Here is a 55893-nt window from a genome sequence, read left to right as displayed (position 1 = left end):
TGCGCGTTTCGATACCACGTCGTTGATCTGTGGCGGCGGGCGCTCCGGCGCCGCAGTCAAAAGGATCACATGACGTGGCAGCGAGTCGAGCGGATCGCAGATGCCTGGCTCCCGCAACCTCGAATCCTTCACCCGTGGCCCGACCGGCGATTTGCCGTCAAACACCCGAGGTAGGAGCCCGGTGCCCGAATTGGGCACGCCGGGATCTGTGCGGGGGGTGCTCAGTAATGGGCATCCCTACCGCAATCCTGGGCCAGACCTTGCCGAGGGCGGGAGGCTCAGACCGGACCCTCTCCAGCCCTCAGGGCGCGCGGCATTTCCGATCGTGTTTTCTGAAATTGTTTCGTGAAATTGATACTTAATTAGCGGAACAAACCATTCTGGGTATTCCACCCTTCCCTTATATAATCGTTTTCAGCGCATCGATTGCCGACCGATCCAGCGACGCGCAATTCTCGTCGTCCTGGCTTTCGCAGGCGGATGTTGTGGAGCGCATCAACCAGACTTTGAAGCCGCCCTCGCAATGACCATCGCCAATTGTCAGATCGTTGACCACGTTTGCAGAACGGCAGGCTCGGACCTCTACCGCGCCCGCCACCTGGAAGACGCGATGCCGCTGCTGGTTAAACTGCTCCCTTCAGAGCCAGCGGACGCAGCCCAGCTTGCCCGTTTCAGGCGTGAATACACTTTGCTTGAGTCATTGAATGTAGAGGGAATAGCCAGGCCGCGCGCGCTGGTCGAAGGTGGTGGTTACCTCGCTGCGCTACTGGAAGATTTCGAAGGAGAGTCCCTGGAGTCCGTGCTCGCCCGTTCACGCATCGATTTTGTGACTTGCCTTCAAATTGCCTGCAACCTGGCTGACGCACTGGCGGGGATCGAAGCCGCCCGGGTCATTCATCGAAATATCCAGCCTGCGAATATCCTGGTCGTGCCAGCCACGGGCGCAGCGCTTCTGGTCGACGTCAGCAACGCGACCACACATGAAGTGGAGACCATTTCGTCCGACGAAGTGGGTGCAAATCCGGCGGATTGGGCCTATGTGTCCCCTGAGCAAACGGGCCGCCTGAATCGCCCGATCGACTATCGAAGCGATCTTTACTCGCTGGGTATTCTGCTGTATCGCCTGCTGACGGGCCAGCTTCCGTTTCAGGCAAATGATCCTCTGGAATGGACGCATTGCCATATTGCTCGCATGCCTGTTCCGCCAACGGAAATCACACCCACGATTCCGCCACCGGTGTCGGACATCGTGATGAGACTGCTGGCCAAGCTGCCGGAAGATCGCTATCAGAGCATGCGCGGACTGCGAGCCGATCTCGATCAGAGCCTCCTGCAGTGGCGGACATCTGCTCGTGTCGAGCCATTCGCGCTCGGCGCGAAAGACATACCCGAGCGTTTTCGGATTCCGAAAAGATTGTATGGACGCGACAGCGAAGCGGCGGCGCTTCTTGCCAGCTTCGAACAGGTGATGGAAACTGGCCGGGCTTCGCTGGCAACCGTCGCAGGATATTCGGGCATCGGCAAGTCGGCGCTAGTCGATGCGTTGCGCAAGCCGATCGTTGAGAAGCACGGCTACTTTGTCTCCGGAAAATTCGATCAGTTCCAGCGAAACATTCCCTACGCCACCATCGTGCAGGCGTTCCGCGAACTGGTGCAACAACTGCTCGCCGAAAACGAGGCACGGATCGGCGAATGGAGGCAACAGGTGCAGGCGGCGGTCGGCGCCAATGGCCAGCTCATTGTCGACGTGCTGCCCATGGTCGAATTTCTCATTGGCAAGCAGCCGCCGGTACCGTCACTGCCGCCTGCCGAAGCGCAAAATCGCTTTCGCATGGTGCTTCGGCAATTCATCTCTGTATTCGCCAGGCATTCGCATCCGCTCGTACTGTTCCTGGACGACCTGCAGTGGATCGATGCTGCCAGCCTCGCGCTTGTCGAGCATCTGATCGTCCACCCCGACATACGCAGCCTGCTGCTGATCGGTGCCTACCGCGACAACGAAGTCGGCACGAGTCATCCACTGATGAAGAGCCTCGACTCGCTCCGGACAGCGGGCGCACTGGGGACTGAGATTAAACTTGGGCCGTTGCCGGTTGTTCACCTGAACCGCCTGGTGGCTGACACGTTTCACGCAGAACCCGCGCTGTGCGAGCCGGTCACTCGCCTGGTTCATGAGCGCACGAAAGGCAATCCATTTTTCTTTACCCAATTTCTGGATGCGCTCAACAGGGAGGGACTACTGCGGCATGACGCGCAATACAACAAGTGGCACGGCAATCTCGATCAGATCAAGGCAAGAGACCTTTCGGACGACGTCGTCGTCCTGATGGTAGAAAAGTTGCGGCAACTGCCGGTGCCGACGCAGGAAGCGCTGCAACTGGCCGCCTGCCTTGGCAACAGGTTCGATTTGCGCCATTTGGCGGTCATCAACAGGGAGTCAGAGAGCGAAGCCGGGCAGCGCCTCGCGGCAGCAACGAGTGCGAATCTGATCATGTGCGCGAGGAGCGGTGCCAAGTTTCTGCACGACCGGATCCAGCAGGCGGCATATTCGCTCGTCACTGAAGGTCAACGTGCCGAAATCCATCTCCGCATTGGTCGCGCGCTTCTGACGAACATGACGGCGGACGAACTGGATGAGCATTTGTTCGATATTGCAGGCCAGTTCAATCGCGGTGCCGCACAGTTGATCGACGATGACGAGAAAACCGAGGCGGCTACGATCAATCTGCGGGCTGGGCGAAAATCAAAGGCCTCGGCCGCCTATGTTTCCGCATGCGTGTATCTCTCAACCGGCATGGCGCTGCTCGACGAAGGGCGCTGGCACGACAATTACGACCTGATGTTCGACCTGTGGCTCGAACGAGCGGAGTGCGAATTCCTGTGCGGCCAGTTCGATATATCCGAACAACTCATCAAGCAATTGTTGGTGCGCGGGGCATCAAGAGTTGATCTGGCGGCCGTCTATCACCTCAAGATCCAGCTGCACGTCGTAAAGTCGGAGAACCCGCAGGCTGTCGACAGCGGACTCGAATGTTTGCGCCTGTTCGGTGTCGACATCCCCGCCCACCCTGATTGGGCACAGGTGCAGGCCGAGTATGAAGCCGTCTGGCGTAATCTTGATGGGCGGACCATCGAGAGCCTGATTGATCTTCCACTGATGACCGATCCGGAGCGGCAAGCCGCGATCCGCATTCTTTCGGTCATTTTCGATGCAGCCTACTTTACTGACCTCAATCTCTTTTGCCTGCACCTGTGCCGCATTGTCGCGATCAGCATTCAGCACGGAATGAGCGGGGCTTGCGCGCAAGCGTATGCCTGGTTTGGGCAAATTCTCGGGGCAGTCTTTCATCGCTACAGGGAAGGCTATCAATTCACGAGGCTTGCATGCGACCTCGTCGAGACGCATGCGTTTCTGGCCGACCGCCCCGTCGTCTACTACGCAATGGGAAACGTCGCCTTCTGGACACAACCTGTCTCGAGCGGAATCGAATTTCATCGGCTGGCTTTTCGCGCTGCGACCGAGGTGGGCTCGCTCGCTACGGCCTGCTACAGCATGATCCAACCCGGGACCGACCTGCTCCTGAGGAACGATCCACTCGACACCGTGTGGCGCGAGACGGAGAAGTCGCTGGAGTTCATCCGCAAAGCAGGGTACGCGGACGTTGTGGACATGATCGTCAGCCAGCAACGCTTCATTGCGGCCATGCAGGGACGGACGAACACCCTGTCAACCTTCAGCGATGCGCAATTCGAGGAGGCGGGGTTTGAGGCGCGACTGACACCGGATCGCAACGCCACAATGATCTGCTGGTACTGGCTCCTCAAACTGAAAGCGAAATTTCTGTCTGGAGACTATGCCGAGGCGATGGCGGCGTCCGATAAAACCAGGGCAATGCTGTGGGCAACGGCGAGCCGTATCGAATCGCTCGACTACCAGTACTATGCTGCGCTGACCCTTACTGCGCTCTATGAAGATGCGCCCGCCGACCAGCAGCCCGCGTGGCGCGAATCCCTCAAGGCACACGAGGAACAATTGCGCGAGTGGGCCGATATCTACCCGCCGACCTTCCTCGACAAGCAGGCGCTCGTGTCGGCCGAAATCGCCCGCATCGAGGGGCGGACTCTCGACGCAATGGGGTTGTTCGAACGTGCCATTCAAGCAGCGCGCGAGAATCGCTTCGTGCAGAACGAAGGCCTCGCCAACGAGCTTGCCGGTCGCTTTTACCTGCGCCTTGGGCTTGAGACAAACGGGTACGCGCACTTGCGCGCAGCGCGTACCTGCTTCGCCGTTTGGGGAGCCTACGGCAAAGTGGCCCAGCTCGAAGAGCGTTATCCCCGTCTGGCAGAACCTGAAGGCAACCAGCCAGCCACAGCAACGAGTTCGTATGTCCGGCAGCTGGACGCGACCACCGTCGTTAAAGCGTCTCAGGCGCTGACCGGTGAAATCGAGTTGCCCAGGCTGATTACACGTCTCATGACCATTGCGCTGCAAACTGCCGGTGCTGACCGGGGCCTGCTCATCGTGCCGCAGGCCGATGAATATCGGGTCGAGGCGGAGGCACGCGTCGTCGGCAACGAGATCGTACTACCTCAGAGGCCGAGCGCCGACCTGGCGGCACCTCGCTCCCTTCTGCGGTATGTGATGCACACACGCGAGAGCATGATCATCGATGACGCTGCCATGCCGAATATTTTCTCTGAGGATGACTATGTAGTTCGCAGAGCACCCCGTTCGATCTTCTGCTTGCCGCTTGTCAGACAGGGTACGTTGGGTGGCCTGCTCTACCTTGAAAACACGGTGACCTCACACGTCTTTACTGCTGACCGCACTGCGCTCCTCGAATTGTTGGCGTCGCAAGCCGCCATTGCGCTCGAGAACACCCGTCTTTATCGCGACCTCCAGGAACGGGAAGCAAAGGTCCGGCGTCTGGTTGACGCCAACATTGTCGGAATCTTCATGTGGAGTCTCGAAGGTGAGTCGCCCGAAGACACTGACGCAGTTTACTATGAGGCCAATGACGCATTTGTGCGTATGGTGGGATATGACCGTGACGATTTCGCATCCGGTCGCGTACGTCGTTCGACCCTCACGCCACCGGAATGGCGCGAGCGCACGGGACAAGCGCAAGCCGAACTGCTGAAGGGCGGAACGATGCAGCCCTACGAGAAAGAATACCTTCGCAAGGATGGCACTCGCGTACCCGTGCTGGTGGGTGCGGCCGCCTTCGAAGGCATGAAACAGGGTGTCTCGTTCATACTCGATCTGACCGAGCGCAAGCGGGCGGAGGCCGAAATGCAGGCGGGCGAGCGCCGCTACCGTGAGGCGCAGAACGCGCTGGAGCACGCGAACCGCGTGTCGACAATAGGGCAGTTGGTGGCGTCGATTACTCACGAAATCAGGCAACCGCTTGCGGCGAGTGCCATGAACGCACAGGCAGGGCTACGCTGGCTGAGTTTCCAGCCGCCGCAACTCGAGGAAGCCCGGCAGACCTTTGATCTGGTCATCAAGGACGCTACGCGCGCGCGCGAGGTTGCCAACCGGATTCGTAGCCTCGTCAAGAATGCCCCGCCACGTAAGGAGCTGCTACAGATCAACGAGGCGATTGCTGAGGTTATCGCACTCACGCGGGTCGAGGCCGAGAAAAACAACGTGTCGGTGCGCACAGAGTTAGCCGGGGACCTGCCGATGGTTGAAGGCGACCGCATCCAGCTCCAACAGGTGATGCTGAACCTGGTGCTCAACGCCATTGAGGCGATGAGCGCGATCGGGGAGGGGGCGCGAGAGTTGATCGTCAGCAGCGGCAACCACGACTCGGGAGATGTGCTCGTTTCCGTGGGCGATTCGGGGCCGGGCTTCGCCGCCGAAAATTCCGAGCGCCTCTTCGAGCCGTTCTATACAACGAAGGCTGAAGGAATGGGAATGGGACTGTCGATCTGCCGATCCATTGTGGACGCACATGGTGGGCGCCTGTGGGTCACAGCGAACGTGCCCCGTGGTGCGGTGTTTCAGTTCACCGTGCCGGGCTCTCGCCTTGCCGAACAGCGCATCGCTGACGCAACCAAATCGGATTGACGACGAATTCTCGCCGTGACTGTCCGGTGTCGCGACCCGTGACCTGGTTCGTACCTGAATGTTTGCTCGAACGGCCGAGAACGCGATGAGTATGATCGTCGGCGTAGGTCCGTTGCCTGTGAGGCGTGGCTCGACTTCGGGCAATCGTCGGCGACGCCGATGACGAGCACCACGGCGTTCGGCGCGCGTATACCTCGCCGGGCACGGGCTGGCAGATTCATAATACGTTCACCGCCGAACTCTCGCCGACGGATTTCGTCACGGACCACATCGCACTCGATCTGGCGAGCGGCATACCGCCCGGCAGCCATGTCGAGAGCTCCTTGAGTCCGTCCTGGAATCCAGCGTTCAATGCGGGCGCCTCGTACACCTTCAGCAAGAACTGGTACGCCACGGCGTCGGTGACGTATTTGCCGCTCAAGACGAATGCGACTGTGACAGCCTATGCCGCCAATGGACAGCCTGCCCTCACGAACAAGACGCGAATCACCGTGAACCCCTGGATTGCGTTTGTGGGGGTTGGATACCGTTTCTGACCAGACTGAATGCGCGACACGTCCGGCCTGGCGTTCACGCCCCTTCCGTCGATGCGGATAAGCGGCTAACACCATCGTGCAATTGAGTCGCGCACCGCTTTGCTCTTAAGCTTCTTTTGTTGATCGAGCCGGCGCGCCGATTGTTCAAGGAAAAGATGCCCGTGAAAGTCTCTCATTTGCCTCGATGCGTCGCCTTCGGCGCAGCCTTCGTCTCGAACGTGATTTACGCACAGGAGATCGGTGCCAGCCTCGATTGCCATCTCGGTCCCCATACGTTCATCGAGCAACTGGTCAATGAAAAGGAGATCGATCCGGTACCCATGAAAGTGTCGGCCAACTCGGTCAACGCGTACCGACTGAGACCGAATCAGAACTTGACGGCACTCGGATTCAAGGTGCGGGCTGTGTTTGGCTTCTCCCCGAACGATGGCATGTTCACCCAGAAAATTAGCGAAGGTGAAACGCCCCATCGGGTCTATGGGGTCGTCGTAATGGCAGGGAAGGAAGAGGTTAGCGAACGTATTCGCGAAACGGGAAGCCCGGCGACAGTAAGGGAAGTCATGCCGCTCGTCATGACGGCGGTCGTTTGTGACAAGTAGCCTTCCCCCGGCCACCTCATACCCCGTGAACCATTCCGGCCAGCCGGTCAGAATGGCGGGTGACACTCGAAGGTCAACTCCGTTCCCTGTTGTTCCAGTTCACGCCCGCTGCGTATGAAATCTAACCGGGTGCCGACGTGCATGCCGCGTTGGGCGCAGTAGTCACTGGCGCTGCTGACGGCCTTTCGATATGCGCTGGCCCACGACAGCCGAGCGCCTCGCGTACTGGCGGTGACGGTAAACACATTCGGCTTGTCGGTAGCGGTGACACCCGATGCACTCGTGCAGGCCGCCAGTGTTAGTACACAGAGTACACAGGCGGCCCGCGACGAGCATATGAGCGGATTTTGCAACCCGCTCCGGGCGATAGCCAAGAGCTCAAGGCTGCTCACAGCGACCGCTCGGATGCAACGGTCGCAGACGGTGCATCGGCAACGGTGGCGCTGCGCTGCGCGAGAAGCTTGATAATAAAGTCCGAGGCCATTAACAAAGCGCCCACGGCGAACACGATGTCACCTGGCATGCGCATCCACTGCCAGAACGTGGTGGTGCTGTAGAACTCGAGGCTTCGCGCATACGCATAGCCGTGCGTGTAAACCGCTAGCAGTTGCGGCCAGCCAACCGGGTAGAAGTTCATCGCGATCCACATCACGAGGCCGGTGTTGTAGAGCCAGAATGCCCACACGCCGCAGCGGTCGCTCCACGCGCGATGGCCGTTCAAATAGCGCAGGACCATGTAGATCAGACCGATGGCGAGCAGCCCGAAGGCGCCGAACATCGACGTATGCGCGTGGTTCAACGTGAGGAAGGTGCCATGCTCGTAATAGTTGGCCAGCGGCGCATTGAGCGTGCCGCCGCCGAAGACCCCGGCGCCCACGAAGTTCCAGAATGCAGAGCCGAGAATGTAGAGATAGGCGAGTCGATACGGGAAATCCTTTTCGTGCTGGATGTGACGCTGCTGCTCGATGGCTTCCAGCACCAGCAGGAACAGCGGCAAGACCTCGAGGAACGAGAACATGCTGCCAAAGCTTACCCAGAGGCTCGGTTCGCCCGCCCAGTACAAATGATGGCCAGTGCCGAGCACACCGCCGACCATAATGAGGATCCATTCGAACAGCACTGCGCGCTCAACCATCTGCCGGGACACCAGTTCCAGCGCCATGAGGAAGTAGCCGGTCACCGCTGCTGCGAACAACTCGAAGGCAAGCTCCATCCAGAGGTGCACGACCCACCAGCGCCAGAAGTCGGTGATCGAGAACGACGGGTTGGGTGAGCCGAACGGAATCATCCCGAATACATAGAGCACCGTGACGCTCAGCGTGGCGCCCCAGAGAAGATGCTCGATGCGGAAAAGGCCGTAGAGCGATCCGCCGCTTTGCTTGAACAGCGTCTTGAGCGTGGGCCAGAATGCACGCAGCAATGCCAGACACCAGACGGCGAGGCCAACAAAGAAGAGAACTTGCCAGAAGCGGCCCAACTCCAGATAAGACAGTCCCTGGTTGCCGAACCAGAACCAGTGTGCCCGGATGATGCCCATCACACCGAGGTAATCGCCGATCAGCGCCCCCGCCACGATCACAACCAGTACCCAGAAGATGAGGTTGACCAAGCCCCGCTGCCCAGCCGGTTCGCGCTTGCCGATCAAAGGCGCGAGGAAGAGACCTCCGGCGATCCAGCTAACGCCGATCCACACGATCGGCGCCTGCAGATGCACGCTGCGCAAGGCGGCAAACGGCAGCCATTTGTCCACCTCGATGCCGTAAAAACTGGTGCGATCGGTGTAGTAGTGCGCCATGATCGAACCCGCGAGGATCTGTACCAGCAGGACACCGGCCACCAGCAGAAAATACTTCCAAAGCGCACGCTGGCTGGGCGTGGGTTCTTTGAAGCCTCGCAGCACCGGTTCGAAGGTTTCGGTCCCGGCCTTGGGCTCGATCCAGAGGCGGAAAACCATCAGGATCGCGCCGATCGCGAAAAATATCATCGTGAACGAAATCCAGGTCCACTGGAACGTGGCAGCAGTAGGCGAGTTGCCGACCAGGGGCTCGGGCGGCCAGTTGACGGTCCATGAGTAGTCCTTGCCGGGGCGGCGCGCGACGGTCGTAAGCGACGAATACAGGATGAAGCTCGCGGTTTGCATGGCGGCGGATGCGTCTAGCGAACGTGCTCCTGTATATCCTTGTGCAAAGTTGTCGCTGAGCAGCGCTGCGCTGATGCGTGGTCGCAGCGCCTGAATCGCCTGAGCCACGCTGTCAGGAAGCACAACCTCCTGCTGACTCAGATCGATGCCCTGAAGTTGCGCCTGCATGGTGCGCGTGACGCTTGCCTGCTGATCGCCCGTCGCGGCGTCAAACGAATTGCCGTAGCGCGATAACGCCAGATTGTTCCGCACTCCCTTCGCCAACTCGACGAGGTACTTGGCAGTGAAGTCTTCACCAAAGTAGGACCCCATGCCATAGAGGCTGCCGAAATCCATCAGATCCGCTTGCTGAAATCCCGACTTGCCTGCGACGATGTCGGCGTAACTCATCACCGGTGTGCCGTTGGGCGCGACCATCCGCTGCGGCAGTGGCGCTGCCTGCTGATAGGTGGCGCGTGTTGCCATGATCATTCCCGCCCAGCAGAGCGCGGTGACGACGATGAAAACCCAGATCAGGACCCGGCTCGTGCGATCCTGAGGACAGCCATTGCCCACGGTGAGCGGCTTTGTATTCATGGTTCCATTCCTTCGCGAAATGCCCGTGCGCAGTCCTGGGCGATCGAATACTCGTTTGCATTTTCCGAGAGTCAATCATTTGCGGCTGGCCAGTGGCGGATTGGATAGAGCTGGTTTTCGATTTTTTTCAACGTGAAAGTTAATCAGTAGTACAAATGTAATTGGGCTCCGGTTCCTGCGAGATCCGTGCAGCAATCGGAGCGGATACCATCATGTCGCAATTGTCGAAACAAGAAAATCGTACCAACGGCTGGCGTAGCCCCCCACAAGGGTAGTGGCTTCATACATGTGTATGTTGGGAGACGTTACAAGCTCGAAAGATGCGTTGCGCGTTTCAACCCGGTTACGCCGGGTACGATTTGGTGTTCACTCGACATTGGCGCTTGCTTCAATCGTGGTCAACCAGCATGCAAACTCGATGGACATACAAGGTGAGCAAACGTACCCGCTGGAAGCGGCAGTCTGAGCCGCGCGAAGACACCCGAAGACAAGGCGAAGGACAGGCAGGCATTCGTCGAAGCTGGCCGTCGGCTACTGGCACAAGAAGATGCGTCCCAGGTCTCTCTTCGTCGCATCGCGGTCGAGGCGGCCTATTCGCCTGCGTCCATTTACTAGTACTTCGATGACCAGCGGGCGCTGTTCGTCGCTGTTCGCGAAGACGATCTCACGGCTGCGACACCCTGATCGCCGCGATCTACGGCGTGGTGCTCGTGCCGCGTACGACCCCGACGAAACGCAAGCCGCGTTAGGGGCGAACACCGTGCCGGACCCACTGCCTGCTGCAGGCTCACGCCACCTGCAGGTCACTCGCGCTGTAGAGCACCAGTTGATCGTTCTTGCTGGATTCGGCAAAGCTGCTTTTCAGATGCTCAACCCACGTTCTCACCTTGGCGTCGAGAAACATCTTCGACGCGAACAGCGCGTAGATGTCGACGCGTTCGAACTGGCAGGAGGGCAGTATGTGCACGAGGCGTCCATCGCGGAACGCATCGACGGCTGCATGCAGGGGTAGCAAGCCAACTCCCATCCCGAGTTCGAGGGCATCGGCAAGCGACGATTGCGAACTGATGCACAGCCCGGGTTTGACGGAGACCGTTTCGCAGCCGGACGACCCTTGCGACGTCAATTCGACGCTGTCCGACCACGTGGGTGCGAGACAAACGAGACTATGGTTCGAAAGATCGGCGAGCCGGTTGATTATCGGGTGCTCGTCGAGATAGCGCGGAGACGCGCACATTACGCTGTAAGACCTGCCAAGGCGCGTACCGATGAGCGAAGAATCGCGTAGCACCTCGGTCGCCACGACGGCCATGTCGAATTCACCGGCCAGCAGGTTGACAGGAGAGTCGGATAGCGTCAGTCCAACCTGCACGGACGGATGCCGTTCCCGATAGGTTCTCACCGCAGGCACCAGATAGTGTTGTGCAAGTGATTGGGACGCCTGCACCCTGAGACAGCCTGTGGGACTGAGGTGAATCGATTTGGCTTCGGCTTCTGCCTCGCCCAGGGCTTCGAGAATCGAGTGGCAACGCGCGAGATAGCGTTTGCCGGCGGGCGTCAAGGAGATCCGCCGCGTCGTGCGATGCAGGAGCCGTGTGGCCAGATGCTGCTCGAGGTCAAAAATGAGCCGTGAGACTGAACCCGTACTCATATTCAATTCCCGAGCCGCCGACGTATAGCTTCCGCCATCGGCCACGCGCTCAAAAATTCGCATGCTCTTCAACAAATCCATAGCAGTCTCTCCACTCCGGATTTCAGTCCAAACCTCGACGGGAACCCTGTCGAAGGTTCGAACCATCCATGTCGATTAGTACCGGATAAAAGGTAACTTAGCGGCGTTCCAGTTACAAATGTGGGATCGGATGTGGAGATCACGTGATAGGCCAGGTCGATCATACGTTTGTATAGCCATACGGCATGAAAGTTCGCTGCTGCGCAGCGATTTCCCGCCAGACGAAAAGGGGCGCCTTTGCCGTGGCGCACGCAGACCGGATTTTCGGCCATGAATGGCGCACTCAGACCATCCGGGCCGGGGCGGCGGGGATATCCTCACGGTACGGGACCGATGCATGGGTCGATACGAGGCGCGACTGCGCCGGTAACGTGCAATCGTTCCGCCCGTGAGTGGAGACGCCGGGCGTAGCGGTTCGAAAGCGGGAGACGAGTGAAGCTCAAGTTCGGCAGGCAAACGTCGTGACTGGCCAGAGCCCGCATCGGATGTGCGTTTGGCTGGATCACGGTTGCTGCCGCAGTGGGAGGGGGAGATGCGTGTTGAGCCGGGTTCGGCTGCAACGAACGTGGACCCTGCCGACGGTCCAGAATCAATAGTATACGTGATCGACGACGACGACGCGATGCGGATCGCGCTCGTTGACCTGCTGCAGTCCATCGGGCTGCGCGCTCTGGCGTTCCCGTCCTGCCGCGAATTTTCCGCATGCCATAAGGATGACGTACCGAGTTGCCTGATTCTGGACGTCAGATTGCATGGTGAGACCGGGCTGGCATTCCAGGAAGAGCTCGTGAAGAGCGGCATCCGGATGCCCATCATTTTCATGACCGGGTACGGTGACGTCGCCATGTCGGTGAAGGCGATGAAAGCCGGTGCGGTGGACTTCCTCCCTAAGCCTTTCCGCGAACAGGACATGCTGGATGCGGTCACCGATGCGCTGACGTGCGATAGCGAACGGCTCGCGGCTCAGCGGGCGCTCGCCGCGCTACGCGCCTGCTACGTTTCGTTGAGACCTCGGGAGCAGCAGGTGATGCTGTTCGTCGTGGACGGCCTGATGAACAAGGAAATCGCCCGCGAGTTGAACCTCAGCGAAATCACCGTCAAGATTCATCGTGCTCAGGTCATGAGAAAAATGGCCGCGCGCTCGGTCGCGGATCTCGTCAGGATGACTGAATCCCTCGGGATAGAGACGCCGAAAGGTAAGCCGGCATGGGCGGCTCGGGACACGCAGGCGAACGATTACGGTGAGTAACGGCGGACAAGTCGATCGGAACTATGTAGCGATCGGCTTGCGTGGTTGGCATCAGCTTTGATGTCCATCGCCTTCAGCGGCACTTCGGGCGGCCGTGTCGCCCGTCTCGGTGCCGCTGCGCGTACGCAATTGCAACGGCGTGACGCCCAGTCTTCTGCGCACCACACGGGTAAAGTGCGACGCATCCGCGAAGCCCGCGCGGCGGCCAATTTCTCCCACCGTCATCCGCGAGAATATCTTCGATTCGAGCATCCGTAGCGCGCAATTCAGTCTCGCGTCGAGTAACTGATCGGCGAAGGTTTGCTGGCACCCGACCAGCGCTCGATGTAGCGTGCGTACCGAGATGCCGAGCGAGTCCGCGACAGCTTCGGCGGTCAGGCCATGCTCATGGCAGCGCTGGGCGAGACAGTCGCTCACGCGATCCCGCAACGATCGGTCGGCAGGCCTGTTGCGCGGCTCCTGGCCGCTCATCTCATGGGCGATGAGCGCCAGCAGGGCGCCCACCTGGTCGGCGAGTACGCTGCGCGGGATGGGCGCGTTCGTAACCGCATCGGGCAACAGCTGGACCAGGTAGGCGGCAAGGGCGGCACCCCAGTTGGAATTGCCCGGAATGCGCCGGCCAACAAGAGCGCCAGCGTCGGGAACCCAGCGCTTGAGCCACTCGACTGGAATGCCGATGTTGAGAAATTCGTACCAGCGCACCAGATCGATGCCGCAAATGAGGTCCGAATCGACGAGTACGAGGTCGCCGGGCGCGAGGCACAGATCATTGCGATGTGAAACGTGATAGGTGTTATTCAGGCTCATCATCAGGTGATACTGGCGCTGGCCGCTGCGCGCCAGTTCGCTGCGCCCCCGGCCGCAGGCGTGCGGGGTGCCCGACTGCCGCACTACGGTAAGCGGTCCGCAGGCCACCACACTCATGCTCGATTCGAACTCGCGCGGTTTGCTGGCCCGGACATAAAGGGGAATCATGGCTGAGGTAAGCACATCCGCCCAGACATCGAGGCGCTGGGTGGCCGGCAGGTCACGGGTGGACCACCGCGCGACCTCCGCAATTCCACTGCCGTTCATGAGCGAATCCCCTGGGTTGGGTGGAGCAAGGGCTGCCACGCCGCTGCAGAAAGTATAGGTGCTGGCCCGGACGAGGTTGCGTAGACGGCGGCGGCGTTGTAGCGAAATCCTTAATGAAGGACCGCAACGACGGGCTAAGGCTGCCGTAAGGCATGATTCAACCAGCGCTCGAGTTCGTCGGGGTCCATTGGCTTTTCGAGCAAGGCAAACGCGCCGGTTGCCAGAACTTCGGCACGCAGGGAGGCAGTTGCACCCGCGGTGACGAATACGGTGGGAGGCGCGAGTCCCCGCTCCAGAAGACGGCGGTACATCGCCAGCCCGGACATACCCGGCATTTTGATGTCCGAAATGAGGAATGCCGTGTTGTGAACGTCCTCTGAATCCAGGAATCCCTCAGCGGAATCGAATGCCCGCACGATCCACCCGAACGCGTGCACGAGGCGCGCAGTCGCTGAGCGGAAAGGCTCATTGTCATCGACGATGGAAACGACCTGAGGCGCACGCATGCAGCGGACCTTCAATTAGCTTTGCTCGGTGAACGCTACGCAATCGTGCATCGGTACGAGGCTGCGAGCGACGCAATGAAAATTGTTCGTTGGGGTGATCGACTTACACCAAAGTATGACCCGCCTGGCTCATCGTATGGGCAGTGCGGGTGCGTACCATCGCGACTTTGCCCTGCGAATTGCAGTGCGAGCGATTCTCCCACCGCCGAGGGGATCACGGTAGGGGAAAATCGCGCGGATTAGTGCGTAGATAGTGAGTGACCGGCGATCCCGGTGGTGGTGAAATCGTCCATGAGTTGAACAGTTCGTGCGGAATCCACAGACTCATGGAACAGACACTTGACCAGCAACCGTTCGAGACGATTGCCTATGAACAGCGAGACGCGGTCGCGTTGATCACGCTGAATCGACCCAAGGTGCTCAATGCGCTGAACCAGAAGGCCATCCGTGAATTGCGAGCGGCATTCGAATGCGCGCGGGACCATGCGCGTATTTGCGGCGTCATCGTAACCGGTGCAGGCGACCGTGCATTTATCGCGGGCGCAGACATCAGCGAACTGGCCGCCGCAACGCCTGTCGAGGCGGTGCACGCGGCGCGCGCGGGACAGGCATTGCTCGATCTCGTCGAAAACCTGGGCAAGCCAGTCATCGCAGCAGTCAATGGTCTCGCGCTCGGCGGCGGATGTGAAACCGCGTTGGCATGCACGATCCGGCTCGCAACCCCAACCGCGAGATTCGGGCAGCCCGAGATCAAACTCGGTCTCATTCCCGGTTTCGGCGGAACGCAGCGCCTTCCGCGCGTGGTCGGCAAGAGCGTTGCCCTGCAACTCATCCTGACTGGCGAAATGATTCCAGCGGAAGAAGCGCTGCGCGTCGGGCTCGTGAGCGAAATCGTCGAGTCTTCGAAATTGATCGACCGCGCGCACGAGATCCTCGCGAAGATCAGCGCCAACGCGCCACTTTCGGTGCGCCATGCGATCGCGGCTGTCAATCGCGGTCTCGATGGCTCGCTCTCAGAGGGGCTCGCGCTCGAAGCGGCCTTGTTTGGGGTTTGTGCCTCCACCGACGACAAGACGGAAGGCACAAAGGCTTTTCTGGAAAAACGGCCTCCAAAGTTCACAGGTCGATAAATCGCCGCTCCCGCTACCCCCTTCGCGACCGTCTGTGCCGGGCGCACAAGCTACGGGAGAGGGCAGATCAAAATCATGGAGGTGACTCGATGAACGTCGGCAATCACATCTTCTCTGGTCTGAAGGTGCTCGACCTTGCGAGCTACATTGCGGGCCCTGCCGCGACGACGATCCTTGCCGACTTCGGCGCCGACGTGATCAAGGTCGAGCCGCCGGGCACCGGAGACGTCTACCGCTACTTTTCGGCGATGCCACCGAACCCGACGAGTGACGTCAACTATGCGTGGCAACTGACGAACCGTAACAAGCGCGGCATTGCGGTCGATCTGAAGAAGCCCGACGCAAAAGAAGTCCTGCATCGCCTCGTGCGCTGGGCCGACGTGGTCGTCGTGAACTTTCCGCCACGTGTAAAAGCATCGCTCGGTTGCACCTACGAGGACTTCGCGCCGCTCAACGACAGGCTCATCTACGCCGACGTCACAGGGTACGGCTCGGAAGGCCCGGAGGCCGACACGCCAGGATTCGATGTCACCGCATACTGGGCGCGCTCCGGCCTGATGGAAGTCACGCATGACGCGGGCAGTCCGCCGACGCTGCCGATCCCGGGCATTGGCGACCACGCGACGGCCACGACGCTCTACGCGGCGATCGTGACCGCGCTCTACGTGCGCGCCACGACCGGCAAGGGCAGCCATGTGTCGACTTCACTGATCGCCAACGGTATCTGGGCCGCGGGCGCGTGGATCGAAGGCGGCCTGAACGGCGGCCATTTCTTCGCACAGCACGATCGCAAGGCGCCACCCAATGCGCTGCTGAATCCTTACCAGACCTCCGACAAGCGCTGGATTCTGCTCGTTGCGGCGCAACGCAAGGACTGGCCAGGCTTCTGCAAGGCGATCGGCAAGCCCGAACTGCTGGAGGATCCGCGCTTCGTCGATGAAAACCGCATCGCGAACGCTGCACAACTGGTCGAGATTCTCGACCCGATGTTTGCGAGCCAGCCACTCGCGTACTGGAAGCAGGTGCTCGACGCCGGCCGCGTGATCTTCGGTGTCGTTCAGGTCGCGAGGGAAATCATCGACGACCCGCAATTGCCGGCCAACGGAATCGTTGTGCCGCTCGCACAGCCCGGCGGGAAGGAAGCCCGCACCGTCAGCAGCCCGTTTCAGGTGCTCGGCTCGCCGAAAGTGAAGCCCGCGGCAGCCCCGCAACTCGGCGAACACGGTGCGCAAATCCTGCAGGAACTGGGGTTCGACGAAGCCGAGGTCGCACGCCTGAACGACGCCGGCGCGGTCGCACGATTCAGGGGCGCGTCGTGAGCGAGGCCATTGCGCCTTTCACCCCGCACGGCAACTATGGAGCGTTCCATGACTGAAGATGAAGTGCGCGCATCGGCTTACGCGATGCCACTGACGAGCCCCGCCTATCCCAAGTTGCCGTACCGGTTCGTCGATCGCGAGTTCGTGATCATCACGTATCGCACCGATCCGGAAGCGCTTGCCCGAGTGGTCCCGGCTCCGCTCAGGCCGGTCGAGCCGATCGTCAAGTACGAGTTCATCAACATGCCCGATTCGAGCGGGCTCGGCTCCTACACCGAATCCGGCCAGGTGATTCCCGTTACGCTCAACGGCATCGCCGGTGGCTTCACGCATGCGATGTATCTCGACAGCGAGGCCGGCATCGCCTCCGGTCGTGAACTGCTGGGCTTTCCCAAGGTGCTGGCGCAGCCGAAGCTGGAGGTGCGCAACGACGCTCTCGTTGGCACGCTCGACTACAACGGCGTGCGCGTCGCCACAGCGACGATGGCCTACAAGTACCAGGCGCTCGATCTCGCCGCGGTCAGGAAAACCCTCGAGGCGCCGGGCTATCTGCTGAAGATCCTGCCGCACGTCGACTGTACGGCACGCGTGTGCGAAATCGTCCGGTACTACATCGAGGATCTGACCGTCAAGGGCGCATGGACAGGCCCGGCGTCGCTGGAACTGCATCCGCACTGCTTCGCGCCCGTCGCCAAGCTGCCAGTGCTCGAAGTCCTGTCGGCCGTGCATCTGCTAACCGACCTGTCGCTAGGCAAGGCCGAAGTGGCCTACGACTACCTTGCCCATACACAGTCCTGATTCACCTGCGCGAGACACACCATGCCAGAGACAAAGCCTCCCCACGCGCTGCCGGCGCCCGACAGCGACTTCTACATGATCCACCAGGTCTTGAGCGAAGACGAGCAGGCGCTCCTCAAGAAAGTGCGAAGTTTCATGGAAGGGACCGTGGCGCCCGTGATCAACCAGTACTGGGCCGACGACAAATTCCCGTTCGATCTGATTCCCGGCATTCGCGATCTGAACATCGCCGGCATCGGTTTCGAAGGCTATGGCTGCCCCGGCGGCAGCATTCTGCTCGACGGCTTCGTGGCGATGGAGCTTGCGCGCGTGGACGCCTCGATCGCAACGTTCAACGGTGTGCACGGCGGCCTCGCCATGGGCTCGATTTACCTCGGCGGCTCGGACGAGCAGAAGCAGAAGTGGCTGCCGCCAATGGCCCGCCTCGAGAAGGTGGGCTGCTTCGGCCTGACCGAACCGCTCGTCGGCTCGGGCACCGGCGGCGGGCTCCTCACGACCGCGAAGCGTGAAGGCAATAGCTGGGTGCTCAACGGCCAGAAGCGCTGGATCGGCAATGCGCCGTGGTGTGATTTGTCCATCATCTGGGCGCGCGACGTCGACGACAATCAAGTGAAGGGATTCATCGTCGAAAACAAGACGACGCCGGGATTTTCGGTCGCGAAGATCGAGCGCAAGGTCGCGCTGCGGGTCGTGCAGAACGGCGTCATCACGATGGAGAACTGCCGTGTGCCGGAAGAGAACCGCCTGCAGGGCGATGCGACCTTCCGCGACACGGCGCGCGTGCTGCGCCTGACCCGCCAGTACGTGGCATGGGAAGCGGTGGGCTGCAGCATGGGCGCGTATGAAAACGCGCTGAAGTATGCGCAGACGCGCGAACAGTTCGGTAAGCCGATCGCCTCCTTCCAGATGATCCAGGATCTGCTCGCGAAGATGCTCGGCAATATCACGGCCTCGCAGTGCATGGTCGTGCGCCTCGCGCAACTGCAAGACCAGGGCAAGCTCAAGGACGAGCATGCCTCGCTCGCCAAGGCATTCTGCACGGTCCGCATGCGCGAGACGGTCGGCTGGGCCCGCGAAGTACTGGGCGGCAACGGCATCGTGCTCGACTACAACGTCGCACGCTTCATGGCCGACTCGGAAGCCCTCTATTCCTATGAAGGGACGCGCGAGATGAATTCACTGATCGTCGGCAAGGCGGTCAGTGGCTTCAGCGCGTTCGTCTAACGCCACGGAGTCCTTATCATGACCAAGACAATCGAACGCGTGACGATCATCGGAACCGGGGTCATCGGTGCGAGCTGGGCGGCGCTGTTTCTCGCCAAAGGTCTTGATGTCGTCGCGACCGACATCGCCCCCGACGCAAAGCAAAAGCTCGACGATTTCATCGCGGCCGCCTGGCCGGCGCTGGAGCAGATGGGGCTCGCGCCCGGCGCATCGCCTTCGAAGCTTCGATTCACGGATAACTTAGACGAAGCCATAGCCGGGAGCGATCTGGTTCAGGAGAACGGACCGGAGCGCATCGACTTCAAGAAGGACCTCTACCGGCGGCTCGATGAAGCGTTGGCGCCGGCGGCGATCATCGCGTCGAGTTCGTCGGGTCTGACAATGAGTGAGATTCAATCCGCCTGCCGGGACCATCCCGAACGCTGCGTGATCGGCCACCCGTTCAACCCGCCGCACCTGATACCGCTGGTCGAGGTCGTCGGTGGCGCGAAGACCTCCGAAGAGACCATTGAACGCCTCAGCGCGTTCTATCGCGGCCTCGGCAAGCGGACCATCCGCTTGCACAAGGAGGTGCCGGGCCACGTCGCCAATCGGCTGCAGGCGGCGCTCTTCCGCGAAGTGGTGTATTTAATTGCGGAGGGTGTCGTCAGCGTTGGCGATGCCGACGCGGCGGTTTCGTGGGGCCCGGGCTTGCGTTGGGGGATCATGGGGCCTAGTCTTCTCTATCACCTCGGCGGCGGCCAGGGCGGTATCGAACACTTCTTCGAACAGTTCACCGGCCCATTGACAGCCTGGTGGCATGTGCTCGGCACACCGGAACTCACGCCGGACGTGCGGGCGACCATCATCAAGGGTGTACACGAGGAAGTCCAGTCGCGCTCGTTGCACGAGCTGGCAACGTATCGCGACGAGGTTCTGATGGGGCTGCTTCGGTTGCGGGACAAGGAGTGACGCCTTTCATCAAAGGCGCTGATCTGCGAGGTGCGAAGATGAAAAAGCTGCAGCGTCTCATTGTAATTGTGCTTGCCTTTATGGTGGCCGCGTGCGCTGGTTTGCCCCCGCAGACGAACCAGCCACAGACTTTTGCGCTGCAACACACGGAAGCCACACGGCTCGGCACGCAGTTCGTGCCCGAAGAGCAGAAGCATCCTGGCGACACGGCGTTTCACCTGCTGCAAGACCCTACCGATGCGATCGTAGCCCGCATCATGCTCGCCGGAACGGCGGACCGTTCGCTCGATCTGCAGTACTACATCTGGCACGACGATCTGGTTGGCCGTGAGCTGGCGGCAGCATTGCTCAAGGCAGCAGACCGCGGCGTACGCGTTCGTGTCCTGCTCGACGACCTGGGCACGAACGCAGACGATCAGGTGCTGCTCACGCTCAACTCGCACCCGAATCTGCAGATCCGGCTATTCAATCCGGTTGCGAGCCGCCACTTCAAGTCACTGGCGACGGCGCTCGAATTTTCGCGTGTCGACCGGCGCATGCACAACAAGGCGATGATTGCGGACAACGAAGCCGCCATCCTTGGCGGGCGCAATATCGGCGACGAATACTTCGGCGCCTCAAACGTGGTGGCGTTCGGGGATCTGGATGTCCTGGTGCACGGTCCGGTTGTCCGTGAAGTGTCCAACGCATTCGATCAATTCTGGAATTCGGAATCGAGTTATTCGATCGAGCAACTGACGGGGCACGCTGCGGATCCGTCCGCATTGGCCGCCTATCGCGCGAAACTGGACGAATACATCCAGTCGCAGCACGATTCAGCTTACGTCGTGCAAGCGAGAGAGCGGATGGCCGCCGTGCTCGACCCGGGCAGCACCGACTTTTCCTGGGGACAAGCCACGCTCCTGTACGACGACCCTTCCAAGGTCACGCGCGATCCGAACGACGCGCAAGGCCACCTCATGACGAAGTTCGCGGCCCTGAACCTCAAACCCACACACGAGATGCTGATCATTTCGCCATACTTCGTGCCGGGCAAGGAAGGGGTGGCATGGATCAGCGATCTGACCACTCGTGGCGTGCGCGTGACGGTGCTGACCAATTCGCTTGCCGCAACCGACGTCGTTGCTGTCAATGCCGGATATGAGCACTATCGCGAAGATCTCCTCAAGGCCGGCGTACACCTGTACGAGCTGAAACCGGTTAGCACGGTCCACGTCAAATCGCAGCGGAAGATCTTCGGCTCTTCAAGGGCGTCTTTGCACGCGAAAACCTATGTGTTCGACCGGCAAAGCGTTTTTATTGGCTCGATGAATCTCGATCCGCGCTCGAGTCACCTCAACACGGAAATCGGCGTGCTCTGCAACAGCCCGGCAATTGCCGGCCAGGTGGTCGATGACGTCGAGCCGCATCTGGACCAGATTGCGTGGCGAGTGGAACTCCACACCGACGCGAACGGCTCGAAACGGATCGTCTGGATCGACACCGCCGAGGACGGCACGGTAACGGAACTGGACTCGGAGCCGGATGTCTCTTTTGGACGCCGGACGAGCATCTGGTTCATGGGCCTGTTGCCGATCGAGTCGCAGCTATGAGTGCAATGGCGCGCGGCTTGCCGCGGCGCGTGAGGGGTATTTAACCGTACGAGGTAGCCATGTGGATCTTCCGTGTCGATGAGCCGCGTCTTGGGCGTATCCGCATTCGCGAGTGGCGCCGTCGCGCGCGCCATACTGTGGGTCTGCTCCTGCTCCTGCTGGGCGGCGCCGCTACCGGACTGGTCGTGCTCGACCGCTCCAATAATCCGTTACCGAACAAGCTCTTCACAGCCATTTGGGATGGGGTTAATCTCGTCACGACGATCGGCGACTTTGCCGAGTTCAACGAGAATCAAAAAGTCTTCATGCTGCTGGCCATGTTCGCGACGCTGGTGATAGGCGGATTCGCGGTGTCAAAGCTGACCGGCATGCTATCCGGCGACGACGTGATGGCGTATCGGGAGAATAGAATCATGGAACGCAAACTCGAACACCTCGCCAATCACGTTGTCGTGGTTGGCTATCATTCCCTCGGGATACTGGTTGCCGATCGATTGCGCGATGCGGGGCAGACGGTGCTGGTCCTCGTAGGCGATCAGGCGCAGGCCGAACGCGCGGCAGATCACGACCACATGGTCGTGCTCGGCTCTCCCGACGCGTTCGACGAAGTGCTCAAAGGTGCGCGGCTGGATAGCGCCAATGCGCTCGTCGTCACGACGCCCGACAGCAACAACAACCTGGCCATCACGTTGCTAGCGCATACGCTCAATCCCTCGCTCCCGATTGCGGTGCCGGGTGAAAATCCTCTGAGAAAAGGGCTGTTCGAGAACGCGGGCGCGACCAACGTCATCATCGTCGATGTGATCATCGCGGATGCACTGGTCGGCAAGCTCACAAACCGAGTGGAGGCGACAACATGAAATCTGCTGCTTCGATGGAACCGCGGCTGCATCGCATGCCCTTCCTGCAGGGCCTCTTGCCCATCAACACGGCGCAGGTGCCGCACGATATCGTCGCCGGGATCACGCTGGCGGCGCTCGGCATTCCCGAAGTGATGGGCTACACGAAGATTGCCGGCACGCCCACGGTTACCGGCCTCTACACGATCCTGCTGCCGCTGGTCGCGTTTGCCTTTTTCGGCGCGTCGCGCCAACTGGTGGTCGCCGCAGACTCCGCAACAGCCGCCATCCTTGCCGGCATGTTGACCGCCGTCGCCGCGGTGGGCAGCAAGGAATATATCGGCCTGACCAGCACTGTCGCGCTGACGGTCGCCGTGATGCTCGTGATCGCGCGCGTCTTCCGGCTGGGATTTCTCGCTGACTTTCTTTCCCGAAGCGCGCTGATCGGCTTCCTGACTGGGGTCGGCGTGCAGGTCGCGGCAGGCGAGTTTGCTGGATTGCTCGGACTCGCGAAACAGGGGCACGGCCCGATCATGCAAATCGTTTCGGTGTTTCAGCGCATCGGCGGCATCAACCTGCCGACCGCGGCGCTGGCGATTGGCGTGCTCGTGGTGATCGTCGGTTGCAAGCGGTTTGTGCCGCGTGCGCCTGGCGCGCTGATCGCCGTGATCGGCTCCATCGCGGCGAGCGCGGTGTTCAACTTCGCCTCGCGTGGCATTGCGGTCACGGGCGACGTGCCGGGCGGATTGCCTTCGTTGTTCCTGCCGCCGGTGCATATGAACGAGATCAACCAGGTGCTCGCCACGGCGGCATCGTGCTTCATCGTCATCATTGCGCAGAGCGCGGCAACGGCACGCGCGTATGCCAACCGCTACAACGAGAAGGGCGACGACAACGCCGACATCATCGGCCTTGCGGCGGCAAACGCTGCGGCCGCGTTCACCGGCACATTCGTCGTGAACGGTAGCCCGACCAAGACCGAGATGGTGGACGAGGCGGGCGGTCGCACGCAGATCGCTCATCTCACGACCGCCGCAATCGTGCTGCTGGTGCTGCTGTTCCTCACGAAGCCGCTCAGCTTTCTGCCTGCCGCCGTGCTGTCGGCCATCGTCTTCATGATCGGCGTGAAGCTGATCGACATTAAGGGGATGGCCGAGCTGTATCGCATGCAGAAAGACGAATTCGTCGTGGCGTTGCTTGCCGCGGGCGTAGTAGTGTTCGTCGATGTGATGCACGGCATTCTGGCGGCCGTCGTGCTATCGCTGATCGCGCATGCGCGGCATAGCTACCGCCTGCGCACGCGTGTGCTCACGCGCGGCCCCGCAGACCGCTGGATCGCGCATCCTGTTACTCCCAATCTGCTGGCGGCGCCCGGTATCGTGGTTTACCGGTTCGAAGCGGACATGTTCTATGCGAACGCCGGCCGCTTCACCGAGGAGGTGCTCAAGGTCGTCAACGAAGCGAGCCCGACTCCGCGCTGGATTGTGGTCGACGCGACAGAGATGTACAACATCGATTACACGGCCGGCAAGACCCTGGTCCAGCTGGGCGAGGAACTCGACAAGCGCGGTGTGGGTATCGCCGCCGTCGCGCTGGCGACAGGCGTGCGGCATCAGATCGAGCGGTACAAGGCGCTGCGTGCGCGCGGCGCGCATCGCGAGATCTTTGCAACGGTGGATGCAGCCGTAGAGGCCCTGCGCGAACTGACGCCGCCGGCCCCGCCATCGACATCAGCACCGGGACCTGCATCTGCTCCGGACACCAGGCCGGAATGAGGCGGGGGATGATGTGACAGGGCAGCCTTGACGATCAATTGAAAGGAGGACGCGATGCTCAATACCGTTGCCGCGAAGCAAAACGAGCCTGCTGCGGAGCACATCGATCCGAAGGCCGTGGCGGCACCCGGCGATCCGTCCACGATGTTTGCGGGCCGCGGGTCGCTCGCCATGAGAATCGAGCAGGGCAAGTCGGCACGCAAGGCGATGCCGCGCGACAGGCTCGCCGAGTGCAAGGTCGTGGATCGCGACCCCCTCGCGCTGCTCGAAGCGTCCAACGTGGGGCGCGTGACGGAACTGATTCCCATCCGCTACGGGCGCATGGTGCAGAGTCCGTTCGCGTTCTATCGCGGCGCCGCGCCGCTCATGGCCTTCGACCTGTCGAAGCTGCCGCACTCCAACGTGAACGTGCAACTCGGCGGCGATGCGCATCTGGCCAATTTCGGGCTGTTCGCGAGCCCGGAGCGGCGCATTCTCTTCGGGCCGAACGATTTCGACGAAACGCTGCCAGGCCCCTTCGACTGGGATGTGCGCAGGCTGGCGGCCTCGTTCGTGATCGCGGCGCGCGAGCGCGGATTCACGACGCGAGACCAGCGCGGCGTCGTGCGCCGCTTGTGCGAGACGTTCCGGCAACGAATGGCCGAGTTCAGCCGCATGGACACGCTCGACATCTGGTACTACCAGTTCCAGTCCGAGAGCATGCTGGCTAACGCCGATTCGGAGCAGGAACGAAGAAAGGAGCGGAGCGTCATTGACGCGGCCCGGCTGCAGTCGTCGCGCTCCGTGATGAATCATTCGACCGAGTTCGTCAACGGCAAGCTGCGCATCAAGGACGTGCCGCCGCTCGTGTATCACGTCCCGCTGGAAAGTCCGCACGACCAGAAGCAGTACGATGCGCTGGTGCGGCGTTTCTTCGCCGACTACCGGCTGACGCTTCCCGACGACCGGCGCGCGCTGTTCGATCGATATGAACTGGTGGATGTGGCCATTCGCGTCGTGGGGATCGGCTCGGTGGGCACGCGCTGCTATGAGGCGCTGTTCATGGCCGATGGCGAGTGTCCGCTGTTTCTGCAATTGAAGGAGGCGCGGGCTTCGGCGCTGGAGGGCTATTTGCCGCCGAGCCGGTATCCGAATCACGGCCAGCGCGTGGTGAACGGGCAACGCCTGTTGCAGTCGGCCAGCGATATTTTTCTCGGCTGGTCGAAGATGCAGCATTCGGGCAATGACTTCTACGTGCGGCAACTGCGCGACATGAAGGGCGCATTCGACTTCACGACGTTCGATGTCGAAGACCTCAGCGAATATGCTGCGTCCTGCGCTCACGCACTGGCGCATTCAATGGCGAAAGCGGGCGATCCTGCGCTCCTCGTGGGCTATACCGGCAAGTCGGATGCATTCGACCAGGCCATCGAGCGGTTCGCCCTCGCGTATGCAGACCAGAACGAAAAGGACTGGTCGGTGTTGAAGGCGGCAGTCAAGGCCGGACGGATTCAGGTTCAAGTGTGATTCATGTGGCTGCTGCGGGTCGAATCGCAGCCACGAGCGCGGTGCCGCCGCTCAGCCGTCGCTATCTTCCGCGTCATCGCTCGGAAGCACGACTTGAAACACGGTGCCGCGAGAAGTGTTTGCGTCCGCCCACATGCGTCCCCGGTGGCCTTCCACAATCGACCGGCAGATCGACAGCCCCATGCCCATGCCGCCAGACTTCGTGGTGTAGAACGGGTCGAAGATTCGCTCGAGATTCCCGGATGCGATGCCAGGCCCCGAATCCCTCACCGTGACGCGCACGCCGCCCGAATCGTCCGGCGCGGCGCCAATCTGCAATTCGCGCGGCCCGGCACACGTGCCCGTCATCGCTTCTACGGCGTTGAGTGTCAGGTTGAGCATCACCTGTTGCAATTGAACGCAGTCTCCACGGACCGGCGGCAAGTTATCCTCTAATGCGAGTTCTACCGATACGTCGTTTTTCGTCAGATCGTCCCGAATCAGTTCAACGACCTCAACGATGGCTTCGTTGATACGCAGAAGATCTTTGTGTTGGGGGGCCTTCGTGACGAGATCGCGTATCCGGCAGAGAACATCGCCCGCGCGCATGGCATCGGCGACTACTCGATCGAGCGCCTGTTGGGCCTCTTTCAGCTTGGGCGGCTCGGCGCGCAGCCACCGCATGGCGGCCTGCGCGTTGACGGCCGACGCGGCAATCGGCTGCTTGATTTCGTGGGCAATCGAGGCGGTGAGTTGACCGACGGTCGCAAGCCGGTTCGCATGCGCCAGCGACGTCTGCATCTCGCGGTAGCGTTGCTCAGCCTCGCGTGTTTCGGTCTCGGCGCGCTTTCGCTCGGTCAGATCCACGACGAATGCGACGCCCTGATCGGATTGTTCGCCGAAAGCGGCAAAGCCGATCAGAATTGGCACGCGTTGGCCATCCTTGCGGGTGTATTCCTTTTCGAAAGGCTGCACAATCCCGACCGTCTTGAGCTCGATGACGGTGCGTAAGTCGCGCTCGCGCCACTCGGGTGCGCTCAGGTCCGATCGCTTGACCCGGCCCGCGACGATGTCGTCGCGGTCGTAGCCCACCATCCGAAGAAAGGCATCGTTGGCCTCGACAATCTGGCCATCGAATCGCCAAATGAAGATCCCGATGATATTGGCCTCGACGAGGCGCCGGATCTTCGCCTCGCGCTCCGCCAGATCGAGATACAGCCGGGAGTTTTCCAAGGAAATGGCGGCTTGTGATGCCAGCAGTTTCAGCATGGCGATGCGCGCTGAGGTGAATACGTGCGACGCGAGATTGTTTTCGAGGTACAGCACACCGACCAGTTTGGCTCCGTTGATCAGAGGCAGGCAAAGCATCGACCGCGCACGAAACCGGGTGATATACGGGTCGGCAGAGAACAGGTTCTGGACCGATGCGTCGCTGAGGATCACGCTTTCGCGGGTTCGCGCGACGTAATGGACGACCGCTTCCGGCAATGCCGCGCCGGCCGCTGGCTGCGCGATGACGCTGTCGCAGCCAGCGAGGGCTTCGGCCTCGACCCGCAGCCCATTGTCGCCCGGCGTAATCAGAAGACCGCGCCCGGCGCCCGCATACTCGATCGCATGACGCAATAGCGTATCGATCAGACGCTCAGGAACCACCTCGCCAAACACGGCCTGCGAGATCTTGATGACGGCAGTCAGATCCAGATATTCCGCAGGCGCGCCGATCGTGACAGCCGGGCGCGCGTCCGATTCGTCCTCCAGGAGCTGCGGGAATCGCTCATCGAGCTGCCGCACCTTTGCGTCGGCGCCCCAGCGAAGATAGCCGCAACGCGCCTTGCGCATATGCAGACGCGCGATGGCTTCGAACCCGCGCGCTGCGTAGAACCGTGCTGCCAGCTCGCAGGCGAGTGCCTCGTTGTGGACGAACCCGCTCTCGCGAGCCGAGCGGATCGCAAGTTCGTAAAGGCGCATGACTTCTTCGAGGTCCGCTCCTTCCAAACGGGCCATTTCCGCAGCCACCAATGCCCGTCGATTCTCGAAATTTTCCGGGCAATTCTCGGCCCAGACCTGAAGTTTCCGGTAATCGACAGCCATCGCGTCCAGATGCAGCCGCTTATGCTCGCGCGATGATCCGCAATCACAGGCCGCGGCATGCGCAAGGGCATCGAAATAGTGATACTCCGCGATCTCCAGCGATCCTAAATGCTTCGTCAGAACCGGCTGGGCGATCGACGCGGTCTCGAGAGCGATCTCGTAGTCGCCCGCCAGGAAGCGCGCCTGAATCTTCCTGATCCAGTACCAGCATGCCGTCGGCGCCAGCGCGGAAGTGCATGAGAGATTCAGCTCGAACTGGCGTTCGTTGAATTGGTCGTCATCGAACGATCCAAATGTGTGCGTCGATCCGCGCAGCGTTTTGGCAAGCTGAAGCTGTGGCGTGATGAGGTCCGCGGCGAATCCGAACCGCACCGACTGCGCGAATTCGAGGCCGTGTTCGGCCCCACGTTGCACCTCCGCAAGCGGATCGCCTGCAAGCAGAAGGTTGGTGTTCAGGTGGGCACAGCTGAACACGGCGTACGTGCAATCGCCGATCTTGCAGGCCACGTCGAAGGCGCGATGCAGCGGGTCACGGGCCGACCGAACAGGGTTCGTCCATTGCGCGACGACACCGAACGTTTCATACGTTCTCACCTGAAAGCGCTTCATCGCACGCTGTTCGACGAGTTCGTAGCCAAGCCGCGCGAACTGGAAGCCCGCCGGATAGTCGCCGAAGTGGAAGCCGGCTATCAGACCCAGCCGTACGTAAGCGGCGCACGACGCATCGCAATTACCCCACTTGAGGCTAAGGTTGACCGCCCGGCAGACCACCAGAGAATAAAGATTGATGTCCGTAAACAGTGCAGCAGGAAAGAACCGGGTCAGGACTTCGAGAAAGGCGAGGCAAACAGGGTCGCTCATCACCGGCAGGTCGATGAGCTCCTCGATCTTACGGCTGCCGAGCGACGACCAGATCTGCTCGTATTCGGCTTGCACCTGCGCATCCGTTGGATGCGCGGGCCAGTCTACGCCCTCGTGCCGCAAATAATCGAGCCCGACAGCGACGGTGCGTTCACCCTGACCACGCAAGACGTACACATCGGCTTGCAGGCTCGCGACCGTGGCCCGTTCGACAGTATCGGCCGCCCGCGTCGACAATGCCGCAAGGCGATCTTCGGCGGACTGGAGATCACCCGTGAGAATCTCGCATTTGGCGCGATGGATGGCGAGCGAGAAGGCGAGTTCGTGCTGGTCCGACCAGCCGTCGCCCATCAACAGGGCCGCGCCAGCCTTCAGGTAATTGAGCGCAGAGGCGTAGGCCGCCGACACGATGGCATGTTTGCCCGCGAGCAGGTTCAGCTCGGCAACCTGCTGACGCTCTTGCGCCGTAACGATCAACGCAGTCGCACGGTCGAACTGACTGACAATCTCGAAGACTGACTGTTCCCGTTTGACCGGCGGAAGACGGGCCGCCAGCAGCCGCGCGATGCGCAGGTGCATGTCTGCCCGGCTGCTGGCCGGAATCAGCGCATAGGCTGCCTCCAGTATCCGGTCGTGAGCAAACCGGTAAGTGCCTTCCTGGCGGATGACCAACTGTTGGCGGACCGCTTCCCACAGGTTGGCGCTAACCGTTCGCTCCGAGGTTTCGCACACCGTTGCAAGCGTGGCGGGCTCCGCGATGTTGCCGAGGCATGCGAGCAGCTGGAGGGTCTTGCGGGTTCTGGCGGGCAGGCGGCTCAGTTTTTCGACCATGAACTCGGCCACATTGCCGGTATGCCGCCTGGCGTAGAGCTGCCGCAAGCCCCAAGACCAGCGCCCGTTCGCGTGATCGAAGCTGAGCAATCCCTCGTCCACGAGCGCCCCGAGAAACTGGAGCGTGAAGAACGGGTTGCCGCTCGTCTTCCCCTGTAGCAGGCGCGCGAGCGGTGCAGCACGCTCCGGAGTGCAACGCATCGAATCGGCGATCAATTGCTCGACCACGTCAGGCACGAGCGGTTCGAGCCGGATCTCATGCATGGCTGCTCCCGCCTCGCGGATCGCGGCGAGCCTGCCGGCGAGCGGATGATTTGCATCGACCTCGTTGTCACGGTAGGCGCCGATCAACAGGAGATGGGGCAAGTCCGATCGCGTCAGCAGAAAATCAAGCACGTCGAGCGTTGCCGGGTCGAGCCACTGAAGATCGTCCAGGAACAGCACGAGCGGGTGCTCGAGCGTGGCGAAGACGTCGATGAAGCGCCTGAACACGAGCTGAAAGCGGCGTCGTGCGTCTTCGGCGGGAAGTTCGGGGACGCCCGGTTGCTCGCCAGTGATGGCAGCGAGCGCAGGCACCAGATTCGCGATCAAGGCGCCACCTGGGTCCAGCGCTGCGTTCAGCGCGGTGCGCCAGCGGCTCAATTCGGCTTCCCCGCTTACGAGGAGCGGCCGGATCAGGCTCTGCAGTACCTGCGCCAGCGTCGAATTGGGAATGTCCCGTTGGTATTGATCGCACTTCCCGGCGGCAAAGAGGCAACGCGAGGCACCCAGCTCCTTATGCAGTTCCTGAACGAGGGCCGACTTGCCGATGCCCGAGTGGCCAGTGACGAGCACCATCTCCACGTTGCCGCCGCCGCTCACGCGTTCGAAGGCGTGGAGCAATACGTCGAGTTCGCGCGTGCGCCCGTAGAGCTTCTCGGGAATCAACAGCCGGTCGGGGGTGTCGCGCGTGCCGAGCGGGAAATCGTCAATACGTCCCCCGCTTTCCCACTGCGCCAGGCAACAGCGCAAATCGTGCTCGACGCCGAACGCAGTCTGGTACCTGTCTTCGGCGGTCTTCTCGAGCAGTTTCATGACGATCGTCGAGACGGGTCCCGGTACCGTCCGCTCGCGCTCCGCCGGCGGCACCGGCTGACGCGCGATATGGCAGTGCACCCATTCCATTGGATCGGACGCAGTGAACGGCAAGACGCCCGTCAACATCCTGTAGTAGGTCACACCCAATGAGTAAAGGTCGCTGCGCGAATCGACGGAGCGGTTCATTCGCCCGGTTTGCTCCGGAGCCATGTAAGCGAGGGTTCCCTCGATGAACTCCGGGGGGCTGGGCGTTTGCGGCTCGCGTGGCAGCAGCGTCGCGATGCCGAAGCCCGTCAATCGTGCCGCGCCGGCTGCGCAATTCACAACGATATGGGCTGGCTTGAGGTCCTTGTGAACGAGGCCTCGGGCGTGGAGCTTGCCTAAGGCAGCGACGATGGCGATGGCGAGCCGAAGAAAGTCTCGCGCATCGATCGGCGAGGTGAAGCGCTCGAGCGGCTCGCCTCCGGGATCCGCCAGCACGAGCGTCGCGAGGCCGTTTTCGCGCAGCAGCTGGAGCGGCCGCACCGCCGCGGCTTCGTCGAGCTCGTCGGCCAGTGCGTATTCGTGTGCGAGACGATCGACGACGGCCTGACTGGGATGGGCGTCCGCAGGCCGCACCAGCAGCACGGACTCGCGCCTGCCGTCCGCGCTGAGCCGCGATCCCCGATAGAACGCGCACTCGCCATCTTCCCACACGAACTGAATGGGATCGCTCGTATCGATATCAAACGAACTGGATGAAACACTCAATTCGCTTTCTCCCGTGTCAGGTAGTCTGGCCTCGCTGGAATCGGAAGTGTCTACCCAGGCCTCTGCGCCCATCCTGGGTTCGTATGACTATTGTGCCGCGGATAAACCAATACGACCGGCGCGCTTTCGTCAGGCATGGCAGTCATGCCGCAATCGTACTCCCGGCGAAAGCGTTGCTTTTGGGCTTAGTATCTTTATGGCCAATCGCCAGGTTTAAATATCGCATAACTGACTGTTAAGCGCCCACCCATAACGGCAATGCACTTTGCGCGCGGGACTTTAAACGGTGTTAAGCGGATAAAGAATTCATAGTCGCGATGGGACATGGTGCAGCCCGTGCTTTCCTTCGTTTTTTGGGACTGCCCTATACTTAAACATTGCTGTGGCGAGCATTCACTGGATAAGATCCGGGGCGTTGAAGCAAAATTATTCTTTCCGGGCGACGTAAGCTCGAACACCGCAGGACTAACACGTCCGCCGATGTTGGTCGCCTTGGGGTGGCGCAGTATGGCATCCGGTTGGTTGTAGCGGACTCACCAGGCAGCGTTCCCACAATGGAGAAAGAAGATGAGTTCGAGACCGGTTTCGACTTCGATCGCAGGCATAGGCGAGGGCGGACAATCGGTGGTCTATGTCATCGACGACGATGAGTCAATGCGCATCGCGCTGACGAACCTACTGGATTCCTTCGGCCTGCACGTCGAGACCTTTGCCTCACCTCGGGAATTTCTTGCGTTCCCCAAGACCGACATCCCTTCCTGCCTGATTCTCGATGTGAGATTGCGTGGCGAGAGCGGCCTTGCCTTCCAGCAGGAAGGCGCCAGGACCGACCTGCGCATGCCGGTTCTGTTCATGACCGGGTACGGCGATGTACCAATGTCGGTCAGAGCAATGAAAGCCGGGGCACTGGATTTTTTCACCAAGCCGTTTCGCGAGCAGGACATGCTGGATGCCGTTGTCCAGGCACTGGCGCGCGACCATGAACGGCTCATCGCGGAGCAATCTCTGGCGGCGCTTCGCATGGCTTACGAATTACTTTCGTTGCGCGAGCGGGAGGTCATGGGTTACGTCATAGCCGGTTTGCTGAACAAGCAGATCGCCTCCGAGATGGACGTCAGGGAAGTGACGGTGAAGATCCATAGGGCGCAGGTCATGAAAAAGATGGCGGCGCGCTCCGTAGCGGAACTTGTCAGAATGGCGGCGGCCTTGGGGGTCGAGCCAGAAGCCTGACCGACTACCTCTTCGCCCCGGGGTACGTTCTACATGGTAGATCTCTCTGCTTATCAGCTGACGACGCTGCGGACCGGCGAGTACACGCTGAGCCGCGGCACTCGCGATGGGCTGAACCCCATTCTGCTCGTCACGCCGGTTGCGTCCGGGCGGCCAGCGCTGGTCAAACGGCTCGAGCATGAATATTCGCTCGAGCCCGAGCTGGACTCCGACTGGGCGGCGAGACCGATCGGGCTGATGACCTCCGAAGGCCGTACCACGCTTGTGCTCGAGGACCCGGGCGGCGAGCCGCTTGATCGACTCATCGGTCATCCGCTGGACATCGCGAGCTTTCTGCGCGTCGGCATCGCGGTTGCCCAGGCGCTTCACCGCATGCATGAGCGAGGGCTGATGCACCTCGACATCAAGCCCGCGAATGTCGTCGTGGACATGGTTCGCGGCCACGCATGGCTGACCGGGTTTGGCATCGCTTCGCGGCTTCCGCGTGAGCATCGGCTGCCCGACCCGCCCGAAATCATCGTTGGCACGCTCGCTTACATGGCGCCTGAGCAGACGGGCCGGATGAACCGCTCGATCGATTCGCGCAGCGATCTCTACGCGTTGGGCGTCACACTTTACGAAATCCTGACCGGTGCGCCGCCATTCGTCACGATGGATCCGATTGAACTGATCCATTGCCACGTCGCGCGCCAGCCCATTTCACCCAGCGATAGTCCGACTGGAGCGCCGCTGCAGATTTCGACTGTGTTGATGAAGCTTCTGGCAAAGACCGCCGAAGAGCGCTACCAAACGGCCGCCGGGGTCGAGGCCGACCTTAGAAAGTGCCTCGCAGCGTGGCAGGCGACTGGCCGGATCGAAACGTTCGTTTCCGGTCAGCATGACACCTCCGCGCGGTTCATCATCCCCGAGAAACTCTATGGGCGAGAGCGCGAAACCACCATGCTGCTTTCGGCGTTCGACCGCGTCGCTCAGGGCGATGGCCCCAGTCTCGTGCTCGTTACAGGCTATTCCGGCGTGGGTAAATCGTCGGTCGTCAACGAACTCAACAAGGCCATCGTGCTGTCCCGGGGGATTTTCCTCTCGGGAAAGTTCGATATGCGGTTGAGCGGCATTCCGTATGCGACGTTCGCTCAGGCTTTTGATGGACTCATTCGACAGATACTGAATGGCAGCGAGGAGGAGATTCGCCGCTGGCGAGAAGCAGTCCAGGAAGCGGCGGGCAATCTTGCCGGCCTGCTGACCGATCTGATCCCGGCGCTCGGCCAGTTGCTCGGCACGCAGCCGGGTGTACCGGCGCTTTCGCCACTTGACGCGCAGATGCGCTTCCAGACCGTGTTCCAGCGGTTCGTGGGGGTGTTCGCGCGGCGTGGGCATCCACTCGTCGTATTCATGGATGACCTTCAATGGCTCGATCCCGCGACGCTGAAGCTCATCGAATACCTGATTACCGGGCGCGAGACTCCGTACCTGTTGCTGATTTGCGCATATCGCGACAACGAGGTTGGGCCCGCCCATCCGCTGATGTCGACGCTGGAGGCAATCAAGCAGAAGGGAGTGTGGATCGACAGGATCGTGCTCAGCCCATTGCGGGTCACGGACGTGAGTCAATTGCTGTGCGACGCCATGCGCTGCGACGCGGTGGGCGTTCGCCCGCTTGCCGAACTCGTGCATGAGCGCACAGGGGGCAATCCTTTTTTCGTCGGCCAATTTATCACGAGCCTCGTCGAGGAAGGGTTGCTGGTATTCGACACGCGCTCGCGATGCTGGACATGGAACCTCGACGATATCGCCGGCAAGGGTTTTACCGACAACGTTGCGGATCTGATGATCGGCAGGTTGCGGCGCCTGCCGGGTGCCGCGCAGAAAGCCTTGAAGCTATTCTCCTGTCTCGGCAGCCAGGCCGATTACGCCATGCTGTCCATCGTCGACAGCGAGGCTGCGGACGGCAGGTGTGCGGTATCGGACATAGCAGACATGGCGGACGTTCAGCCGGAGATGCATGCGGGTTTTCAGGCCGCACTGCGCGCCGGCGCGATTATTTTTCAGCACGGAAAATACCGATTCACGCATGACCGAATCCAGGAGGCGGCTTACGCGCTCATTCCGGCATGGCGCCGCCCGCCGCTGCATCTTCGGATAGGCCGCCTCCTCGCACAGGGGATGTCGGAGGAGAAAGTCTCGGAGAAGGTCTTCGATATCGTCAACCAGTTCAACCTTGGGTTGTCGCTCGTTTCGGACGAGGCCGAGCGGCAATATATCGCCGGCCTCAACCTGCGGGCCGCGAGAAAGGCAAAGACGTCGTCGGCCTACGCCGCCGCCTGCGGTTATCTCGCATCCGCGACGGACCTGTTGACCCAGCAAGGTTGGCGCGAATGCTACGCGCTTACGTGGAGCGTGTGGCTCGAGCGCGCCGAATGCGAAATCCTGAATGCCAATTTCGAAGAGGCGGAAAGGCTGATCGAGGCATTGCTGGTGAATGGCCACTCGAGAGTCGAGCGCACTGAGGCTTACCGATTGCGGATGGTGCTCCAACTCCTGCATGGACAGAATTCGTTGGCCGTGCACACAGCGATGGAATGTCTGCGCATGTTCGATGTGAACCTGCCCGAACATCCGACACTGGAGCAGATGCAACAGGAATTTGACGAAGTACGCCGCCTGCTTGACGGCCGCCCGATCGCAAACCTCATCGACCTGGCCTTGACGGATGACGATGAGGCGAAAGCCGTCATGAGTGTCCTCGGCACAGGCTGCCTCTCCGCCTATCTGGTCGAAGGCAATCTCAGCCTGGTGATGGCGTGCCGGATAGTCAATCTCACGTTGCAGCATGGAGCCTGCCAGTCTTCCACCATTGGTTATGGCGGCCTGGCGGTTTTCCTTGGCCCGGTGTTTCATGCCTTTGCGGAAGGCGACGCATTTGCGAGCCTCGCCGTCGAACTGGCCTCCAGACATGGATTCGACACGAGCAAGGCCGCTGCGAGCTTCCTGATGCAAATGGCCGTGGTCTGGACACGCCCGATCGATCTGGCGCTCGAATGCGTCGAAGCGGCAAGCCGGTCGGCTCAGCAGACAGGTGAAATCGTCTACGCGTGCTATAGCGCCGAGCATCGCCTGACGGACCGGATGACGCGAGGCGACCACCTCGATGAAATCTGGCACGAATCGGTCGTGACGCTGGACTTCGAGCGCAAATCCGGCTTTCGCCATGTGATTCAGGTGATCCTCGGCATTCAGGCTTTCGTGCGGAGCCTGCGTGGCGCGCCGGCCAATTCGCCGCTCCTCGACGACTCAGCACTCGAGGCGGGGGTGCACGCAGTCGGCGTTCCCATCGTCATCTGCTTCTACTGGATTCTCCAGTTGCAGCGGCATTATCTGCTCGGCAACGCCGAGGCCGCGCTCAAGTGCGCCGCGATGGCAGAGCCGCTTCTGTGGGCCGCTCGCTGCCACGTGCAGTCGGCGGACTACCGTTTCTACCACGCCCTCGCTCTCGCCGCCGTCCTGCCGACGGCAGCGCCGGCCGCGCGCGCCCGGCAGCGCGACACCGCAGAGGGGCACCTGGACACGCTGCACCGCTGGGCGCAGAGCTGTCCGTCGACGTTTTCGCACAAGTACGCGCTCGTGGCGGCTGAACTGGCGCGCGTCGATGGGAAAGCCACGGTTGCCATGTCGCTCTATGAGCGGGCGATCCACTCGGCTGCCGAGCATGGCTTCCGTCAGGACGAGGCGCTTGCACGGGAGCTGGCGGGCGATTTCTTCGCGGCTTGCGGTCTGCAACGGGTTGCGCAACTGTATTGGCGGGACGCCCGCGATGCGTGGATCCGGTGGGGCGCCCTGGCCAAGGCCGCCCAGTTCGAAGAGAGGCATCCCGAATTGGGCGAGCGTACGCTGCCCGCCTTGCTGCCGACAATCGAAGCTTCGATCGAGCAGATCGATCTTGGCACCGTCGTCAGGATGTCCCAGGCCATCGCGAGCGAGATCGTCAGCGAAAAACTGATCGAAACACTGATGGTGCTGGCCGTCGAGCACGCCGGAGCCGACTACGGGCTGCTGGTTTTCCCCCGGGAGGGCAAACTTCGGGTCGAAGCCGAGGCGAGTGTCGATCGCGGGGCCGTGCGGGTGCACATCGTGCGGACACCGGTCACCTCGGCGAAGGCGCCGGTATCGATCCTCGATCAGGTCGCACGCGGCAAGCATCGCGCGATTCTCGACGACGCGCGAGCGCACGGCGCCCGGGCTGCCGACGCGTACTTCGATCACAAACCCGTGCGCTCCCTCCTGTGCCTGCCACTGATCAAGCAGGCAGAGCTGATTGGCATGCTGTACCTCGAGAACAGTCTCGCCTCGCATGCTTTTCCGCCCGCGCGGATCACGGTGCTGGAACTCCTTGCGTCGCAGGCGGCGATCTCGCTGGAAAACGCGCGCCTCTATGCCGAGCTGGTTCACGAAAACGCGGATCGGCGCGATGCCGAAGAGGCGCTCCGAGCGAGCGAGGCGTCGCTGAACGAGGCGCAGAAGATAAGCCACACCGGCAGCTGGCGGTGGCGGCCCGATACCGGTGAGGTTTCTTCTTCGGAAGAGCTGCGGCGCATCTTCGGGTTCGATACGACGGCGCAGGCGTCGTATAAGTCGTTCATGGGACGCATCCGGCCTGAAGAACGAACGTCGTTCGAGCGGGTGCTAGCAAGCGCCGTGCGCGAAAGACGACGGTTCCGGCACGAGCATCGCATCGAACTCCCGGGCGGAGCCATCCGGTATCTACAGGTGGTGGGGCAGCCCGATATCACGGCATCTGGGGCACTGGAGTTCATCGGCACCGTAATGGACATTACGGAGCGCAAGCGTGCGGAGGAGGCGCTCAGAGATGCACAAACGGAACTCTCGCGTATCGCCCGCCTGACAACCATGGGCCAACTGGTCGCTTCGATTGCCCACGAAATCAATCAGCCGCTCGGTGCGATCTCCGCCAACGGCACTGCATGCATGAACTGGCTCAACCGCGAGAATCCCGATCTCGACAGCATGCGTGGCGCGATGGCTCGCATCGTTCACGATGCACATCGCGCGAGCGACGTGATCCGCGGACTGCGCGCGCTCGTATCGAAGTCGGGGCCGCAATTGACGAAGGTCGACATCAACCACGCCATCGAGGACGTGTTGGCGCTGACCCGAGTGGAATTGCAGGAGCAGGGCGTGGCGCTTCACATCGAGCTTGCGCCGGACACCGGTTTCGTATTTGGCGACCCCGTGCAACTGCAGCAGGTTCTGCTCAACCTGATCATGAACGGGATCGAGGCGATGGCCGCCACCGCCCACGACCCGAAAGCGCTCACGATCACGTCACAGGCTGCGGAAATGGGCGGTATTCGCGTTGCCGTGCAAGACACCGGCCCAGGGCTCGATCCGGCGACGTCCGACCGGCTGTTCGAGCCATTCTTTACGACGAAGCTCGTCGGTATGGGCATGGGACTATCGATTTGCAAGTCGATCGTCGAGGCCCATGGCGGACATTTGTGGGCGAGACCGAACGCGCCGCATGGCGCAGTCTTTCAGTTCGTGCTGCCGAACTGTGCCCCTTAGGGTCCGTTCTCGTTCATAACGGGCTAGTGCCAGCGCTTCGGCGGTCATTGCGAAGGGCCGTACGACCGTTCAATTGCCCCTTCCTGATTGCCCATTCGCGGCCGTTCGGCTTCGGCGGGACTTGATTGTCGAAATGCACAAAGACTCTCGTTGAAATCTCCAGTGTTTTGCGGTCCTGACATTGCTAGATTGAATTAAATCCTGTGTGAATACCCAGACTGGGCGCCAGCATGGCGTGCGCGAGAGGGGGCTCGCGTTCGTACTCGTCACGCATTGCGCGTCTGACTACTATAAGGAACGTCTCAGTGACGAAGCAAATCAACCGTGTTGCCGTGATCGGCACGGGAGTGATCGGCTCGAGTTGGACCGCATGGTTTCTTGCGCAAGGACTCGACGTCGTCGCGTTCGACCAGGGACCGGACGCCGAGCAGCGATTAAAGCAATATGTCGACGCAGCGTGGCCGGCGCTCGAAGCGCTTGGCCTCGCTCCTCGAGCGTCGCGCGCTCGGCTCACGTTCACGCGCGATTTGCCTGCCGCCGCGGCGGATGTTGACCTCGTCCAGGAGAATGGCCCCGAGCGGCTGGACCTGAAGCGCGCCATGTACGAACGGCTGGACACGCTCCTTCCACCGGAGGTCCCCATCGCTTCGAGCTCTTCCGGCCTCACGATGAGCAACATCCAGGCGGGCTGCAAGTCATATCCACAACGCTGCGTGATTGGGCATCCGTTCAATCTGCCGCATCTCATTCCTCTCGTCGAGATCGTTGCGGGCGAGGAGACGTCGGAGGAGACCGTCAACAAGGTCACGGGCTTCTATACGTCGCTCGGCAAGCGCACCATCCGTGTTCGCAAGGAGATTCCCGGTCATGTGGCGAACCGGCTGCAGGCAGCGTTGTGGCGGGAGATGGTCCATCTCGTGTCGGAGGGCGTAGTGAGCGTGGCCGATGCGGACACGGCGGTGTGTCACGGCCCCGGACTGCGATGGGGCTTGATGGGGCCGACCATGCTGTTTCATCTCGGCGGTGGGAAAGGCGGTATCGAGAATTTTCTCGATCAGTTCACCGGACCGATGACCGCGTGGTGGAAAGCATTGGGGTCGCCCGAACTCACGCCGAACATGCAGCAGGCGATTATCGACGGTGCGCGGCGCGAGGCAGCGGGCCAGTCTGTGGGCGACCTCGCGGCGCAGTGCGAGCGTATGCTGCTTGACCTGCTGAAGCTGCGCCAGAGTGCGGGCTCGGGGGCAAGCATCTCATGAAGCGAAAACGCCTGCATGCGCGTGCCTGATAAGCGCTGGTTGGTCTGTCCAGTTCGTGTTTTGCACTGGCACCCGGCTTATACCAAAGGATGAGTCGGGCAAACAGCGAGTCAGGACCACCGACCCGTTCGTACAATAGATTTCTTCGCATGGCCGGGCTACCTTGCAATCGTGGACGGTGCAGTTTCGCGGCTCGCTTTCGATGCCCCACACACTGGCGCCGGTTCGAGGACGAAGGTGCGATGCGAAGAGGCGGGAAATGTTCAGGCAAGCCGAAAATGATTTGGGACCCTTATTCCAGGCGACTTCGGGGCAGGCCGTGCACGGTCGCGTCCTGCGGCCTGCAGGTCACGCCCTCACAATCGTGACGCTGTCGATCTGCTGGTGGTCGCTGGTGGAGACGGTGCTGGACTTCGTCACGGGAAATGGCTGCACCGCTTTTGCGGCCGCCATTGCCGCCAATCTTATCGTGGTCACCGTCGGACTCGCCGTGGTCATGAATGTCCGCTTTGCTCGCGAAATTTTCGCGTTTCTCTGCGGCGTCAGCATTCTGGCACTCGGCTCCGGGATTCCGCTTGCGTTCAGCGATTCGATGTGGATTCCACTGATCTCGCTGATCGACTGCGGGAGCAAGCTCGCTTTTCTGGTTTTCGCCTGTGCATTGCGCCACGAGGATGGCTGGCGGTCCACGTCGCACTGACAGGTCAGGGGCGTTGGGAATGAGACGTATCGAGCGAATCGTATGGGCGGTGCTTGTGCTGGCAGTGTGCTGGGTTCTGGACATGTCGGCGCACGAGCGGCACCGTGGTTTCTACGAACGGTTGTTCAGCGAGCAGTGTGACGCCCGCGACTATGTCGTCGAGATATATCGCACTGCCTGGCAACCGGGCGATGTGCAGGCAGTGGGCGACGAAGACGTGTCGATCCGGCTGCCACTCGCGCGCGAGAGAGACGATGACGCGTGTGATCCCCAGCAAGACGTCGCGGAAACGTCCGTAACGAAAGGGGCGCAATGAGGACATTGGATATCGTGGCGCGTAACCGCCCGGGACAAAAGCCGGTTCGCTCGCGTCGCGGAGGCTGCAAAGCGCAACGTGAATGTGAGCGGGATCGATAACTTTGGAGTGACACGTGCCACTCACCACGGGCGGACTTCCGAAGCGCACAATTGGCGCAGCCGTGATGGCAACGGTATCCATTTCAGGGTGCGCAAACTACTCGCCCTCGCTCAACGTGCTCGGGGCGTACTTTCCCGACTGGCTGTTTTGCATCGTCGCGGGCGTTGTGCTGACGATCGTCATCTATCTGATGCTGAAGCGCTTCGAGGCGGACCACCTGCTCGCGCCTCCTGCCGTGACGTATCCCATGCTGGTCGCGTTCCTGTCGCTCGCCGTCTGGTTGATGTTGTTCCAATATTGAATCTGCTTCAGGTGAGGGCATGGCGACAAGTGCGAGCAAGACCAGGAAGAGGGCATGGCCGGCGGTTCTCCTCGTCGTGGCGACGCTGTTGCTGCTCATTTTCGTGATCCGGTTGCTGGACCGCTCGCCGCGCACCGACGATGCCTATGTCTATGCGGATACGATCGACGTCGTGCCCGAGGTCAACGGCCGCATCATCGAGCTGGCGGTACGCGACAACCAGGCGGTCAAGCAGGGCGACTTGCTGTTTCGCATCGATCCGCGTCCGTACGAGGATGCGCTCGCGCGAGGCAAGGCATCGCTCGTCGCGCTCGATCGTCAGATCGAGCTGACCCAGCGCACGGTCAACGCGCAGCAGTACAACGCACAGTCGGTGCGTGCCGCTGTCGAGCGCTCCCGGGCCGCGGCGAACCAGGCGTCCGACACCTTGCACAGGATGGAGCCGCTGCTCTCGCACGGCTATGTGTCGGCAGAAGATGTCGACCGCGCACGCACCGAGCAGCGCGCTACCGAGGCCGAACTCAGCGCCGCGCAGCTACAGGCCCAGCAGGCGGCAGCGGCCGTGAGCGGGGTGGACGCGCTGGTCGCGCAGCGCGCCGTCATCATGGCCGAGATCGCGATTGCCGAACTGAACCTCGAATATGCGACCGTGCGCGCGCCGTTCGACGGACGCGTGGTCTCGCTGAAGACATCGACGGGGCAGTTCGCTTCCACGCTCAAACCGGTCTTTACCTTGATCGACACGCGCCATTGGTATGTGGTCGCGAACTTTCGCGAGACCGAACTCAAGGATGTACGCGCAGGCACGCCTGCCAGCGTCTACCTGATGAGCGACACGGGGCAGCGCTTTCACGGCGTGGTCGACTCGATCGGCTACGGCATCGCTTCAGAAGAAGCCGGCCTTGCCCTGCCGGGCGGGTTGCCGCACATCCAGCGCACGCTGAACTGGGTGCACGTGTCGCAGCGCTTTCCGGTGAAGATCCTCGTCGGCAATCCGAACCCGGACCTGTTTCGCGTCGGCACGTCAGCCGTGGCCGTGTTGCAGCCTGGGCGCAGTCATACCGGCCAAGGCCGTTGAGGAGCACCGATGGCCGCCGCCGACTACCTGCCCGCCACGCTGCGCGATGCCGGTGCGTTCCTGAAGCAGGAGCTGGCGTCGTTCCCCGGGCGGCTCAACGTAACGCTGCGCTGCATGCTGACGAGCGCGATCGTGATCGTCGTGTCGATGGCGCTCGAAGTGCCCGAACTGGCGTTGTCGCTGCTGGTGGTGTTTTACGTCACGCAGTCGAACGTGGTGTTCACGCGGCTCGTCGGCATGATGTTCATCCTCGGATCGACGCTCGGCATCGGGCTGTCGATCCTGCTGCTGAAGTTCACGTTCGACTATCCATTGGTGCGTATCGTCATCGCGAGTCTGGTGTTCTTTTGCAGCGCGTATCTGATTCGCGTGCTGAAAATCGGCGTGGTGTTCTTTATTGTCGCCATCATCGTCATCTATGTGCAGAGCTTCGTCGACCGGACCGACCAGGCCGACTTGCTGATCCGCTCAGTATTGTGGGTGTGGGTGGCGGTCAACTATCCGATCGCGCTGACGCTACTGGTCAATACGCTGCTGTTGCCCGCGGAACCGCAGTTGCAGCTCAGGGCTGAGCTTCATCGGCAACTCGCGGCGCTCGATGCCCGGCTCATGCCGCTGATCGAGGGCGCCACGAGCCACGCACGCATCACCCCCGCGTCCGTCCAGCAGGGCGCGCTGACGCTGCAGAAGCTGCTGCGATTCGCGACGATGCGCGACGCCCACTATCGCGAGCATCAGGCTGCGCAGCTTGCATGCATCGCGACGGTGTCACGTCTTTATCGCGCGGCGAGCGAGTTACCGACCGAGTGGCGGGGCGCCTCGGCGGCCCAGCTGAAGATGCTGCGCGAACTGCAGGCGAACGTTCGCGCACTCGACGAATCGGTGGCGCTGGGCGAACCGTATCGCTACGTGAGCGTTGTCACCGCTGTGGAACGCAACGCCGCCGACACGATTCCCGCGGCTGCGGAATTGCAGCGGGCGCTGCATGCCTATGCCGACCTCTTCGCGAGCGGCGCGGCGCCGGGCCCTTCCGGTGCGGGCGAACCGATGGTCGCGCCCGACGCCTGGACCAACCCGGCCTATGCGCGCTTCTCACTAAAGACGCTGCTCGCGGTGTTGATCTGTTATGTGTTCTACAACGCCGCAGACTGGCAGGGCGCACACACGATCATGCTGACCTGCGTGATCGTCGCGCTGCCAAGCCTCGGCGCCTCGGCACAGCGTGCGTTGCTGCGGCTGGCCGGGGCCGCCATCGGCAGTGGGCTCGCGCTATTCATGGTCGTGTTCGTCGTTCCGCGCCTCGACGACATCACCGGTCTGCTGCTGATGACGCTGCCCGTCATCGCGTTCGGGGCATGGATTGCAGCCGGCTCGGAGCGGATCGGCTACGCGGGGGTCCAACTGGTGTTCACGTTTTCGCTGGCATTGCTCGCACGCTTCGGGCCAGTCATCAATCTCACTGAAATCCGCGACCGGATGCTGGGCATCCTGCTGGGCGTTGGCGTGGCGACCTTCGTGCAGATGTCGTTCTGGCGCGAGGGCGAGGGCGATCTGCTGCGGCAGAAGCTCGCCGCCATGCTGCGGGCGATCACAGTTCAATTGCGCCCATCGCAAACGGGCGTGACGGGGCACGACGAGTTGCCTTATGCGCAGCGCCAGTTGCAGGCGTGGGCCGTGCTGGCCGATTGCGAGGCGACGCTCTCCCGTGTCGCACTCGAACCGGACTGGCGGGAAACCGACCAGGCGCAACTGACGCTGCGCGCGCAAACCGTTCTCGCACAGGGGCGCGAGATCATGCTGGCGGGCGATACGCTGCGTAACACGCTGGCGGCGCAGGGCGGAACGTCTGACGCGCGGACGGTCGACGCCGTGCGTTCGGCCCAGGAACAGGCATCAGCCGAGCTTGCCCGCTATGCGGAAGCGCTCGCGGCGAATCCACCCGCAGCCCGCGCACCGCGACGCAACGAGATCGCTGCGCAAGCCGGCGAACCGGCGCTCGGGTCCCGCGGACCGCTCATCGAGGCCGCGGACGACCTGTCGCGGCAGGTCGCGGGGTTGCCGGAATGGTCCGCTGACGCCGGCCTCCCTGAGCCCGCCGCGGCGCCATCGTCACAGGCCCTGCGATCATGATTGCGCGAGCGGTTCGGCGAGGCGTGCCGTGGCATCGAAGCTGCCTGTGCATCGCGTGGATGGCGTCCGTGCTGCCGGGCTGCGCGCTGATCCGTCATGACAGCCCGCCTTACACCGAGATCGCCCCCGCGCAGATCAATCTCGCAAACGATATCCATCTCGCGCGCGACGGCTGGCCTGCCGCCCGTTGGTGGACGCGATACGGCGACGAACAGCTCGACGCGCTAATCGACCAGGCGCTCGCCAATGCCCCGACGATGGTGATCGCGCGAACTCGCGTGGCGCAGGCAAAGTCCGACGTGGATCTCGTCAGGACGGGATCGAGCCTGCAGGTCAGCGCGCTTGCCTTACTCGATCGCGAGCATGTTTCGGCCAACGGTTTTCTTGGGCCGTTCGCGCAGAACGAGCCCGCGTTGGGTCTCACGGGCCCGTGGTACACCGAGGGCGTCGTCGGACTGGGCGCGAGCCTGAACGTCGACATCTGGGGCAAGCAGCGCGCGCAGATTGCCGCTTCGATTGGCGTGACGAACGCGAGGCTCGCGGAGACGTCGGCGGTCGAGCTCGAAATTTCGGCCGATGTCGCGCAGATTTATTTTGGTATCCAGACGAATTACCAGCTTGTCGATCTGTTGAGCCAGTCACGCGACATCGCGCAGTTTGCGGTGCAGGCACACGAGGCGCGCGCGGCGCGCGGCCTCGAGCCCCGCACGCGGTTCGAAGAGGCCCGCGCGCAGCAGTTGGCCATCGAACGGCAGATCGTATCCACGCAGGCGCAGATCAAGCAGTTTCGGGAATCGCTGCGGGCGCTGGCGGGCGCGGGACCCGACGGCTTGCCGGAGATCAGGCCCGTGGCACTGCCGGCCTCGCAGGCCGCGTTGCCGGCGACGCTTTCCTATGAGCTTCTCGCCCGGCGCCCCGATTTACAGGCGATGCGGTGGTATGTGCAGTCGTCCTTCGATCGAATCGACTCGGCGAAGGCCGCTTTCTATCCGAGTTTCGACATCAAGGCATTTCTCGGCTACAACGCCCTGCATCTTGCCGATCTCTTCACGCACGCAAGCCGGCAGATCAACCTGGTTCCGGGACTGTACCTGCCGATCTTCGATGGCGGCACGCTCAATGCGAATTTGAGCGGCGCGCGCGAGGGGAGCAACTTGCTGATCGAGCAGTACAACCAGGCCGTGCTCAATGCGGTTCGCGACGTCGCGCAGACGGGCAGCCGCTTACAGGCACTCGACGCCGAAACCGAATTGCAAAAGCAGCGCATCGAATCGGTGACGTTCACGAGAGACAGTGTCGAAGCGTCCTGGCAGCGAGGGCTGACCAGCCAGCTCGCGGCGCTCGAAGCGCGCCAGCCGGTGATTGGCGAGGAGGTTGCACTGCTCGCGCTGAACGGGCAGATGCTGAGTCAGGAAGTCGCGCTGACGAAGGCGCTCGGCGGCGGCTATCGCGCCGAAGCGCCCGTCGAACTGAAGCCTCGTTGAAGCCAGGCTTCAGTGCAATGCGCCCCGAGGAAAAAGAGCCCGGGGCGCCAAACATCAAACGATCAGTGAGAGGCGGACAACTGGCCCGGCCCATCAGCACTTGGCTGGCGACCTGTTCTCCGGCAGGTGCTGGTGCAGCTTCGGTGCGATTGCGCTGCCCCCGTGTGTCTCGAGGTACTTGCACGCATTGACGATGTCACGCGCGAGCATCTGGGCCACATTGTGATTGATGTGCGGCCGGACCACCACACGCAGGCTCTTGACCTCCTCGGCGTTGGGCGGCATCGAATACGCGGAAAGCACCCAGCCCTTTTCACGGACCTTGTTCGATACATCGAATTCGTTGAACTTCGTGACGCTCTTGTCGAGCGTGACGGCCACCACAGGAATGCGCTGCTGCTCGTTCATGATGTTGAAATAGCCGCTGTCGACGAGTGTCTGACGCAAGGCAATGGCGTTGTCCAACGTTTGGCGCATGATTCGCTGATATCCGTCGAAACCCAGGCGCAGGAACTGATAGTACTGAACGGCGATCTGAAAGGCGTTGCGGCTGAAGTTCAGCGTGGCTGTCGGCATTTCGCCGCCCAGGTAGTTGACGTAGAACACGAGGTCTTCATTGAACACACTCCGTTCGCGGAAGATCACCCAACCCAGTCCCGGGGGCGTGAGCCCGTACTTGTGCCCCGATGCGTTGATCGACTGGACGCGCGGCAGCCGGAAGTCCCAGCGGTAGTCGGGATACAGGAACGGATTGACGAAGCCTCCGGACGCGCCGTCGATGTGCATGGGAATCGAAATGCCTGTCCTTTGTTCATAAGCGTCGAGCCAGTCGTGAATCCCCTGGATGTCGTCGTCCTCGCCGGTGAAGGTCTGTCCGGCAATGGCGACGACGGCGATCGTATTTTCGTCTACGTACTTCTCCAGTTCGTCCGCCGTTAGCCGATAGTTACCTGGCTTGAGCGGAACGATCCGCGGTTCCACGTCGAAATAGCGCAGGAACTTCTTCCAGACAATCTGGACGTTGCCTCCCGTCACCATATTGGGGCGTGTGGCGTCTTTGCCATCCCGTTCCCGCGTCTGGCGCCAGTTCCACTTGTGGGCGAGACCGGCGAGCATGCATGCTTCCGATGAACCGACCGTCGCGGTGCCGTAAGGTTCGACGCCATCGGGTCCATTCCAGAGTTGGTGCAGCCATCTCACCATCCGGGTTTCCATGGCGAAAAGCTGCGGATACATATCGTGGTCGATATAGTTCTTGAACATGTTTCGCCTGGCGATCTCGACGGCCTCAGGCTCGGCAAAGGTCGTGACGAACGATGACATGTTCAGCATCGGGTTCGTGTCTGTCCATTCCTGACTCAGGACGAGTGCTTCTGCTGCCCGCGCAGCGATGCCGTGTTGGGGGAACTCGTTTTCCGGCACGTCGATATTGAACTCTTCATACGACGACACTGCAGCAATTGGCGTAGCCATTGACTATCTCCTGGGGTTGAACATGCCTTCGGCAAAATGGGTTTGCCGGGTGATGCAAGCTGGGACGGCGTGACACGACACGCCGCGCTTCATTCAATGAGTGAGGGGCAGCGAGCGCTACTTGAGTATCATGATGACGACCATGCCCCAGATCGTCAGCAGGGTATTGCCGACCGCGTACGTGACGGTGTAGCCAAGCCCTGGAACCTGGCTTTTCGCGGCGTCGCAAATCATCCCCAAGGCCGCCGTTGTCGTACGGGCTCCGGCACAGCAACCCAGCACGATTGCGGGATGGAACCTGAACACGTACTTCGCGATCAGCATGCCTAGAATCAGCGGGACCGCGGTCGCGAAGATGCCCCACAAAAAGAGGCTCACGCCCAGTTGCTTCAGGCCGAGGACGAAACCGGGCCCAGCCGTAATTCCCACCACGGCAATGAACACATTCAGTCCTACTGAGTTCATGAACCAGATCGTCGGTTCGGGCACACGTCCGAATGTCGGGTGGATGGCGCGCAGCCAACCGAACACGATGCCGGCGATCAACGCGCCGCCCGCCGTGGAGAGTGTCAACGGAACGGCTCCGATATTGATAGTGATCGCGCCAACGAGCGCACCGATCGTGATCGCCAGCCCGACGAAGGCAACATCCGCCGCATTGGTCGCCCGGTCGAGCGTGCCCAGTGCCTTGGCGGCTGCAGTCGTGTCCTGGGTTCGGCCGACGAGTGTGATCGTGTCGCCGCGGTGAAGCTGCGTGCTCGGAAGCACGGGGATTGGCGTTTCGGTTGGGCCGCGCTTGATCTTGCGAATGAAGACGCCGCGCGCCGCGGGAAGCGTGGACAACTGCTGGAGCGTCTGGCCGTCGACGTCCTTTGCGGAGACATAGACATCGACTCCCTCGGCGGGAACCGCGAGGAGTTCGGCGTCGTCGATCTCGGCCCCGTTCGTGCCCAGTGTGGACACGAGCTGGTCGCGGCGCCCGGCGACGGCCACGACGTCGCCCGTTGTCAGGACATAGTCGAGCCTGGCTTCCTCGATTGCGCTGCCGCGTCGGATGCGTTCGATGAACAGCCGCACGCCCTCGGCCTCCAGCGCTTCGACTTGGCGGACGGTCAGACCGACGAAAGGACTCTCGCCCGAAATGCGAAATGCGCGCAGTTCGTATTGGTGCCACGCGCTGCCCGCGGTAATGAGCTGCTGTGTGCCGCCGAGGCTGGCTTCGTATTCCTTGCACGCCTTGACGAGATCGATGCGCAGGAGCTTCGGGCCGAGTTGGGCGAGGATGATGGCGGAGCCGACCGTGCCGAATATATAGCTGACGGCATAGGCGGTCGGCATTGCGTCGAGCAACGCCTTCGTTTGCGAGGCGGGCAGTCCGAGTCGGCCGATTGCGTCCGTCGCGAGGCCCATTGACGCCGAAATGGTCTGGGAGCCCGCGAGAAGACCGGCAGCGGAGCCGACGCCATAACCCGCGATTTTAGCGGCGGCAATGGGGGCGGCAAGACACAGGACGCACTGGACAACCGAGAAGAGCGCCTGAGGAATGCCGTCCTTGGCGATGCCTCTGACGAACTGCGGGCCGACTCCGTAACCGACGGCGAACAGGAACATCAGAAAGAATATCGACTTGACGTTAGCGGAGATGGGAATTCCCAGCTGCCCGATAGCGATGGCCGCAAGCAGTGTCGAGGTGACGGCGCCGAGACTGAAGCCCCGATAGCTCTTTCCCCCCACCCAATATCCGATCCCCAGCGACATAAAGATCGCGATCTCAGGATGGCTGCGCAGTGTTAATACCAGCCAGTTCATTTTGTGATCCTCCGTAACATGTACTTCAAGAAGTCAATGAAAAGAAAACAACGTTGCATTCCTAAATAAAAGATCAAGAACATGTCTGCGCTCACTTCGATTGCGGCGGCTCCATGGGGACGTCATGAGTGCCGCTTCCCGCATCAGATGCCACGTGAGGATCGTGGGCGCCTCGCGATTACATTGGCAGTTCGCGAGGAGGCAGTGCCTTCGAACGCTGGCGTGGGGAATCGCGGGCGCGCGTTGGGCGCGTATGAGGTGGATGCTCTTCGCGAACCGAAAGAATGAATTCGCCGCTCAGACCGTACTCACGCGCGATCGATAACAGCCTGTCCGCCCACTCCCAGACGCCGTAGATGTCGTGAACGTTTTGCAGACAGATCAGCAGTGCGACCGTGCGTTTGTCGTAAATATTGATCCCGGCATGCAACAATGCCTTGCACAATGCGGCGACGCCGCCGTCCATGTAACGGGGCCAGTCGATGCCGGACCCGGGCAGGTAGCGTACCGGAACGCCCTCCATCGCGGATCGGTAGTCGGACGGCCGGATGAAGCTGCCAACAGGACACCCGCCGCATGGACCGCGGTACGCAGCGCCTCCGTTTGCGAGAACCCCGGTGCGGCGTTGCGAAAGCAGGTGATTGACGGAGCGGTCAAAGATTTCCTGATCGCTCAAAAATCGGATGGCGCGCATGGCTGACCTACTGAACACAGATCACGCTTAGATCGACGGTTCTGCGATAGACGCTCCGGTTGAGCCACGGGACGAACGTGTACTCGACATACGCGTTGCTGCCCACGAAAATCCATGTATGTAGCGTGATGAACATATTGGACTCCTAATGGTGACCGGATATCATGGGTCATCGAATGCGCGGCGGTGGAAGCTGGATTGCTTGCCGTCGATGACACCAAAGGTACGCGTGCAAGGCGAGAAAAACCATCGTACGAACGGGTGGCGTGGTTCTTCATTCGCGTGAGCGGTTCATACAGGGGTATGCCTGGTTCGTCCGCACCGGGGTGCTGCAAGAGTGCCGGCGGGAGCGGGGCGTCGCAGGTCGTCAGGGAGCGCGGAGTCTTTCGACGAAGAGAGTGACTGCGTGCCACTCACGTTGGCTATACGAAGATATAGTCGTCTCAGACTAACGCCCTAATCCGGCAATCACTTGCACGTTTGTCGCCGGGCAGGCGCTGCGGTATTGTTTATTCGTCGCTATTCGTGGGGCGTCATTCGGTTCGCCTGTGCAAGCTTTTAAAAAGCTGGTTAAGCCACGAGGCTCGATTTGGCCGCATTGAGAATGGGGCCTGACCGATCGGCCCAGAGGACCGCACGAAAGACCTGAAACAAGGAGAAGCCGTTGAGTTCAGGATCTGGCTTGACTTCGACAAAAGGCGCGTCCGATGGTCCGCCGTCGATGGTGTACGTGATCGACGATGATGAAGCGGTACGAATCGCACTCAAGGCACTCTTGCGCTCTGCGGGATTGCATGTGGAGACTTTCTCAGCCTGCCGAGAGTTTCTCGCGTTTCCGAAGCAGTGCGTGCCGAGTTGCCTGATTCTCGATGTCAGGCTGCAGGGTGAAACGGGTCTTGCATTTCAGAAGGAGCTTGCGAAAAGCGAAATCCGGATGCCGATAGTGTTCATGACCGGATACGCCGACGTTGCGATGTCAGTCAGAGCCATGAAGGCCGGTGCGTTCGATTTTCTCGCCAAGCCGTTTCGGGACCAGGAGATTCTCGATGCCGTGACCGACGCCCTGGCGCGCGACGGCGAGCGCGTGCAGGCCGAACAGGCGCTTGCCGCGCTGCGCGCTTCCTATGCTTCGTTGACCGTACGCGAACAGGAGGTCGTTCGTTATGTCATCTCGGGCCTGATGAACAAGCAGATTGCCGCGCAGATGAAACTAAGCGAAGTCACCGTGAAGATTCACCGAGGGCACGCGATGAGAAAACTGGCTGCGCACTCCGTTCCGGATCTCGTCAGAAAGGCGGAAGCACTTGGCCTCAAGCCACAAGTGGACGGACCCTCCTGATCGCGTTGCCGTGTTCAGGACGTTCCGGCGCCATCGTGCTGGGCAGGACGCACCGTTCGGGGGTTACGGATTGCCCTGCGGCGGCGGCTGCCTCATCGCGAGGCTGAGCCAGCGCACCACGTCATCGGCGGCAACGGGCTTTTCGAGCAGGACCAGTGCGCCGTTCTCGATGACTTCGGCGTGCAGGTCAGGCGTTGGAAAGGCGGTGATGAAAATGGTGGGTGGTGCATTCCCCTGGCCACGAAGCCGGGTATGCAGCGCGACGCCGGACATGCCGGGCATTCGTACGTCGGAAATCAGGCAGGAGGTGTCTTCGACGTGTCCGGATTCGAGGAACGCTTCGGCAGATGCAAAGGTGCGTACGTTCCAGCCCAACGAACGCACAAGGTTCGCAGTCGCGATACGGACTGCCTCATCGTCGTCAACGATCGTAACAACCTCAGACGTATCCACGAGAAAGACCCCGATCGTCGAAAAAGGGAAAGGTGGGCGGATGATATCGGCAGCGCATTGCGAAGAATAGTACGCGCACGCCGGAACAGGAATAATACGAATGTATGTAGCACACGTAACGGAGTGCCAGGCATTTTCCAGATACTTCTCTGCGGTGGTCGCTCGTGCGCCGGGCTTTGCCGCTCGTCACGGCGGCGACGCGTTTGCTAGTATAAAAAGCGTGCCCTGTCGCGAAACGAGAACTACACGGAAACAGCAAGGCGTCGGCTCGCAAAGTCGACCTGACGATCGGGTGGACCGGTCCAGGGCGGTCGGCCGCCGGCTTTACGCTCCAAACTTGAGAACGAGAATTCCTGCAAGGAGGTCAGATGGAGCAACGCAAGGAACTGAGCGGCCTGACTAACGAGCTCTTTCGGCAAGTCGTGGAGGCGGCTCCAAACGCCATGGTGATGGTGGACCGTGCCGGCAGAATCGTTCTCGTGAATGCGCAGGCGGAGAAGCTGTTCGGATATGCGCGTGCGGAATTGATGACGCGAGGTATCGAAGCGCTCGTGCCCGAGCGCTTCCGGTCCGGTCACCCGGATTTCCGGAGCGCCTACTACACTGACCTGAAGAGCCGCCCGATGGGGACCGGCCGCGACCTCTACGCAATGCGCAAAGACGGCTCCGAATTCCCCGTCGAGATTGGACTCAATCCGGTCTCAACCGACGAAGGCACGTTTGTGCTGGCAGCCGTCGTTGACATTACCGGGCGCAGGAGGCAGGAGGAACGCTTCCGGCAGGTCGTGGAAGCGGCGCCCAACGCAATGGTCATGCTGGACCGCGATGGCCGGATCGTCCTCGTGAATGCGCAGACTGAAAAACTATTCGGCTATCCCCGCGATGAACTGGTTGGCCAGAGCATCGAGGTACTCGTTCCCGAACGTTTCCGCTCCCGCCACCCGGAGTACCGTGACGCGTTCTACAGCGACCTGAAGACCCGTCCGATGGGAGCGGGCCGGGATCTTTTCGCGCGGCGCAGGGACGGCTCGGAGTTTCCCGTCGAAATAGGCCTCAATCCCGTCTCCACCGACGAAGGTATGTTCGTCCTTGCCGCCGTCGTCGACATTACCGAGCGCAGACGTCTCGAGGAGCGCTTCCGGCAGGTGGTGGAAGCGGCGCCTAACGCCATGGTGATGGTGGACCAGGACGGCCGGATCGTTCTCGTGAACGCACAGACGGAGAAGCTCTTCGGCTATCCGCGCAATGAGTTGATCGGGCAGAGCATCGAAGCACTCGTCCCGGAACGTTTCCGTGGGCGCCACCCGGAGTATCGCGTTTCGTTCTTCAATAATCTGACGAGCCGCCCTATGGGGGCCGGGCGTGACCTCTACGGGCTGCGCAAAGACGGCTCGGAATTTCCAGTCGAGATCGGCCTGAATCCGCTGTCGACCGACGAAGGGAAATTCGTGCTCGCGGCCGTGGTCGACATCACGTCGCGCAAGCACGCGCAAGAGGAACTGCTGAGAAAAACCGACGAATTGGCCCGCTCGAACAAGGACCTCGAACAATTTGCCTACCTGGCTTCTCACGATCTCCAGGAACCACTGCGGGCAGTTGCCGGCCCCTTGCAGATGTTGCAGATGCGATACAAGGGGCAACTGGATGGCCGTGCCGATGAGTTCATTGCACACGCGGTGGATGGCGCGACCCGGATGCAGGCGCTCATCAATGATCTGCTCGCCTATTCGCGGGTCGGCCGCTCCGACGACGCGCGCCAGTTGACTGACTGCGCACAGATACTCGATCAGGCGCTCAAGAGCCTGAGCGTCATGATGGAGGAAAGCGGCGCCGAGGTGAGGCGGGAAGCGTTGCCCACCCTGGTGGCTATTCCGACGCACCTCGCGCTTCTGTTCCAGAATCTCGTCGGAAACGCCATCAAGTTCCGCGACAAGGCGCGTCCTGTCCGGATCGACGTGGGTGCGAGGCGCGAGGGCGAGGGCTGGCTATTCTGGGTCAAGGACAACGGGATCGGTATCGATCCGCAATATTACGAGCGGATTTTTCTGGTCTTTCAGCGCCTGCACACGCGCGCAGATTATCCAGGCACCGGGATTGGCCTCGCGCTGTGCAAGCGAATCGTCGAACAGCACGGCGGCCAGATCTGGGTCGAATCTGTTGAGCAGGAAGGCGCGACATTCTTTTTCACGCTGGGCATCAAGAACGCGATATGAATCCGTCCACGAAAGTGAGGAGACAACTATGATGCTTTCCGGAAACAGCGAGCAGATGTTTCATATCCTGATGGTGGAGGATAGCCCCACGGACGTCATGATGACGCGTGAGGCGCTGGATTATTACAAGGTGCTCAATCCGCTACACATTGCGGAGGACGGCGTGGAAGCGATCGAGTTCCTCAAACGCGAGGGAAAACATGCGACCGCGCCACGTCCCGGCCTGATCATCCTCGATCTCAACCTTCCGCGAAAGAGCGGCCAGGAAGTGCTTCAGGAACTGAAGACAGATCCCGAATTGAAAAACATTCCGGTCGTCGTGCTGACTACCTCCAAAGCCGAGGAGGACGTGGCGAAGTCATATGGCCTGCACGCCAACTGTTACATCACCAAGCCCGTGGATTTCGAGAAGTTCGTTGAGGTCGTGCGCAGCATCAACGACTTCTGGCTTGGCGTCGTGACGCTGCCTTCCGCTAAATCGTGAACATCGATCATGAAATCCGTATCCTCCTGATCGAGGACAGCGCGACCGACGCACTGCTGATCGACAGGGTGCTCGAGGACGTGGTGGAGTTCAAGTACCACGTGGTGCGCACCGAGTCCATGGCGGAGGGTGTCGCGCGTGCGCGAATCGCGCATTTCGACGTGGTGATCCTCGACCTGGGGCTGCCAGACGCAAATGGGGGGCTCGACACCTTCAGGAAATTCCAGCAGATGGCGCCCGACATGCCGGTGCTGGTTCTCACCGGGCTGGACGATATTTCGGTCGGTCTGCTGTCCATCCAGCACGGCGCACAGGACTATCTCCTCAAGAAGGATATCCGCGCGTCGGAACTGAGTCGCGCGATCCGTTACGCAATCGAACGCCATCGCGTCGCGGTGGAGCTAAGGGCGAGCGAGGAGCGCTTTCAGCTCGCGGTGAGCGGGGCGACGGCGGGGTTGTGGGACTGGAATCCGCAGACGGGCGCGATGTACTTTTCGCCTCATTTCAAGGAAATCATGGGCTATGAGGAAAGCGATCCGCCCAATGAAGCGAGCGTTCATCAGGAGGCTATCCATCCGGACGACGTCGATCGAGTGACGGCGTGCCTGAAGGCGCATCTGGAGCACAAGAACGTCTACGACGTCGAATATCGCATTCGCACCATCTCGGGGGACTACCGATGGGTTCAGTCTCGCGGGCAGGCGCTGTGGAATAGTTCCGGTCAGCCATATCGCATGGTGGGCTGGATCATCGACGCAACGGAGCGAAAACTGGCCGAAGAGGCGCAGCGCGATTCACGTGAGCGGGCGGCGGACGCGTTGCAGCAAACCCAGGCCGATATGGCGCGCCTGAACCGCGTCTTGATGCTCGGCGAAATGGCGGCCTCGATCGCCCACGAGGTGAAGCAGCCCGTGTCCGCCGTCGTCATGCACGCGACGGCGGGACTGCGCTGGCTGGATGCCCAGCCCCCGGAACTGGAGGAGGCGCGGCAGTCGCTGAATCACATTCTCAAGCAAGGCAACCGGGTCGTGGAGGTCGTTGGCCACGTGCGATCGCTCGTCAAGCAGGCGCCGCCGCGCGAGGATCCGGTCGATATCAACGAGGCCATTGTCGAAGTGCTTGCCCTGATCAGCGCCGAGTTGCAGAGGAGCAGCGTGCGCTTGCAGACACGGCTTTCCGCAGACCTGCCGCCTGTGCGCGGGGATCGGGTCAAGATGCAGCAGGTGATCGTCAATCTTGTCATGAACGCTTCGGAGGCCATGAGCGGGGTGAGTGACAGGCTGCGCGAGCTGACGATCGTCACTGAGCGGCGTAATTCGAGCGAAGTGATCGTCGAGGTCTGGGACACCGGTTCTGGACTGCCCCCTGCGAGCGCAGACCAATTGTTCCGCTCGTTCTACACCACCAAACCCAACGGAATGGGCATGGGACTCTCCATTTGCCGCTCGATTGTCGAAGCCCACGGCGGACAACTATCGGTAACGCCTCGTGAACCGCACGGTACAGTCTTCCGTTTCACGCTGCCGATCGAGGCGAATTGAGGCGAATATTGCGCGATAGCCGAAATCCGTGCCGTTGCCAGTTGCAGGTCCATCTTCAGGGGAAGAATCCACCCATGATAGTCAGCATCCCGACGATCAGCGCGAGCTTGCGCGAACGCACGGCTTTGCTTGCAGCGAACCCGACAGCCGTGAACGAGCGCATGTATGCGACGCTGATGAGCGTAGAAGGTTACGAGAATCTGATGCCATCAGTCAGGCAGGACATTGCGGCGTCGATCGACTTGACGGCCGGTTTGTGGTTCCAGTCGCTTCTGACCGGTGATTCCCCTTCGGCGGAAGACATGGATCGCTTCCGGGAATTCGGCCGCCGACGCGTTCATCAGCGCGTGCCGCTGCAATCCGTGCTGCGGGCCTTCCGGCTCGGATCGCGTGAGATCTGGCGCACTTACATTGCGCTGGGCGAGGACGATGGAAGCCTCGTCGACGAATTGCTGTTCGTCATCTCGCCGTATCTTTTCGACTTTTTTGACGTCATGGCGCA

Annotated in this window: 37 protein-coding genes and 3 pseudogenes (1 of these 40 running past the window's edge); 30 read left to right on the top strand and 10 right to left on the bottom strand. The window is 61.4% G+C overall.

All coding sequences use genetic code 11. The features are described from left to right. The 4 genes and pseudogenes from M3I54_RS01105 to M3I54_RS01090 form a co-directional block, all read left to right on the top strand. Positions 1-174, top strand: a pseudogene (locus tag M3I54_RS01105) (group II intron reverse transcriptase/maturase); the annotation flags it as partial. 349 nt (positions 175-523) lie between these two features. Further along, a complete protein-coding gene (locus M3I54_RS01100) occupies positions 524-6073 on the top strand; it encodes a trifunctional serine/threonine-protein kinase/ATP-binding protein/sensor histidine kinase (protein ID WP_254332307.1) in 5550 nt (1849 codons plus the stop codon). 125 nt (positions 6074-6198) lie between these two features. Beyond that, positions 6199-6609: an OmpW family outer membrane protein gene (locus M3I54_RS45075; RefSeq protein ID WP_254332305.1), complete on the top strand. Its 411-nt coding sequence runs from the start codon at positions 6199-6201 to the stop codon at positions 6607-6609. 161 nt (positions 6610-6770) lie between these two features. Continuing rightward, the gene (locus M3I54_RS01090; protein WP_254332303.1) at positions 6771-7208 is read left to right on the top strand and encodes a hypothetical protein; all 438 of its coding nucleotides are present in this window, start codon (positions 6771-6773) and stop codon (positions 7206-7208) included. 388 nt (positions 7209-7596) lie between these two features. On the opposite strand, the gene M3I54_RS01085 is transcribed toward M3I54_RS01090, so the two are convergent. Further along, complete coding sequence (locus M3I54_RS01085) at positions 7597-9924, bottom strand: nitric-oxide reductase large subunit (protein ID WP_254332301.1); 2328 nt, start codon at positions 9922-9924, stop codon at positions 7597-7599. A 462-nt stretch (positions 9925-10386) separates the two neighbouring features. On the opposite strand from M3I54_RS01085, the gene M3I54_RS45295 reads away from it, so the two are divergent. Next, entirely contained in the window at positions 10387-10539 is a 153-nt protein-coding gene (locus tag M3I54_RS45295) for a TetR family transcriptional regulator (RefSeq protein WP_375542078.1), read from the top strand. Between the two features lie 172 nt (positions 10540-10711). Here the strand turns inward: M3I54_RS45295 and M3I54_RS01080 are convergent, their stop codons facing one another. After that, the gene (locus M3I54_RS01080) at positions 10712-11722 is read right to left on the bottom strand and encodes a LysR family transcriptional regulator (protein ID WP_254332299.1); all 1011 of its coding nucleotides are present in this window, start codon (positions 11720-11722) and stop codon (positions 10712-10714) included. Between the two features lie 466 nt (positions 11723-12188). Here M3I54_RS01080 and M3I54_RS01075 point away from each other — a divergent pair, with 466 nt between their 5' ends. Then, positions 12189-12905, top strand: a complete 717-nt coding sequence (locus M3I54_RS01075) for a response regulator transcription factor (protein ID WP_254332297.1) — start codon at positions 12189-12191, stop codon at positions 12903-12905. A gap of 51 nt (positions 12906-12956) precedes the next feature. Here M3I54_RS01075 and M3I54_RS01070 read toward each other — a convergent pair whose 3' ends face one another. Both M3I54_RS01070 and M3I54_RS01065 read right to left on the bottom strand, forming a co-directional pair. Beyond that, entirely contained in the window at positions 12957-13979 is a 1023-nt protein-coding gene (locus M3I54_RS01070) for an AraC family transcriptional regulator (protein ID WP_254332296.1), read from the bottom strand. 134 nt (positions 13980-14113) lie between these two features. After that, positions 14114-14500 carry a response regulator transcription factor gene (locus M3I54_RS01065; protein ID WP_254332295.1) on the bottom strand — a complete coding sequence of 129 codons (387 nt, stop codon included), beginning with the start codon at positions 14498-14500 and terminating at the stop codon, positions 14114-14116. A gap of 311 nt (positions 14501-14811) precedes the next feature. On the opposite strand from M3I54_RS01065, the gene M3I54_RS01060 reads away from it, so the two are divergent. The 9 genes from M3I54_RS01060 (at position 14812) to M3I54_RS01020 (ending at position 25619) form a co-directional block, all read left to right on the top strand. Beyond that, positions 14812-15615 carry an enoyl-CoA hydratase-related protein gene (locus tag M3I54_RS01060; protein WP_254332294.1) on the top strand — a complete coding sequence of 268 codons (804 nt, stop codon included), beginning with the start codon at positions 14812-14814 and terminating at the stop codon, positions 15613-15615. Positions 15616-15704: 89 nt separating this feature from the next. Beyond that, the gene (locus M3I54_RS01055) at positions 15705-16934 is read left to right on the top strand and encodes a CaiB/BaiF CoA-transferase family protein (RefSeq protein WP_254332293.1); all 1230 of its coding nucleotides are present in this window, start codon (positions 15705-15707) and stop codon (positions 16932-16934) included. A 48-nt stretch (positions 16935-16982) separates the two neighbouring features. Then, positions 16983-17732 (top strand): acetoacetate decarboxylase, encoded by a 750-nt coding sequence (locus M3I54_RS01050; RefSeq protein WP_254332292.1) that lies wholly within the window; start codon positions 16983-16985, stop codon positions 17730-17732. Between the two features lie 21 nt (positions 17733-17753). After that, a complete protein-coding gene (locus tag M3I54_RS01045; RefSeq protein ID WP_254332290.1) occupies positions 17754-18956 on the top strand; it encodes an acyl-CoA dehydrogenase family protein in 1203 nt (400 codons plus the stop codon). Positions 18957-18974: 18 nt separating this feature from the next. Further along, the gene (locus M3I54_RS01040) at positions 18975-19907 is read left to right on the top strand and encodes a 3-hydroxyacyl-CoA dehydrogenase NAD-binding domain-containing protein (protein ID WP_254332288.1); all 933 of its coding nucleotides are present in this window, start codon (positions 18975-18977) and stop codon (positions 19905-19907) included. Positions 19908-19945: 38 nt separating this feature from the next. Next, positions 19946-21499 carry a phospholipase D family protein gene (locus tag M3I54_RS01035; protein ID WP_254332286.1) on the top strand — a complete coding sequence of 518 codons (1554 nt, stop codon included), beginning with the start codon at positions 19946-19948 and terminating at the stop codon, positions 21497-21499. Positions 21500-21636: 137 nt separating this feature from the next. Next, positions 21637-22359, top strand: a complete 723-nt coding sequence (locus M3I54_RS01030; RefSeq protein ID WP_254332284.1) for an NAD(P)-binding protein — start codon at positions 21637-21639, stop codon at positions 22357-22359. Further along, on the top strand, positions 22356-24113 hold the full coding sequence (locus M3I54_RS01025; protein ID WP_254332282.1) for a SulP family inorganic anion transporter: 1758 nt from the start codon (positions 22356-22358) through the stop codon (positions 24111-24113). Before M3I54_RS01030 ends, M3I54_RS01025 begins: the two co-directional genes overlap by 4 nt. 54 nt (positions 24114-24167) lie before the next feature. Then, on the top strand, positions 24168-25619 hold the full coding sequence (locus tag M3I54_RS01020; RefSeq protein WP_254332281.1) for a DUF2252 domain-containing protein: 1452 nt from the start codon (positions 24168-24170) through the stop codon (positions 25617-25619). Positions 25620-25670: 51 nt separating this feature from the next. On the opposite strand, the gene M3I54_RS01015 is transcribed toward M3I54_RS01020, so the two are convergent. Next, complete coding sequence (locus tag M3I54_RS01015) at positions 25671-31280, bottom strand: trifunctional serine/threonine-protein kinase/ATP-binding protein/sensor histidine kinase (protein WP_254332280.1); 5610 nt, start codon at positions 31278-31280, stop codon at positions 25671-25673. A 495-nt stretch (positions 31281-31775) separates the two neighbouring features. Between M3I54_RS01015 and M3I54_RS01010 the strand changes: the two genes are divergently transcribed. The 9 genes from M3I54_RS01010 (at position 31776) to M3I54_RS00970 (ending at position 45385) form a co-directional block, all read left to right on the top strand. Next, a complete protein-coding gene (locus M3I54_RS01010; protein WP_254332279.1) occupies positions 31776-32438 on the top strand; it encodes a response regulator transcription factor in 663 nt (220 codons plus the stop codon). 33 nt (positions 32439-32471) lie between these two features. Further along, positions 32472-38015 carry an AAA family ATPase gene (locus M3I54_RS01005; RefSeq protein ID WP_254332278.1) on the top strand — a complete coding sequence of 1848 codons (5544 nt, stop codon included), beginning with the start codon at positions 32472-32474 and terminating at the stop codon, positions 38013-38015. A gap of 305 nt (positions 38016-38320) precedes the next feature. Beyond that, positions 38321-39274 (top strand): 3-hydroxyacyl-CoA dehydrogenase NAD-binding domain-containing protein, encoded by a 954-nt coding sequence (locus M3I54_RS01000; RefSeq protein ID WP_254332277.1) that lies wholly within the window; start codon positions 38321-38323, stop codon positions 39272-39274. A gap of 259 nt (positions 39275-39533) precedes the next feature. Further along, entirely contained in the window at positions 39534-39974 is a 441-nt protein-coding gene (locus tag M3I54_RS00995; RefSeq protein WP_254332276.1) for a hypothetical protein, read from the top strand. Between the two features lie 19 nt (positions 39975-39993). Next, a complete protein-coding gene (locus M3I54_RS00990) occupies positions 39994-40290 on the top strand; it encodes a hypothetical protein (RefSeq protein WP_254332275.1) in 297 nt (98 codons plus the stop codon). A gap of 115 nt (positions 40291-40405) precedes the next feature. Then, complete coding sequence (locus M3I54_RS00985) at positions 40406-40693, top strand: YtcA family lipoprotein (protein WP_254332274.1); 288 nt, start codon at positions 40406-40408, stop codon at positions 40691-40693. 19 nt (positions 40694-40712) lie between these two features. Continuing rightward, the gene (gene mdtN / locus M3I54_RS00980) at positions 40713-41771 is read left to right on the top strand and encodes a multidrug transporter subunit MdtN (protein WP_254332272.1); all 1059 of its coding nucleotides are present in this window, start codon (positions 40713-40715) and stop codon (positions 41769-41771) included. 9 nt (positions 41772-41780) lie between these two features. After that, the gene (locus tag M3I54_RS00975; RefSeq protein ID WP_254332270.1) at positions 41781-43901 is read left to right on the top strand and encodes an FUSC family protein; all 2121 of its coding nucleotides are present in this window, start codon (positions 41781-41783) and stop codon (positions 43899-43901) included. A 59-nt stretch (positions 43902-43960) separates the two neighbouring features. Next, positions 43961-45385 (top strand): MdtP family multidrug efflux transporter outer membrane subunit, encoded by a 1425-nt coding sequence (locus M3I54_RS00970; RefSeq protein WP_254332268.1) that lies wholly within the window; start codon positions 43961-43963, stop codon positions 45383-45385. 93 nt (positions 45386-45478) lie between these two features. Here the strand turns inward: M3I54_RS00970 and M3I54_RS00965 are convergent, their stop codons facing one another. The 4 genes and pseudogenes from M3I54_RS00965 to M3I54_RS44735 all read right to left on the bottom strand — a co-directional run bounded on the left by M3I54_RS00965 (position 45479) and on the right by M3I54_RS44735 (position 49497). Continuing rightward, the gene (locus M3I54_RS00965) at positions 45479-46858 is read right to left on the bottom strand and encodes a glutamate decarboxylase (RefSeq protein WP_254332266.1); all 1380 of its coding nucleotides are present in this window, start codon (positions 46856-46858) and stop codon (positions 45479-45481) included. A 117-nt stretch (positions 46859-46975) separates the two neighbouring features. Beyond that, complete coding sequence (gene aspT / locus M3I54_RS00960) at positions 46976-48667, bottom strand: aspartate-alanine antiporter (protein WP_254332264.1); 1692 nt, start codon at positions 48665-48667, stop codon at positions 46976-46978. A 289-nt stretch (positions 48668-48956) separates the two neighbouring features. Next, positions 48957-49361, bottom strand: a pseudogene (locus M3I54_RS00955) (hypothetical protein); the annotation flags it as partial. Between the two features lie 7 nt (positions 49362-49368). Next, positions 49369-49497, bottom strand: coding sequence for a hypothetical protein (locus M3I54_RS44735; RefSeq protein WP_302058777.1), 129 nt, complete (start codon positions 49495-49497; stop codon positions 49369-49371). Between the two features lie 585 nt (positions 49498-50082). Between M3I54_RS44735 and M3I54_RS00950 the strand changes: the two genes are divergently transcribed. Further along, positions 50083-50700 (top strand): response regulator transcription factor, encoded by a 618-nt coding sequence (locus M3I54_RS00950; protein WP_254332262.1) that lies wholly within the window; start codon positions 50083-50085, stop codon positions 50698-50700. Positions 50701-50763: 63 nt separating this feature from the next. Here the strand turns inward: M3I54_RS00950 and M3I54_RS00945 are convergent, their stop codons facing one another. Then, positions 50764-51153: a response regulator transcription factor gene (locus M3I54_RS00945; protein ID WP_254332260.1), complete on the bottom strand. Its 390-nt coding sequence runs from the start codon at positions 51151-51153 to the stop codon at positions 50764-50766. Between the two features lie 404 nt (positions 51154-51557). Between M3I54_RS00945 and M3I54_RS45290 the strand changes: the two are divergent. The 5 genes and pseudogenes from M3I54_RS45290 to M3I54_RS00920 form a co-directional block, all read left to right on the top strand. Next, positions 51558-52277: pseudogene (locus M3I54_RS45290) on the top strand (PAS domain-containing protein); the annotation flags it as partial. Continuing rightward, on the top strand, positions 52260-53366 hold the full coding sequence (locus M3I54_RS00935) for a PAS domain S-box protein (RefSeq protein WP_375542077.1): 1107 nt from the start codon (positions 52260-52262) through the stop codon (positions 53364-53366). The pseudogene M3I54_RS45290 and the gene M3I54_RS00935, both read left to right, overlap by 18 nt. A gap of 31 nt (positions 53367-53397) precedes the next feature. Next, a complete protein-coding gene (locus M3I54_RS00930) occupies positions 53398-53850 on the top strand; it encodes a response regulator (RefSeq protein ID WP_254332328.1) in 453 nt (150 codons plus the stop codon). Then, the gene (locus M3I54_RS00925; protein WP_375542076.1) at positions 53844-55391 is read left to right on the top strand and encodes a PAS domain-containing protein; all 1548 of its coding nucleotides are present in this window, start codon (positions 53844-53846) and stop codon (positions 55389-55391) included. The genes M3I54_RS00930 and M3I54_RS00925 overlap by 7 nt, the downstream gene beginning before the upstream one ends. Positions 55392-55465: 74 nt before the next feature. After that, positions 55466-55893 carry the start of a CdaR family transcriptional regulator gene (locus tag M3I54_RS00920; protein WP_254332256.1) on the top strand. The gene runs 814 nt beyond the window's last position, so the window shows 428 of its 1242 coding nt (coding positions 1-428); it begins with the start codon at positions 55466-55468; its stop codon lies off the right edge, out of view.

The organism is Paraburkholderia sp. CNPSo 3274, assembly GCF_024206475.1.
Classification (GTDB): Bacteria; Pseudomonadota; Gammaproteobacteria; order Burkholderiales; family Burkholderiaceae; genus Paraburkholderia.
This window is presented reverse-complemented; position numbering and strand designations above follow the sequence as displayed.

Coding starts and splice junctions, on each gene's coding strand:
- M3I54_RS01100 (WP_254332307.1), top strand. CDS start 524: ATGACCATCGCCAATTGTCAGATCGTTGACCACGTTTGCAGAACGGCA.
- M3I54_RS01085 (WP_254332301.1), bottom strand. CDS start 9,924: ATGAATACAAAGCCGCTCACCGTGGGCAATGGCTGTCCTCAGGATCGC.
- M3I54_RS01080 (WP_254332299.1), bottom strand. CDS start 11,722: ATGGTTCGAACCTTCGACAGGGTTCCCGTCGAGGTTTGGACTGAAATC.
- M3I54_RS01075 (WP_254332297.1), top strand. CDS start 12,189: ATGCGTGTTGAGCCGGGTTCGGCTGCAACGAACGTGGACCCTGCCGAC.
- M3I54_RS01070 (WP_254332296.1), bottom strand. CDS start 13,979: ATGAACGGCAGTGGAATTGCGGAGGTCGCGCGGTGGTCCACCCGTGAC.
- M3I54_RS01060 (WP_254332294.1), top strand. CDS start 14,812: ATGGAACAGACACTTGACCAGCAACCGTTCGAGACGATTGCCTATGAA.
- M3I54_RS01055 (WP_254332293.1), top strand. CDS start 15,705: ATGAACGTCGGCAATCACATCTTCTCTGGTCTGAAGGTGCTCGACCTT.
- M3I54_RS01050 (WP_254332292.1), top strand. CDS start 16,983: ATGACTGAAGATGAAGTGCGCGCATCGGCTTACGCGATGCCACTGACG.
- M3I54_RS01045 (WP_254332290.1), top strand. CDS start 17,754: ATGCCAGAGACAAAGCCTCCCCACGCGCTGCCGGCGCCCGACAGCGAC.
- M3I54_RS01040 (WP_254332288.1), top strand. CDS start 18,975: ATGACCAAGACAATCGAACGCGTGACGATCATCGGAACCGGGGTCATC.
- M3I54_RS01035 (WP_254332286.1), top strand. CDS start 19,946: ATGAAAAAGCTGCAGCGTCTCATTGTAATTGTGCTTGCCTTTATGGTG.
- M3I54_RS01025 (WP_254332282.1), top strand. CDS start 22,356: ATGAAATCTGCTGCTTCGATGGAACCGCGGCTGCATCGCATGCCCTTC.
- M3I54_RS01020 (WP_254332281.1), top strand. CDS start 24,168: ATGCTCAATACCGTTGCCGCGAAGCAAAACGAGCCTGCTGCGGAGCAC.
- M3I54_RS01015 (WP_254332280.1), bottom strand. CDS start 31,280: ATGGGCGCAGAGGCCTGGGTAGACACTTCCGATTCCAGCGAGGCCAGA.
- M3I54_RS01010 (WP_254332279.1), top strand. CDS start 31,776: ATGAGTTCGAGACCGGTTTCGACTTCGATCGCAGGCATAGGCGAGGGC.
- M3I54_RS01005 (WP_254332278.1), top strand. CDS start 32,472: ATGGTAGATCTCTCTGCTTATCAGCTGACGACGCTGCGGACCGGCGAG.
- M3I54_RS00995 (WP_254332276.1), top strand. CDS start 39,534: ATGTTCAGGCAAGCCGAAAATGATTTGGGACCCTTATTCCAGGCGACT.
- M3I54_RS00990 (WP_254332275.1), top strand. CDS start 39,994: ATGAGACGTATCGAGCGAATCGTATGGGCGGTGCTTGTGCTGGCAGTG.
- mdtN (WP_254332272.1), top strand. CDS start 40,713: ATGGCGACAAGTGCGAGCAAGACCAGGAAGAGGGCATGGCCGGCGGTT.
- M3I54_RS00975 (WP_254332270.1), top strand. CDS start 41,781: ATGGCCGCCGCCGACTACCTGCCCGCCACGCTGCGCGATGCCGGTGCG.
- M3I54_RS00970 (WP_254332268.1), top strand. CDS start 43,961: ATGGCGTCCGTGCTGCCGGGCTGCGCGCTGATCCGTCATGACAGCCCG.
- M3I54_RS00965 (WP_254332266.1), bottom strand. CDS start 46,858: ATGGCTACGCCAATTGCTGCAGTGTCGTCGTATGAAGAGTTCAATATC.
- aspT (WP_254332264.1), bottom strand. CDS start 48,667: ATGAACTGGCTGGTATTAACACTGCGCAGCCATCCTGAGATCGCGATC.
- M3I54_RS44735 (WP_302058777.1), bottom strand. CDS start 49,497: ATGTTCATCACGCTACATACATGGATTTTCGTGGGCAGCAACGCGTAT.
- M3I54_RS00950 (WP_254332262.1), top strand. CDS start 50,083: ATGGTGTACGTGATCGACGATGATGAAGCGGTACGAATCGCACTCAAG.
- M3I54_RS00930 (WP_254332328.1), top strand. CDS start 53,398: ATGCTTTCCGGAAACAGCGAGCAGATGTTTCATATCCTGATGGTGGAG.